Here is a 57,671-nt window from a genome sequence, read left to right on the forward strand (position 1 = left end):
CCAGCAGACTGCCAAGCCCTTTGACTGGAAATACACGCGGCAGGACCTTGCACGACTCCTCGCCAAGCTTGCGCTTCCCAATGCTCCGTTGGTTCGTTGTGCCTAAGATACGTCATCGAATTTCCGAACTAGACCACTAAGCTTGCCGATGCGGCGACACGTTCTGAAACTTTCAAGGGTTGGGGTACCCGCCCGTATCAGGCACCTGAGGCGTTCGAGTACGGCCCTAACACTATCGCCATGGACGTGTACGCAGCAGGCGTCATGTTTTTCGAAATGGCCACGCTAACCTGGCCCGTTCAACCAAAGCCGGGTGACAACAGCCCGCTAGCCTGGCGCCACGCGCACTTGTTGACGCCCCCATCGGACCTGCGTGTTGCGCGGCCGGATCTTCCGCAGGAGCTAGTACAGCTCATCTTGCTCATGTTACAGAAGGATCCCGCTCGCCGCCCCCAATTGTGGAGTACCGTGATCGAGCGTCTTAAGAGAAAGTCAGCCTCTGTCGCGGGGCTACCCGATGTGAGTACGCTTGTTCAGAAAGCGACTGCCACGCTCGTGCAGACGACGGCGCAAGAGGCGAAGGACCGAGAGGAGCGGGAGCGCCAAGCCGAACGCCGTGCGTTGCTTGAACAAGCCTTCCGGGAACCCGTCGACGTTCTTCGTACTGTTGTCGACACGTTCAATGAGGCGTCAGAAGTCGGTAAGCTCACGATGACGCAGAGTGGCCCGCTGTCAGCGGAAGTGAAGCCATCTCGCAGCGGTGCGCGCCTTCTGCTCAGTGGCGAGATCATTCCCGACTTGGGTGCGCGGCCCAACGGCGTCTACCGGATCATCGGGATGGCGCGGATCGAGCCGACTCCATCCGCGACGAGCACGGAGCAGTTGTACCGTGCTCGGGACAGCTTCGGAAGCTTCAACCTCGCGTACCGTGTCTCTCGAGTCACCGAACGATTCGGCAATTGGATGTTATTCCGGTTCGAACACAATCCGCTGACGGGTCGCACTGGCTACCCTAGGTGGTTCGCACTTGACCTTCACGAGTTCCCTCGCCAGTTACAACTTCTAAACGCTCTTGGTATGTACCAGCACGAGAAGCGAGGCCTCGACGACGAGTGGTATAAGCTGTTGCTAACCCAACTGCTTTGATCACAGGCGCGCGGGGCCCTGAATGCAGCTTCGCTCAGGCATACCAACCCAGAACGCCCCTTGCGTTCCGCGCGCATGACGCCGACAACTTCCGATGACATTCAAGCTAAACATCCCACCGGCAGAGATAAACGCGTGGGCAGCGCGTTACCGGAACGACTATGACGATCGCGATGCCGAGCGGATCGGGGCGGCCGCACGTTCAGGACACCATCTGTCACGCGACCAGTTCCTCAGCCTCGCCGAGTGGAAGACCAAGCGCACCAAGTCGCGCTGCCGCAAGAATAGTGAGGAGTACGTTCGTCAGGTGACAAGCAGCGCCCTGACGGCTGATGAACCACGGTTCAAGATTCAGGTTCTCCGCCTGCTCGACGGTGTCGATTGGGCCACGGCCTCGGTGATACTGCATTTCTGCGATAGCGCGGACTGGCCGATCATCGATTTCCGCGCGTTCTGGAGTCTCGGGCAACCCGCGCCGAATCAGTGCAGCTATTCCATTTGGCAGGCGTATACAACGTACACACGAGACCTAGCACGCGACCTGAAGGTGAGCATGCGGACGCTGGACCGAGCTCTGTGGGCCTATTCGAAGGCCAACCAGCCAGCAACGAGCGGCCGGGTACGCAGGTAACACAACTGTCCAGGAACACGAGAGAGCACCTTCGACATGAACTCTAGCGAACAGGATGAGCACGACAAGCTGAAACGGCTTCTTAACGCTTCAGGCTTTGCCTTTCAGCTTGCCCTAGAAGCCGCCGTCCGCTCTGCACCAATGGATGATCGATGGCAAATAGGAGCACGCGAGCATCCATGGTCGACCTCTGGCCGAGGGTACACCCTGCAGTGTTCGCGGGGTCTTGCAGTACTGGCGTGACGGCGATCAGCTACGGTCCACCGACTCTTCATCCTCCACAGCTCCGCAGCTTCTGATATGAACGACGATCTGCCGGTATCGGAGATTCCGCGTGTACCCGTCGATGCCGAGGCGGTGCGTGGCTTCACAAGAGAGCGAGAACATTTTCATGTCGCGTTCAACCTCCTTCGAGAGGTTGTGCAATGGGCGGTTCTGCTAGGCAGCGCTGTAACCGGGACCGTTCGCGACTGGACGTTAGAGGAGGCGGTGTTCGGCGGTCAATTCGTTCGCCTCTCGAAGCTCCTGCGTGCATTCCTCGAGCAAGCGAAGGATAATCGCGCCGAGCTCGCGTGGGTAAGCTCGCGCCTAATCACGGAATGCGTCGTAAACGTATCGTACCTACTTGCCAATCGATCCGAAGACCTTCTGAAGTCATATTTGCATCAATCGCTGCAACACGAGCGTGATCTTTTGAAGACGATTCGGACGAACATCAAAGGACGCAGCGGGCAAGAGCTGCCCATTGAGACGCGGATGATACGCTCAATCGAGCGGACCTTCCGCAACTCGGAGATCCGACTAGATGATCTTCCGGACAAGAAGGTCCACCACTGGGGTGGAAAGACACTCCGTCAAAAAGCAGAAGCGCTGGGCATGTTGACTGTATACCAGACTGCCATTGCCGGCTCGTCACGAAACGTTCATGGAAGTTGGTACGATCTACTCCAACATCATCTTGAGGTGGTCCCCCCGGGCCGTTTTCGGCCTCGATTTGAGGAGACACGCGTTCGGCCGCAGCTCCTCTATGCATTGGCTGTTCTAACGCTCGAAGCGTATGATGGATATATACAGCACCTGGGCACAAGTAAAACGGAAGGTCTACACAAACGGATCGTGGAGCTCGACGAGCGAGTTCGCCTAGCGAATGATCTGCATGAACAGTTTCTGGTCGAACGCGGCAGCTGAGCCCCTAACATGCGTTGGACCAGACTAGGGGATTTCGGAGCGTAGCCTGCGGCCGCAGGATATGACGCTACCGCTGCTCAACTCGGATGTTAGACAGACTACGGTCGCGTGCGCTACCGAACAGATGTGTGATCACTCAATAAGTTAGGTTGATGGATTCCAAAGTGATCGAACGACAGCGCCGGCTCTTCTCCATCGTCGACGAATTCTTTCAGCGGGCGACTGGCGACGACGTATCGACGTTTGCAGCACGCGGTGCTTTCGATGAAGTCGTTCGAGAGCGTGCGACGTTCCTCGGTCGCCGAGGATCCTCGGCCTACACTTGGTTTGAGCAACAACTTCGTTCTCTGTACTCGGAGACGTGGCGGGACGTGTTTCGTGACGCACGCAACACCGGAGGCATGAAGTTGGTTCTAGGTGGATCGAGTCGATTCTCGGGCTCGCACTTCGCCTCGGTTCGGAAGATGCTTCTCTACGCCGATTCGATCCTCATCCCAGACCCCTTGCTGCCGTGGCTCGAAACGGAACGGAAAGAGGAGCGGTTCCGGCATGTCAACCTCTTGGAGCAGTCGTTTTGGTTGTTACATCTCAAACCGCTCGTTGATGTCGATTTGCCGTATCCGGCCGTATTGGTGTTTCCAAGCTGGGAAAAAGGTCTCGAGGAAAGGGACGCAATCACGCAGGAAGGGCAGTTCGCGCTGACGGCCGCTGTTGTGGGTCATCACCTTGGCTATCGTTTCGGGCATCTTGATGAGCTCAAGGCCTTCGCGATCGACCACTCCAGCGAATTCCTCGAAGGAGTCGACAAGGCGCGCTTGTTTCTAGCTCCAGGCGCGGACTCCCCGGAACCCCTGGAGATTGGCATTCGTCGCTACTGGGATCACGTTCGGACGTGGCGGACGGAGGAACACGTTGCATCGTTGAAGCAATTTCCCGAGTCGGTCCTAGTTCTATACGCGATCATGGAGCGGCTCGGACCACAGTACCATCTTCTCGAGAACGCCGAGGAGCTGGCCGGTCAGCCAATGATGTGCGTTGAAGCCCACTGGTACTACCACAAACTCATCGCCCAGACCTTCGAGGGTCAGCTCGTGAGCCAGGGCTCGCTGTCGCCCAACACGATCGCCGTGCTGCGCTCTCTCGACCGGCCTGCACACGAATGGTTGGGAAACGTCCCCATGTCATCCCTCGTCGACATGCGTCGCAATAATGAAAACGAGCAATTTCGTAAGAGATTAGCGGCGCACACGGCTGACCTTCACACGGCTGCGTTGGATGACTTAGACCGGGTCGCGGCTGAAGTCGGGCGCGGCATCGCGGGGCTCGTTGCCGATCACAAGAATGAGGTACGGCGTATCGCTGACACCTACGGATTGAAACACGTGCAGACGTTAGCTGGCGGTGTGGTGACCGCCGCGGCGCTGTTCGCTCCGGCCTTAGCTCCTTTCGTCGGCGGGCTGCACGCACCGGTCGCAATTGCAGGGAGGTACGCTCACACGAAGATGCAGGAGCGCCTCGAAAAGGGCCGTGCCGCGCGATCGTTGACTGGTGTTTTGGCCTTGGCATACGATCAGCGGAACTGATCTGGCGCCGATCCTGAAATCTCGACCGTGAGCAGCCGGTGACATAGGTAACCCGTCACTGTCTCTCCTATGAGGCGTCATCTGTCAAGTCTCCTGGGAAAGACTGATTGGCGAGCAGGATCAATAACACAGCCCATCGCCGTTGGTCAGTGTTTTTCTCTGAACTGGCATCCACCACTGACTGGCCGCTTCTTCCGAACGTTCCGGGCGTGATCACCCGTGAACAACCTCCTATCCGTATCAGCCGAAGCTGAACACCCGAACTTTGTGAATCCGCCCAAGGGCGAGTTGAAGCGAGGGAGGGCAGCGGACCCCTTCTAACGAACGGTACGCAGAGCATGACTCTGCAAACCCGACAGCAAATGCGGGCCGCTCCCTCCAGTCGGCGAATGGAAGCGCCGTGACACATCAAGTGCTTATGCGCGTAGCATGGCACCCTCCGGAACGAGTCCTGTATCGAGGTACCGCCAGAAGGCGATCAACAGCTTTCGCGCAAGGGCGACGATCCCGATCTTGCGCACTCGGCTACTGCCCGTGCCGAACTTCTGCTGATACCAGCGGGCAAGCGCGCTCGCGGGTTGAAAGCGCAGCCACGCCCACGCCGTGTTGATCGCGAGCGCGCGGACCCAGCGGTTCCCTGCCTTGGAGATCCCTTGCTCGTGTTGCAGATCGCCGCTCTGGTAGTGCGTGTCGGTGAGTCCCGCGAGGCCGCCGACCTGGCGACGATTGCGGAACTGGCGCCACGCGAAGAATTCCATGACGTAGAGCCAGGCGCTGTCGATTCCCACGCCGCGGAGTTGGTTGAGCTGGCGCACCTGGGCAATCGCTGGATCATCGGTGGTCTTGAGCAGCGCCCGGCGCTCTTTCTTGAGCGCGCGGATTCGCACCGTGTACCAAAGGACCGTCTCCCATTCGCGCGTGAGCCGCGCGCAGAGAAGCGGGGGCAGCGGCGTCCCGTCCCACAGTCGCGCGCTCACGACATGCGACGGCAGCTCCTGAATCCGCGCGAGCGGCACGCCCTGGCTGGCCAAGAGACCTTTGATCCGGTTCGTGTGCCGCCCGCGATCGCGCCGCGCGAATAAGAGCTCGCGGTGCACCTGGCGCTGATCCTCTGCCGCGGGCGCCGGTACGTTCACCACACTCCAGACCCTTTTCTCGCCGCCGGCCGCGCGGATGAGCATCGTCACGAGCTTGCAGGCATCGAGCCGATCCGTCTTCGTCCGGCGGCGGCGCCGATTCACCTCGATGCTCGAGGAATCGACGATACTGTTCGCAATGCTCCGGCTCACGAGATAGCGATGCAGCCAGAACCCATCACGGCCGGCCTCGTAGCAGCTTCGCACCGGTGCGCCGGCCGGCAACCCGAAGTGCGCCTTCGCCCGAGCGATCTCCGCCTCGAGCGCCTTGCGGTCGCGCGCCGGCATCGTGCGCACGAGCGGCGCCTGATCGATCCTGGTGGTCATCGCGAGCTTCCACTCGGCGTTGCCGAGTTCGAACGCGACGTATAACGTAGATGGAACACGTGACTTTTGGGGACGGGTCGCTGCTGGTCGCATGGGCTTCTCCTTACGTGATGGTTTGGAGGAAGCCCGAACGTTGGCGGCCCGTCCGCGTGAACCGCCAGTTCCTACATAAGTTCTAACGTTGCTTGCACCAGACGATCTTCAGTAGCGGCGGCTTCGCCGCCGCATTTTATTGATTCGCCTGCAGGTGAAGCCCGGCGTTGCCGGCAACAACGAGGGTAAATGAAACTGCTTGTGTTTGGCGCGTCGGGTGCCACCGGCCGGTAGGTCATAACGCAAGCGCTCGCCCGTGACTTCGCGGTCACAGCGTTCGTGCGCAATCCCACCAAGCTCGGGATCGCCCACCCTGAACTCCCGCTCGGCGCAGTCGAGTTCGATCCGATACTCCATGACTGGCAGCCGTCGAGAGTCTCGTCGCATCCAAAGGCGATGGAGCGACTTATCCGCGCAAGGGGAAGTAGAATGGCCATTCAGGCGCGATCCGCTCCTGTGATTGCTGATACTTCGGTCGGCGATTAGCGGCGCTCCCGGCGACGAGATCGCCGAACGCGACGCACATTACATGCTGGCCTCGCGCTCTGATCCAAGAAGGCCGAGATTTGCTCCTAGTCAAATAGCTAGGATCACACTCATTCCCATTTACATGTGACCTTCCATCCCGGCGCGAACGAAATCGAGTGGCTGGCAAGCTTAACGACGCTCGCTGAAGAAATCGGAGAGGAAGTGTTTGGCTATCCGATTCGTTGGAGAGTCGAGACTGGTTTGCGCCGTCGCCGTAATCGATCTGACGTGGTTATAGAAGACTCCGGGGGAACAATCATCATTACCGGTGAGGCCAAGCGGCCCGACGATCCGCACGGTCTGACTCCGCTCGACGTGAGTGAAGTAGATGACGCGGTCGGCAAAGCGCAGCATCAAGGATCGCGTTGGTGCTTTACCACCAATTTTCATCAGATCGCAGTGTTTGATGCTGGGTCTGGTTTGATGGCTAGCCCGTTGTCGCGATTGCAAGGTAATGTGATTCCGTTTATCCCATCCTCACTCGCGCAATCAACTGGCTGGTGGGCCGCGTTAAGCGACGATCAGCGTCGCCAGTCTACTGAACTGGGACTCCGACGGCTCTTTGAGCGTACCAGAATGCTCCGACAGGGTGAGGAAGCCCTGGTTTTGGTCGATGAAGTAGTCGTTGATTTCTTCTCGGAGTTTGCCGCAAAGCTGTTGGATCCTCTTTGGCGCCACTTTCTGAATGACAACTCAGCTCGCGGAGCAACAATTCGTGAGCGGGCGCTAGTAGCTGGTCTCGACATCGATGACAGACAGGAAGCGAGATACCTCGTAGCGCAGGGAATATTCGAAGTGCTCTCCGCTGCATTGTTCTACAGGCTCCTCGCCGACAATTTCGCGGAGCTACGACCGCTTCTTGGAGGGACGAGCCCAAGAACCTCCGTCGTGCTTGCTAACACTGTGCACGCTTCTCTTACAGAAGCCGAGGGAATAACGGGGGACTACGAATCCATTCTGCGGTTGTCGGCGGTTGGGAATTGGGTTCTCCGACACGCCACGGCAGATGCAGTCCGGCATTGGAACGCTCTCCTCGCATTTGTCGACCGCCTCGATCTAGCTAATCTCTCAAGCGATGTCTTAGGGTCAATCTTCGAGCGTTTGATTTCGCCGGAACGGCGCCGGGAAATGGGACAGCATTATACGCAGCCCCGTCTCGCGCGAAGTATGGCGAAATGGGCTGTCACTTCGAGGGACGATATTGTCCTCGATCCTACTTGTGGCGCCGGGACATTCCTCGTGGAGACGTACGGACGTCAGCGAGACCTCGGGGCGTCTCACGACGAGATTCTAGCTCGCACCTACGGCAACGATCTCGACCCGTTCGCTGTTCACCTCGCAGCCATCAACCTTGCGACTCGCCGATTGAGGCATGGTAGCAACCACCCGCTAGGTCTCTGACCGCCTGAAGAGTTAGCTAACGCTGATTGACGAAAGGGCACGAGGGCGGTATACTGGGGCATGCCACGTCCCCCCTTGTCGTTCCGATTGAAGTCGCACGACGTGAAGGAGTTGGAGCACCTGTTGCACGGCGGTGTACAACAGGTGCGGGTCGTACTCCGCGCGCTGGCGCTGTTGCAGTTGGACCGCGGGGCCAGCGCGCCCGAGGTCGCACAAACGGTGCAGCTCACGCCGCCAGCGATTCGCAACATCGCCCAGCGCTACCGAACCGGCGGCTTGGCGCGCGCGTTGTATGAGCGGCCGCGACCCGGAGCGGCCGAAGTGCTGGCCCCGTCCGACAAACAGCGGCTCATTGCCATGGTCTGTGCCGACCCACCGGCAGGGGCGGCGCGCTGGACGGTCCGCCTGATCGCGGAGCACGCGGTGAAGCGGAAGGTGGTGCCTCAGGTAGGGCGCGAGACGATCCGAGTGCTCTTGCAAAGCCACGACTTGAAACCGTGGCGGGAAAAAAATGTGGTGCGTGGCTGAGCTCACTCCGGAGTACATCGCGCGGATGGAAGACGTGCTGGCGCTCTACGAGAAGCCCTACGACCGGAAGGAACCGGTGGTCTGTTTGGATGAAAAGCCGGTGTCCCTGCATGCGGACGTGCGTCCTGGCCGGCCCGCCCGTCCGGGCCACGTGGCGAAACGCGACAATGAATACGAGCGCTGCGGCACTGCGAATATCTTCGGCGTGGTGGAACCGAAAGCAGGACGGCATTTCACGTGCGCGACCGCCAATCGGAAGGCGGCCCAATTCGCCCGGATGATTCGGACCGTTGTGACGGCTTATCCCGCCGCCCGAACCATCCATCTGGTGATGGATAACCTCAACACGCACGGCGAAACGTCGCTCACCAACCAGTTCGGCCGGCGTACCGGCCACCGCCTCTGGCGCCGGCTCACGGTGCACTACACCCCGGCGCATGGCAGTTGGCTCAATCAAGCAGAGATCGAACTGAGTCTGGTTGCACGGCAATGTCTCGGCACCCGCCGGATGGCGCAGCTCGCGCACCTCCAAGCCGAAACCCGCGCGTGGAACACCAGAGCGAACCGCCGAAAGACCTGCATCCGTTGGCGCTTCACCCGAAAAGATGCCCGCACCAAGTTCGGATACACAAAGAAACTATCTAGGCGGTCAGAGACCTAGTTCGTCTCGGAGATGCATTCGATCTCAGAGCCGGTATTCAAATGCTTGAAGTCGGGTCGGAGCACCATGCCCTCCGGTCGCCCAACCTGATCATTGGTAATCCACCCTACGCCCGATCCCACCCCGATGAGGATCGGGCACGCGGCCGTCTTGAGGCGCTATTCGGCACGAGGGTGAGCCTGCCGGATACGACCGGGATCAACCTGAGTGCGTGGTTCGTCCTCTTGGCGAACGCGCTTCTGGCTGAGGGAGGTCGAATGGCTTTCGTCCTCCCCTCGGGAGTTTTACAAAACGAGAACGTAGCAGGTTGGCGACAGTGGCTTCGTCGGCGGTGGGACCTCGTAATATGGCATACTGAAGAGGATGTCTGGTTTAGCGATGCAAGAGTCGCAACGTTCGCTGCACTCTTTAGTCCTCGCGGAAGGAACGCGACAGGAGCCGGCAGGGTTCACTTCGTGAATGTTCGGGAAGATGCGACCGGCGAACTCATGTCGGTCGACGGTATTCCGTCTCCGGCTGCACGCGTCGTCATCCGTGATATTAGCGCAACACCCCCGGCTGGAGACTTACTCATCGCGGGAACAAAACCAGATGTGTTGCGTGAGTTCGAAGCTGCGCCAGCTACAACACTTATTCGCGACGCCGCCGGAATCGAGTCCGGCGCTGGTCAGAAGCTCGGTCACGCGTTTTTCAAGTTGAAAGACACGAATCCAGCAAGTGCGAGTTTGATACGAAATCTAACTGGCCTCGGCACAAGCGTTCGCCTCCACAGGCGGTATCTCACCCCGCTCTTGACGGGTCCTAAGGAACTTGTGAGCGGCGAATCCAACGCTCCTGAGCATTGGCTTCTCACGTTGCCGAGAGAGTTGCCGACGAATGCAGCGATCAGAGACTATATCCGGTACGGGAGAGCCGAAGAAGTGCACGTTGCACCGTCGGTGGAGTCTCGCGGCGATGCATGGTGGTCGCTGACTCCGGCGCTATGGGATATTGCGGTTCCCATGAGTGCGCAGTTCAAGCATCAGGTCGCCTATCTGAATCCAGCGGGAGCGGTCACCAATAATTTTCACGGTCTGAAGTTTGAAAATCCTCGGGACGGGCTGATCGTTGGCGCGTCGCTTGCGTCGGCGTTTGGCGCCCTAGCTCGCCTCTATGTCTCTGGCGAAATAGGATGTGAGGGCCTCCGTAGGGTCGCGTTAATACAGTTTCAAGAGTGGCCCATCCTCGATCCTTCGAGAGTGCGTGGAACTCGCCACGAAGCGCGCTGTTTACAGACTTACGAGCGATGGCGGGTGTTCGATTCCTCGGAAATCGACGAAATGGCACCCGACGAGCTGGCCGCTTGGAGGGACCTAACCGAAGCCGTCGCAATTGCTGCATTTGGAACCTCCGCTTCAGCCGCGCGATCTATGGCGGACTCCGCGATCACGGAAGCACAATCCACAGTGGCGCGTCGGCGTACCCGCGAAGCTGCTGCGCTCGGTGGGAGAACCCGGCAGGCAGGGGGAGCTAGAACGAGTGCCTCAGCGCGCCTGCGTCAGTGGTTAAGCGGTTCGAGCGAATTCCGGCGTGTAGTCGAGCTGTTGACCAGTGGCCCGACGCAGTATTCGCTGCGGAATGAAGGCGAACTACAGAATCTCGCTCTCTTCGAGAATGACCACCCGCTTGGCGCCGTGCCTTACATTGAACTCGAATTGATTAGGGTGCTCGGCGCGGGCTTCGACGCGGCATGGCCCGATCCCTCAGATCGCGAAGCCCTCGAAACGATCATCGTGATTGGCCGGGAATTACTGGATACGGCGATTACAGTGATCGCGGGAGAACCTCCGCCAGTAAACAGCCCGGCATCGGCCGCGTGGCGTGAGATTGCAGCCGCCGCTCTGGACGGACTCAGAAAAGCAATTCAGGTAGAAGTGCGAAAGACCCTTCTCTAAGAGAGGGAGGGGGTCTGAAAGCCATCAGTGAGAAAGACGTGAAGGAACCGAGCGGAATAGTCGTGCGTGTCGAGCGCTTCTAGTGTCCGTCAATTTCGACTTTGCTCCCGGATTTCATACGTGAAATACGTGATGGATTGCGAGCACGCGACATGGAGCGGACCCGGACCGGCGTGACTAGAGTGGTGACAACCACTCGGATCGCGGCCAGGACGCTACATGATTGTGGAATTTTCATCAGCTCGGAGCGCACGGACTATAAGCGATGGGAGCTGTCTACTGCGGGATTACTCGTTGCTGCCTTGGTCCATCGAGCGGGACATCGAGTCGAGCTCACACGGCTCCAGAGCCCGACAGCCCCGAGACCCGGGGGATTGCTTGCTGAGCCCGTGCGAGACGCTTTGCTCCGGATGGAAGATGCAGCGTCTCTTACAAACGCAATAGAGATGCTTCGTGGGCCAAACAGAGAGGTATTTCCCAACTTCGACAAGGCGCTTCGCACGGTCTCAGCCTTGTGGAAGGAGACCGGTTCATCGCCCGCGATCTCGGAGTCCCGAGCGGAGCTTTGCGCGAAGGCCGGGCTCTTACTCGATCAGGTCAGCGAGTGCATCCCCCCGGAAACCTTAAGGCATGACTTCTCCATCGGAGTGAAATGAATATGGTAGCGTGGCCGGCGCGCGAGCCACGCTCTCACACGGGCATGTTTATGAGTCGAGTAGTTGTCGATGATGAGATGCAAATCGAGCTCCGGTGGGACGCTTGCATCGACGTAATTGAGGAAGGTGAGGAATTCCTGATGGCGATGGCGTCTTTTGCACTGCGTCAGGACTTCCCCGCTTTGGACATCTAGTGCAGCGAAGAGCGTAGTCGTGCCGTGGCGCTTGTAATCGTGGGTTATTCCCTCGACATAACCCAATCCCATCGGCAAGAGCGGCTGACTACGCTCCAGCGCTTGAATCTGGCTCTTCTCGTCGACCGAGAGGACAAGCGCTTTATCGGGAGGATTGAGATAGAGCCCGACGATGTCGCTGACCTTTTCAAACTAGAACGGATCGGTAGAGAGCTTGAAATGCTTCGTTCTGTGCGGCTGTACACCAAAGAGAGAGAAATAGCGTTGCACGGTGCTCTTGCTGATACCGGTCTTCTGGGCGACGCTTCGAACACTCCAGTGAGTAGAGTTCCTGGGCTTTTTTTTGAGCACGGTGCGGAGCATCTGGGCGACTTCATCCTCGTCGTGAGTGCGGGGTCGCCCGGGTCGGGATACATCATAGAGGCCCGCGAGACGATTCTCATTGAATCGATTGCGCCAATAGCCGACGATAGGGAGGCTTACGCTGACTGTTTGTGCAATGTTGCGATGCGTGGCACCCCCGGCCGAGAGGAGGATGATCCGCGCACGCCGAACCATTCCCGCGGGGAGCGAAGTGGAGCGGGTGATGTGCTCCAATTCTTCTCTCTCATTATCGGACAACATGATGTTGAAACTGGGGGCGCGTCCTCGAGGCATGGCATCCTCCAAAGAGAAAATATCACCATGCCAATATGTATTACTTATTAATGGGACACAAGACTAGGGATCCCTGGGATGGTCGCGGGTAACCCAGTATTCTGGCCGTTGGTGTCCTTGAGCTCGAGAACGCCGTAAATAATCACGCCTCCAGCCGTGTTGGCCAACGCGGTGGCATCAGCAAGAAATTCCTTTTTCTCGCCGGAAGACGAGCCAGGCAGCTCGAGTTTGTAGTCGAGCTGACGCGACTCGCCGACGCCGTTCTCTACCAAATGCTGTAGTTCCCCCGGCTCAATGTCACCGACAAATTTCCCGCGAAGCCTCATACGTCGCTCACTGACATTAGGGGCCCGGCTTATGGATCAGCTTGTTGTCCGTGAGGCTTCCGATTGCATAGCTTCCTCGAATGCTTTTGCCAGCACGAGCACCATAGGACGTTGCCTTGCGCGGCTCAATGCCGCCCGCCAGGGGAAGTTCGGGTTATCGGGATTACCGCTGAATGGCTTTAGCGTAGCCAGAGTATCGAATGCCTCAACCTTGGCCACGTCGTCCGCTGTCAGCTCGTAGTATCCGGCTTTTGCAAGCACACCTTTCGCAAATAGCGGGAATGCAAAAGCTGCAAGCAGCAAATGCTCGCGAGTGGTCCATATCGCCGAATAGGGAGGCGCTTCGACGTGACCGTGCCCGTACTGACTCCGCAGAACATAAGCATCCCCTAGCCACACTTCCCGTATCGATTTCCCTGACCGCATTGCCGTCGACAGGGCTTTGTTTGACGCTACACCGCCGAAATACCGCCTGTCCGGTTCAGTCTCAGGACGAAATGCCGCCAAGAAGCCTTCCACCGTTCCTCGCTGATCCCAAGCTCCCGAGAGTCTGCTGAAGGCGCTGACGATATCTATCAATTCGGTGTGTTGGCTTATGTCTGGGCTGTCCGTGTTTCCACCGACGAAAAGCCTCAAGGCATCGGAAAACGGAAACCAATTCACATCTCCTTCCTTCGCCGCGGCCTCAAGCGCATGTAGGAGTTCTTGATCCAGGTCGCGAGGCAACTCGCACGATCCCGAGACATGCTCCGGTCGCCTTACATCAAGCCGACCTTTGGGAATCAACGTCGTACTGGACCCGTCGCGACGGCGGCTGGTGACGGCGGCGCCACCGGCACGTTCCGAAGTAAAGGCTTGAATCGTCAGCCGAGCGTTGTCGCTGTTGACGTACCTGTGGGTAAAAAACTCTCTTTCTGAGAGAATCGCGAAGGCCAAGCGAGTTCTAAAATCGAAATAGTCCGTGACTTGTTGGTCGGTAAGATCATGCGTAAACGACGAGTCGTCGTGCCGGAGCAAAGGCGTCGAAGCCATGTCTACGGCACGCATTCGACCATAGGATCCCAATACGGCTTCCGCGGCCGCCTTCAAATCGCTCGTTATTTCGCCCCCCGAAAGGGCTGCAGAGTAGGGAACGATGTGAAAGTCCCCGAAGCGGAGGCGCCTGGTGCAGGTTGACCAAGGCAAGAACGCGAGCATACTCATCGTGATACGAAACTAGTCGGTTTTACCGCCGAGCAAAACCAATGACACGCGAATCATCACAGGACGCCTTTGAACGGCGATACATGGCCGCATTCGAAGCTCTCGCCGCACAACATGGAATCGTTGTGAAGTACCAGCGCGATCGGGCGGCCCGTGACATAGGGTTACACCTGACGAAACCCGACCGCGAGGGCGCCGAGACCTTAACCTCGTCGTTGGTTTGGTTCCAGATGAAGGGAATAACGGCTGCGGTGTTGACGAAAGAGACATTTGCCTCGAGCAACTATGTCAAACTTTGAATTCGCGTTAGGGATTTGCAGTTTTGGTATCGACAACCCGTTCCGACGTACCTCGTTGCATACATCGAAAGCGTCAATACGTTCCTCATCGTGGACGCAAATGCCTTTGTTGAAAAGACGTACGGGAAAGGTATCTTCACTCTGCCGCAAGCATCCGTCACCGTGCCGATACGATGCGACAGTGTCTTAGACGCGCATGCTTTTTCAATCTTACTTCGTAAAGGCGAGTTAACCGAATGGGCCCGGCTTCTCGACGCACCGCCCGGCGAAATGAAACTGAGCCAGCGTGACTATTCGGTAATATGGCACATAGGCACCCAAAAGAAGCGCGACGTGGAAATACGACTAACATTTCGGGACTGGCAGTCGAAGCTTAGAAGCGAGATGTACTTCGAAGAGCGAAAGCGCGAGCAATCGGAATGGGAGGAGTGTCGCACTCATTGGCAGTACATGTTGAGAATCGGCGAGCTCGAAGAAACTTATCCATATCTAACATTTGCGCGCTTCGATGAAGAGCGGCAGGAGGAAAGTGAGTTTTTTGATAATGAGGATGGTGAACCTCTCATCGAGCTTGGAGATGGTACCCAAGTGTACGGGACGAATGTTGCCGATGAGTATCACCAGTATGAATTCCTGGTGGGGCTGAATGCGGTCGGAGATCAGATGCTCAGCTGGGTCAAGACCCTTCAGGATCTTGGAGTCATTCAAGTTTCAGAATCAGTAAGCGAATTCATAGACGTTGCTCCTTGGCATTGGCGAGGCATTTAGTGTCTCCCTGCATCAACGTTCAGAGCGGTAGGTTCGCTTACGCGACGCGTGAAACGTATCAGGAAATCGGTCGACGAAAGGTTGGCTATTTCAAAGATCGTGTCTGCCGCGCATGGAACCGGAAGACAACCGGCTATTTCCCTTGGCAAAAGGCTCAGCGGATTGACAGCAGCTCGAATAAGCAGCGAGTCACAGCTGTGCTATCGTGCTCTCGCTCAGCCTGCACCATCATCCTTATCGTCGCCCTCTCCGGGCGGGCAGGTGCTCAAGTTCCGGTTGAGACGTTGGTCGATTCGTTGCGGAGCAAAATAGCAGCGACACGAGAGAGTAGTAGAGACTCACTTACCGCGCTTGGCTCGGCCGCAGTTCGAACCTTAATGAGGGCTCTGTCTGATCCAACTGCCGTTGTGCGTGAAGGAGCCGCAATCGTCCTAGGCCAAATCGGACGACCTTCCGCGCCCGCGATGCCGGCGCTGGTAGAGACCTTGGCTGATCAGTCATTTGGGGTGAGGCTCGCTGTGTCGCAGGCGTTGAAACGAATTGGCCCAGCTTCCGTCGCGCTGCCCCGACTTGCACAACTCGCTGCTGGCGCGGACAACTACACTGCTCTACTCGCTGTCGAGGCGATGGGCAACACCGGTGCGGATGCGGCTGTGCATCTTCAGGTACTCATTCAACTGATGGGTCGCGGCGACGAAGACTTCAAGAGCGTCGTCATCACGAGCATAGGCAGGATTGGGCCGCTCGCGTCGCCTGCAATCCCGCGGTTGATAGATGCAGCTCGTTCAGAATCACCGGGGATTGAGAGTCAAGCGATCGAAGCGCTGGGGAAGATCGGGTCGGCTGCAGCCCCTGCAGTCACCACGGTGACGTCTGCGGCACGCGATCCTGCTCGAGAAGTTCGAATTGCAGCGACACACGCGCTAGCGAGGCTCTCATTGGTGAGCCCCGAAGTACGGCCGGTCCTGATAGGAATGCTGCAAGATACCGATCCCAGGGTTCGCTCACAGGCGTTGGCGAGCGTCAAGACAATTGTTCCACTCAGTGATCAAGAGTTGCCTGCTGTGGCAGAATTACTTCGAGATCCGGATATCGAAATTCGGCAAGAGGCAGTGCAAATCATTGAAGCCCAGAAGGCTTCAGCGCGGCCTGCAGAACGTCAACTACTCGCAGCGCTCTTCGATTCGTCGCCGTTCGTTAAGCAACGGGCTGCTTTGTCGCTAAGGGCATTAGCCCCCATATCACCTGAAGGGATTCGGGCCATGCTCCCCGCATTAGCAGACTCGAATTATCTCACGAGTAAGACGTTGATTGAAACGATCGGAGCATCTGGAAGATCTGCCAGAATTGCCGTTCCGACCCTTGTAAGGCTGCTTGAGGATCCCCTGACCCACGGCCCCGCCCTGGCCGCATTAAAAAGAATTGGGCCACAAGCTGATGAAGTGGTTCCAGCGCTGATTCAATTAAGCGACCTGGATGTCGTAGGAACGCTTTCAGATCTCGGGCTCGGCGCCGTGCCGCAACTGAGAACTGCCCTCCGAAGTGGAACGACGGGGATTCGCCGTCGAGCTGTTTCGTCGCTGGTGAGGATTGGGGCACGCGACACGTTGACTATCAAGAGTCTCGTTCTGGCGCTGCGGGATACCGACCCGTCAGTCAGTGAGACTGCGGCCGGTGGGCTCGTGGCAATTGGAGCGGGCAGCATAGAGTTCGTCGTCCGGGCGCTTTCCGATCCAAGCTCGGAAGTGCGCATTCGTTCCCTGCGTGTTCTCGCACAACTGCCAGCAAGCGCTCGACCCAAGCTGCCCACACTGCGTTCGGTTCTAAACGATTCGGTTGCTGCCGTCCGATATGAGGCTGCAGTGGCGATATCCACCATTGAGTCGCCCGGCGAGCTGCTATTGCGTCCTCTCATTCTCTCGCTGAACGCAACCGAACCAGCAACTCGCCGGAGAGCCGCGGCTGCAATCGAAGTGATCGCCAAAGACATGGCGGATGCATCGCGGATCGAAGCGATCCCGATACTTCAAGAGGCGGCACGTGCGCTCAGTGCCAATTCAGACGATTCGGTTCGTATGCATGCGAAAGAAGTCGAGCGAAGTGTTCGGTATCTTGGAGTTGTCTGGTGGCAAAAGCTGCTACGGGCAGTTCGGGAATTCGAGTCCGAGCACCGAATCGCTACTCTCGTCGCCGCCGCATACGTACTTGTGTTAGTGGCCTGTTTGTTGGCTCTCTGGTTGCGGCCACTTCTTCTCTTTCGTGTCAATCACACGCTCAGCCGTGTGACCGAAATCAAGCTTCCTGAGGCCCTCGGCGGCGTCAGGATACCGTTGTCGTACTTGCTCGTCGTAGGGATCTTCCGTTATCGCGCTAGAGTGTTGAGGGCTTGGGCGGCGGCGAATGTCGCCGCAGCAGCTCGAGCTTTCGAAGAACGGCGCACCGTGGAGGATAGAAGAATCCACGTACCCATGCCTGTGGTGTTCGACCGAACCGTGGTAGCTACTCCATCCGCTGCCACTTTCCGCCCGCTATTCCGCCAGAAGCGAAGCGCACTGGTTATATACGGCGAAGGAGGGGCAGGGAAGACGAGTCTGGCGGTACAACTGGCTCGCTGGGCGATGGTTGTAGACCCTGAGTTGCGTCTGAATCCTCACGCAGTAATGCTGCCGCTGCTGCTTGAATACGATCTCGGCGGGGAGCACGCATCGTTGGGCACACTGGTTGATTCCCTTGGTGGACAGCTTCGAACCTCTCTGGGGCTAGAGCGTCCATTGCGGGCCGACCTTCTTCTGAGACTTCTCCAGCAAGGTCTGATACTGGTGATAATCGATCATCTGTCCGAGATGAGCGATGAAACAAGAAAAGCAATCCGTTTCGACTCTGCCGACTTTCCGATCAACGCGTTGATCGTTACCTCGCGGATTGAAGAAGAGCTTCAAGGGACGCCGCGAAGCGTCGTAACGCCCCTGCGGATACAGGGCAACCGATTGTCTTCATTCATGGAGGCCTATCTCACCCAACGAGGATGGCGCAATGCATTTGATGATGCTGAATACTTCGAGGCGTGCCGTCGACTCTCGGAAATGGTTGGTCAGCGCGATATCACTGTCCTGCTTGCGAAGCTCTATGCCGATCAACTCATCGCTGAAAAGGAGGCTCCATCGGCCGAGGGGCTTCCACGAAATATCCCTGAGTTGATGCTCAGCTACCTTAACGAGGTCAACCGATCCGCTGGCCCTGACGACCCGGACGATAGAACCGTCCATCGGACTGCAAAGATTGTTGCCTGGGCCTGCTTGCGCGACACCTTACGGCCCGTCCCCGCGAGTCATGACGCGGTGGTGCGGGATCTTGGAGGTGATCTCATAGCGACGCCGTTGATCCGCTATTTCGAGGAGAAGCTGCGTCTGTTGCAGACTGTTGGACCAGCCCGGGATCGTCTCCGATTTTCGTTGGACCCCGTCGCTGAATACTTAGCGGCGATCCACCTAGTCGAGAGTCTAGGCACTGACACATTGAAGTGGCACGAATGGATGTCGCAAGCTGAATCGGAACTGCTGAAATCACCGACTGCGTACAGTTTCATCCTCGCGGTCCGAGACAGCTGCGAGGCGAAATCGACCGCGGAGTCGAACTTGGACTCCGTCATTGTGGATCTTTCCAAGCTCGTCGTGAAGGCAGTTGAACGTATACAACCCGCGAGTCACACAACGGCCGAGCAGCGAGAAGCCTGACGAGCTGTTGTCCTTCACCCGTTTCAACTGACATGCGGACTGAGTTGGAGCAGCTGCTCGATCAATGCGTGGCGGAGAACGGCGGCAGGCTTGTCGGGGATCCTTCGATAACGTTCGACGGCGCCAGTACTCGTTTAGAGGTCGACAAGCACGAGTGGTGGGACGCTCTGATGCGCATTCGCTTTACTCAGTTCGTATTGGTTGGCGCAAATCGGATTATTGCTGCGTCCGCAGCGAACACTGATGCATCCTTTGAGGACATGCAGGGGTCGAGTTAGCAGGTGGATGAGGAAACCCTGCTCGCGGTGATGAATGAGCCGCGCAAGCTATCAGCGCGGGTCCAGAGCGCCTGATTTCGTGGAAACGGCCCCACAAACAGCCCCCGCTCTGAAGCAGGCAACAGAAACACATTTGGCAACAGGCACGTGTTCAACGACTTACGACATGCGCCCGGAGGGGCTCGAACCCCCAACCTTCTGATCCGAAGTCAGATGCTCTATCCAATTGAGCTACGGGCGCGTGGTGTAACCAATGTGTGAATAAACCGAATCGCGCCGCTCCCGCAATGGCCCTACTCGACGGTGACCGTTCCGCGCATCCCCGGATGCGGCTCACAGTGATACGGGAATGTTCCCGCCGCCGGAAACTCGCGCGTGTAGGTCGCGCCGGGCGCGAGGAGTGGTGACTTCCACGTGCCGGCATCGGCGGTGCTCGTGTGGGCGTCGGTGCCCTGTGCGCCGCAGTTCACCCATGTGACTTTCATGCCCGGACGCACCCGCACCTGCGCCGGAATGAACGTGAAGTCGCGGATTATCACGACCGTCGAGCCGAACGCGTCCGACGGAAGCTGCGCGTTGCAACCGGTGAGATCGGTGCCGGTCCCGGTCGCCCGCTCCGACAGACAACCAGCGATCGCGATAGTCACGGCGGCAAGCGAGGCGCCAAGAACGAGTCTGGCGCGCGCGACGCGCACACCCCGCATGACGTTGACGGCGCTCATTGGTCCGTCACCACTACCACACCCTTCATGAACGGGTGCGGCATGCAATAGAAGTTGTATGTCCCCGCTTTCGTGAACGTGTGCCGGTATGTCTTGCCCGGCTGGATCAGTCCGGAATTGAAGCTCTTGTCCACTGCACTGACACTGTGCGGCAGCGGATCGCTGTTCCTCCATTCGATCGTCGTGCCGACGGCAATATTGAGTCGCGGCTGGAGGTAGCTGATGTTCTTGATCACCGTACGAACGGTGTCCACCAGCGCGGCGGTCGCGGAGACAGTGGTGTCGGAGAAATCCTGCGCTCTCTTCCCGAAGTACCGGCGAAGGGTGAGCGGAATCGTGAACTCGAATCCATACCTGACACTGCTCGAACCGCGCGACGCACCCTGAAGCGTGGCGACCGGCGCGTTCGTCGCGTGCAGCGAAAGCGTGTGAGGCGTCAGCGGGATGGCGATATGCAGCCCGGCGCTCCATGCCACCCGCTCGGTCGAATCGCGGTCAGTGAGCGATGCGACGTCTCCAGCGAGCGCGACATACTGGCCGAGGCGAATCGTCGCTCCACTGGCAACAGCGAACCGCGTGTTACGTGCTTCGAGCGGATCCGAGAGAACGCGCCCGGCGACGATCAGTCGCGCGATACCGAATCGCTTCGCGACGGACACTTCGCCGTCGATCCCGTCAGCCGCATTGTTGTAGCCTGCTCGCACACCGACGTCGAGAGGAGCGCCGTAGTCCTCACCCAGCGGAGCCCAGCGTGCGAACAGCTCCCACTCGTTCGGAAAGTTCGGCGCGAGCGTCGAGTTCGTCGAGTAATTGAATCCTGCGAGCAGTCGCCTCGGCAGTCCCGCCGCGAGAAGAAACGTCGGTACGTTGGAGACCTTTCGCTGCGGCGCCTGACTCGCCGTGAACCGATGCACGAAATGAAAGTACAGTGTGCCAGGAGCACCGACCCAATCGCCCGACACGTTTGGCGATCGGTCGAGAAGCGATTGTGCCTCCGCGGCAGCGGGCAGTGCGAGCACGACGGAAAGGAGCAGTTTACGCATCAGGCGCATTCGATACCCTTGGTTGAGCGTTGCCCCGCGCGTCCGCACGGACGTCGAGCCATCGGCCATGAAGATCGGTCCGGCCATGGACGGCTGCACTCCGATTCCGGCGAAACGCACTGGATTCGGGGCGGAGGTCGTGTCTTGTCGGGCGACGGGACTTCCTCGGCCGATCGCAATGCGCCAATCTTAAGGCTCCGCCAACACGAGATCCTGTTGATCGCAGAAGGCCAGCCCGCTCCTGATTTCGACCTCGAGGCCGACGACGGCTCACGCGTGTCGCTCGCTTCGCTCAAAGGGCGAAACGTCGTTCTCTTCTTCTATCCGAAAGACAACACCTCTGGCTGAACACGCGAGGCGTGCGATTTTCGCGACGCCTTTCCCCGGTTCGGGGAACTCGATGCCGAAGTGCTTGGAGTGAGTGCCGACAGCGCCAAGTCGCATCGGAAATTTCGCGACAAGCACTCGCTGCCGTACCGATTGCTCGTGGACGAGGAGCACCGCGTGTCGGAGTCCTGGGGAATCTGGAAGGAGAAGACGCTCTACGGAGTCAAGTACATGGGAATCGAGCGTACGACGGTCGTGATAGATCGGCACGGCCGGATTGCCCGGATCTTCCCGAAGGTGAAGATTGACGGGCACGTCGAAGAGGTGGCACGTACCGTCGGCGGATTGCCGCCTCGGTGAAGGCGGCTATCGTCCGCTCTTGTCCTCGCGAATCTCTTCCTTGACCGCGTCGGAGTGCACTGCGATCCGGTCGATCATGTCCTGCGGCTCGACGTCGCGCAACAGCTCCTGAATCTCCGGATCACCGGCTTCGCGAAGTTCCATCCTGTCGCTCATCGCGACGACGAGGCGGAGGATGTGGGTCGTCTCATGCTCGTTGAGGAGACTCATCTGGACGGCGAGACGATTTCGGATTTCCTCCTGCGCCGCCATCCGGTTCTGCGTGATCAGCACGAAGGTCGCGAGGAAGATCGCCTCCACCGAGGCAAGAGTTCCCAGCTTGGTAAACGATGGATCGAAGTTGTGTACGGCGGGGACCCATCCCATGTCCACCGCCGTCCACAATCCAAACGCGACGGCGTGGAAGTAGACGAATTTCATCGAGCCGGCGAAGGCCGAGATGGCGGCCGCGACGCGGTCGGAGGTGGATTTCGTGCGCTCCTGCTCGGCGGCGTGCTCGACGAGCGCGCGCACGTTGCGCTCGACGACATTCGCGGTGCTGGACGAGATCGCATCCGCCGAATTCTGTGAGGCCGGATTCGTGTGAGAACTGGACATGGATTTGACCGGTGGAAAGGTGAGCAGTGACTCTTAAGCAAGATCGCACGGCAGCAGAGCAGAAAGCGAAACCGGGCGGATGGTCAGACCTGACTACGTTGCTCAAGTGCTATCAGCCGCAAGGTCGCGTGAGAAGTCGTCGTGTGTGGCCTTGCTGTTCCGGAGGAGCGCTCTCTCACGCTAACTTGTGAGAGCCAGGGGGGCTCCACGGAATGACCATCCTTCAGACGCTTCGCTCGTTCGCGCAGGATCGCCTGCCCGCTCCAGTATGGGAGGGAGCCCGGCTGGTCCGGCAGCGTTTCGCGCGCGCGATCTTTCACCCCTACACCGCGACCCACCTCTTCGGCAGACGCGAGCTCACCGTCCACATCAACGACGACGTGGCGCGGGCCTGGTACGACGGCGACTGGAAGGTACCGGCGGAGATCGAGGTCATCGCCACGCGCGGACAGCTGCGGCCCGGGGCGACGGTATTCGACATCGGCGCGCACCAGGCGATCGTCGCGATGATTCTCGCCGAGCAAGTGGGGGATTCGGGACGCGTCGTCGCGGTCGAGGCGTCGGCGCACAATGCGGTGACCGCGCGGGCCAACATCGCTACAAACGGGGTTCGCAACGTGAGCGTCGTGCATGCCGCCGTGTCCGATACGCCCGGCACGCTTCGCTTCACTCCGACGCTCAACGGCCATGTTTCCACCGGCCGTGCCCCGGGCGTTGAGGTGTCCGCGGTCACCGTCGATCAGCTCGCGGCGGAATACGGACTGCCTGACGTGCTGTTCCTGGATGTCGAGGGATATGAGGTGCACGTTCTCCGCGGCGCCGCGAAAACGATCCACGATGCGCGTCCCGACATCTGCGTCGAGGTGCATTCGGGTGGGATGGGCCTCGAGCAGTTCGGGACCGTGGACGAGCTGCTCGCTCTCATCCCCGGCGACTACACGATCCTCGTAGCTCCTCCTGACGTCGAGCCTTTCGTTCCGCTGGCCGATGGCCGTACGATTCTCGATCGCCGTGCGCGGCTGATCGCTCTCGCTCCGCCCGATTCGTCGCGAGCGACCTTCAGGAGGAACACAGCCTGATGCAGCACCCTCAGGAAGGCCGGCCGGCGCCGGATTTCGATCTCTAGGCCGATGACGGCAGTCGCTGCTCGTCGACATGCCGCAGGTCGTGGGGCGAGTGAAGCGGCCCCAATTGAAAAGGGGACGCTCGATAGGGAGTCCTTTTCTTCATATTCGTTTGTTGACTACGCGCCCGGAGGAACTCGAATCCCCAACCTTCTGATCCGTAGTCAGATGCTCTATCCAATTGAGCTACGGGCGCCCATGCGTTTTGCCTGCCTACCCAATCCTGCATGGGCGGTACAAGACTCGAACTTGTGACCTCCACGATGTCAACGTGGCGCTCTAACCAACTGAGCTAACCGCCCCATCCAGCGAGCGGCGGCGCCGCAAATCTCGCCATTACCGCCCTTCCTTAAGCGGGAAACGGGACTCGAACCCGCGACCCCAACCTTGGCAAGGTTGTGCTCTACCAACTGAGCTATTCCCGCAGTCTTTTCACTGCTGCCCCCCACACGACTCAGCCAATCTAATCGGTGTGGGAGCCGGTATGGAGGTGAGGGGAATCGAACCCCTGACCTCTTGAATGCCATTCAAGCGCTCTCCCAACTGAGCTACACCCCCGGCTCGTCCCGCGCCCGTCCCGAATCACTCCCGCCGACCCGTTCCGGACCCCCCCGCGCCCGATGCAATCCCCGGTTTGCACCGGAAATCAAATGATTTCCGCCGAAAATCCGGTTCTGCAACATTGTGGGAGGAACCGCGAAGGATATCCGAGGGTAGAACCGAAGTCAAGAAATACCCCTAGCATCTTTTGCCACGGCCGGTATTTTGCAGCGCCCAACTCCACGACATCATTCGCTGTGCTCGGCGTTCTCGCCGCGTCCAATAAATAGAATCTCCGCTGAAGGACCTTGAGGTGTCCACCAATGGCTGAAGTCAAGCGCCGCCGCAAAGCGGTAGCGACCGGGATCGCTCCGAGTGAGCCGGAGCGCGATATCCTCGATCAGTATCTCTACGAAGTCAGCACTTATCCGCTGCTCAAGGGCAACGAAGAGATCGAGGTTGCCCGGAAAATCCGTGCTGGTGATCCGGATGCGCTCCAGGAGCTGGTGAAGCGCAACCTGCGCTTCGTCATTTCCGTTGCAAAGAAATACCAGAACCGCGGCCTTCCCCTCATTGACCTGATCGGTGAAGGCAACGTCGGTCTGCTGACCGCCGCAAGAAAGTTCGACCCCGACCAGGGCGTCAAGTTCATCTCTTACGCAGTGTGGTGGATCCGCCAGGCCATTCTCTCCTCGCTCGCGAGACAGGGAAGGACCGTGCGTGTTCCGCTCAATCGCACAGCGGATCTCTCGCGCATCATCAAGGCGTCGGAGATCCTGCGTCAGAAAATGCGCCGCGAGCCCACGCCGGAAGAACTGTCGCAGCTGACAGGTCTCTCGGTGGACGTCGTTCAGTCGCTCGCCGCACTCAACACCGGCGACGTGCGTCTTGACGCGCCAATGGATCCGGAAGGCGATCGCTCGCTCATCGAGCGCTTCGTCGCCGACGAGATGCCCGATACCGAAGAGGAAGCAATGAACCGCTTCCTCAACGACGAGATCGGGTCCGCGCTTTCGACGCTTCCCCCGCGGGACGCGAAGGTGCTGCGCCTCTACTTCGGACTCGAGGCCGGACGCGAGCACACACTCGAGGAGATCGGCTCCATGCTCGGCGTAACTCGCGAGCGTGTTCGCCAGCTCCGCGACCGTGCACTCAAGCGCCTTCGCGAAGGCGACGTAGGCCGCGCGCTGGGAAGCTTCGCGGCGTAGTATCCAGCTCAGTGAAAGTGGCCCGGGCATTCGTGTCCGGGCCCTTTTTATTGTTACTTTTCCCGCACTCCCAGCCACCCCCACGCCGCCATGATCCGCCTCATTGACGTCCACAAAGCGTTCGGCCCGAAGGAAGTCCTCACGGGCTTCACGCTCGACGTCAAGGAAGGCGAGACGATGGTCATCATCGGCTACTCGGGCAGCGGAAAGTCGGTCGCGATCAAGCACATCGTCGGATTGCTGGAGCCCGACCAGGGAACCGTCTGGGTGGACGGCCTCGAAGTCCCGAAGCTCACGCGACCAGAGCTCTACGCGCTGCGCGCAAAGGTCGGCTACGTCTTCCAGTTCTCCGCCCTTTTTGACTCGATGACGATCGGCGACAACGTCGCCATGGGTCTCAGAAAGGAAGGGAAGCTGTCGGAGCCGGATATTCTGAAGCGCGTCAGCGAAGCGCTCGAGCTCGTGGATCTCCCGAACGTCGAGACGAAGATGCCCGCCGAGTTGTCAGGCGGCATGCGAAAGCGCGTCGGAATCGCCAGAGCCATTGCCCGTCGTCCCAAGTACGTGCTCTACGACGAGCCCACCACCGGCCTCGATCCGGTCACCAGCGCCGTCATTGACCAGTTGATGGTGCGGATGCGCGAGAAGCTCGGCGTCACCAGCATCGTCATTACCCACGACATGCGGAGCGCGTACCGCGTCGGATCGCGCATCGCCATGCTCTACGAGGGCACGGTCCGCCAGGTCGGCACCATTGACGAGATCCAGCACACCTCCGATCCGATCGTGCGCCAGTTCATCGAAGGCAAGGCCGACCTCGAGTTGGTGGAAGCAGGTGTGTAGCGTACTCCCGATCGGTCCGGTGTAGCCGCGTGGCTAAGGATAACGGCGCCGAGCCGCTCGAGCTTCCGGTTCTCCTCGTATACACGGCGAGGGAGAGAGCGCGTGCATTCGTGCGCGCGGCGTTTCCCAAGCGAAAGTGGAAGGTCATCACCGCACGCGACGTGACGGAGTTCAGGACCACGCTGCGCAAGGTTCTCGTGGATGCCGTGCTCGTGGACGTCGGGTCGTCCGCTGCGACGACGAGCGCGGGGGGTGAATCCGTGATGGGCCATGGTGCGACAGCCGCCGCCTCGCCGTCGGACGACACGTGGAGGATCGGCACTCTGGCGCACGAGTTCCCGAGCGCCCCGTTCTTCGGCATTTCTCCGCTGAGGGCCACCGACGCTCCGGCCATCGCGCGGTGCGCAGCGCTCGAGTTCTGCGACATCCTCGCCGACGGACTGGACGATGCGGTTGCCCGCGACATCGTCGCGCCGCGCACTTTCTCCGCGAGATTCACCGCCGCGCTCGCGGATCCGCCGCAAACCCTCAGACTCCGCACCGAGATGCAGCTGGCGACGTGGCGGTCCATACTCGCCTCCGCCGGACGACCGATTCGCACGGCCGCGCTGGCGCGCGAAGTGGGCGTGAGCCGCGAGCACCTGAGCCGCCACTTTTCAGCGCCGGGCGCACCGAATCTCAAGCGCGTCATTGATCTCGTGCGAATGGTCGCCGCCGCCGAGTTGGCGAAGAATCCCGGGCTCGACGTGCGGGACGTCGCAAAAATTCTCGGCTTCGCTTCATCGTCGCATCTCGCGGTCACGGCGCAACGCGTCCTCGGCACTCGCCCCGCTTCGCTGTCGCGGCTGCGAACCGTGGATCTCATCGAGCGATTCACGCAGGGGAGGACTCGGTCGCGGGGATGAGGGCCCATGTCCTTTTATCAGCTCCGGTAATTGGCACGCGCCGCGCGGCACGAGAGTCGCGGCAACTTGCAGTACAAGATGGCTTGTGATATTTTTCACAAGCTCCGAAGCGACCTTGGGATCGGCCTTCCGTCGACCCCCTGCTGCGTCTTATAACACGCTCTCAGCCCTTTCTGAAAAATGGCCACCGAAACCTCTCTTCGCCCCGGCGAAATCAAGGACATCCTGCTTCGCGAGATCGAAGCGGCTGACCTCCGTGACCTGGACGTTGAGGAAGTCGGTACCGTCCTCGAAGTAAAGGACGGTATTGCTCGCATATACGGCCTCTCCAAGGCGATGTCCGGAGAGATGCTCGAAGTCACTGCCACCGAGACCGGCGAGAAGATCACCGCCCTCGCGTTGAACCTCGAAGAGGACAACATCGGCGCGGTCATCCTCGGCAACTACCTCGTCCTCAAGGAAGGCGATGAGGTCCGCCGAACCGCCCGCGTGTTCGAAGTCCCAGTCGGTCCCGAGCTTATCGGACGCGTCGTGGATCCACTCGGACGACCCATTGACAACGCCGGCCCGATCCACGCCACTCACACCCGCAAGGTGGAGTCGCCGGCCCCTGGAATCATCGTCCGCCAGCCCGTGAAGGAGCCCCTCCAGACTGGTATCAAGGCGATTGACTCCATGATCCCGATCGGACGCGGGCAGCGCGAGCTCATCATCGGCGACCGCGGCACCGGCAAGACCGCCATCGCCGTTGACACGATCATCAACCAGAAGGGCACCGGCGTCATCTGCGTCTACGTCGCCATCGGCCAGAAGAACTCGACGGTCGCATCCGTAGTCGAGAAGCTCCGCCAGGCGGGCGCGATGGAATACACGATCGTCGTGGTCGCCGGCGCTTCCGATCCGGCGCCGATGCAGTACATCGCGCCGTACTCCGGTTGCTCGATGGCCGAGTACTTCATGTACAACGAGGGCAAGCCAACGCTCTGCGTGTACGACGACCTCAGCAAGCAAGCCGCCGCCTACCGCCAGCTCTCCCTCGTTCTTCGCCGTCCCCCGGGACGCGAGGCCTTCCCTGGCGACGTGTTCTATCTCCACTCCCGCCTCCTCGAACGCGCCGCAAAGCTGCGCGAGGACAACGAAGTCGTGGACGGGAATATCCTCAAGCCCGGCGGATCGCTCACGGCACTGCCGATCATCGAGACGCAGGCCGGTGACGTGTCGGCCTACATCCCGACCAACGTCATCTCAATCACCGACGGACAGATCTTTCTCGAGGCCGACCTGTTCTACTCCGGTGTTCGCCCCGCCGTCAACGTCGGCATCTCGGTCTCCCGCGTCGGTGGATCGGCACAGGTCAAGGCGATGAAGACCGTCGCCGGACGCCTTCGCCTCGACCTCGCGCAGTACCGCGAGCTCGAAGCGTTCGCGTCGTTCGCTGCCGACCTCGACGCCGCCACCAAGCGCCAGCTCGATCGCGGCGCGCGCACGGTCGAGATCCTCAAGCAGAAGCAGTACCAGCCGATGCCGGTCGAAAGCCAGGTCATGGTCATCTACGCCGTGACCAACGGCTTCCTCGATGCGCTTCCCGTCTCCGGCATCAAGGCGTGGGAGTCGGGCTTCCTCGATTTCGCGCACGCACAGTACCCGCAGATTGAGAGCGCGATCAGGAATCAGAAGGTTATGTCGAAGGAGATCGAGGCCGATCTCAAGCGCGCCATCGAGCAGTTCAACGAATCTCGCGGTACAGGCAAGGCCGCGTAATCCATGGCCAAGGGTCGTGAGCTGAAGGGGCGCATCAAATCCGTCGAGAATACGCGGAAGATCACGCGTACGATGGAGATGGTCGCCACTTCGAAGATGAAACGGGCGAAGGACCGCGTGCACGCAGCGCGGCCCTACGCATCGAGTCTCGCGGAAGTGATCGCCGGACTGTACTCGCCTGATCTCGCGGAGCGGTTCCCGCTCCTCAGGCAGCCGGCGAAGGCGAGCCGCGCCGCGGTGATTCTTCTCACCTCCAATCGCGGACTTGCCGGAGGCTTCAACTCCAACCTGATCAAGGAAGGAAGAAACCTTCTTGCGCGTCTCGATCGCGGCGGCGTCGAGACGCAGCTCCACATCGTCGGCAAGAAGGGCCTCGGCTATTTCAGGTACATCGGCCGGCCGATCGCTTCGAGCCGCATAGACATCACCGACAGGCCGACGGTGCAGAACGCCCGGGAGCTGGTGGACGATCTCATCAATCAGTTCACGAGCGGTGCGGTGGACGCGGTATTCGTCGTTCACTCCAGGTACATCTCCGCGCTGTCCACTCCGCCGACTTCGGTGCAGATCCTCCCGGTGAAGCCCCCTGGGACGAAGGGTCCGCGCCCGGATTACCTGCTTTACCCGTCGGACGAAGCGATCCTGACGGAGCTGCTTCCGCTTTACGTGCGCAACGCCGTGTACCGCGGCCTGGTGGAGAACGAGGCAGCATTCCAGAGCTCGCAGCGCACCGCGATGAAGAACGCAACAGACAACGCCGGCGACATTCTGAACGTGCTTCGCCGTACATATAACCGCGCCCGCCAGGCGCAGATCACGCAGGAGATCGCCGAGATCGTCGGCGGCTCCGCTGCACTGGAGAGCTAGAAATGGCTACCGCAGTCAAGACCGGGAAGAACGTCGGAAGAGTCGTCCAGGTTATCGGACCGGTGCTCGACGTAGAGTTCGAGGCCGATAAGCTTCCCGAGCTCTACAACGCGATCACCATCAAAGCCAGGTCCGATGGCGGACCGGACATCAGGGTGACGTCCGAGGTGCAGCAGCACATCGGCCGCAACCAGGTACGCGCCGTCGCGATGTCCGCAACCGACGGCGTTGTGCGCGGAATGGAAGTCGTGGATACGGGCGCGCCTATCATGGTGCCGGTCGGCGCCGCGGCCCTCGGACGCATTCTCAATGTGCTCGGCGAGCCGGTGGACAATGGCCCCGAGATCGGCCCCGAGGTCGAGCGCTGGGCAATCCATCGCGCCCCGCCGCAGTTCGCCGACCTCGAGCCGAAGACGGAAGTGTTCGAGACGGGCATCAAGGTCATTGACCTCATCGCCCCGTTTGTGAAGGGTGGGAAGATCGGGCTCTTCGGCGGCGCCGGCGTGGGCAAGACCGTCATCATTCAGGAGCTGATCAACAACGTCGCCAAGGGACACGGCGGAAAGTCCGTGTTCTGCGGCGTGGGCGAGCGCACGCGCGAAGGGAACGACCTCTACCTCGAGTTCAAGGAAGCGGGCATTCTCGACAACGTCGCGCTGATCTACGGCCAGATGAACGAACCGCCGGGAGCGCGTCTGCGAGTCGGCCTCTCGGGTCTCACCGTCGCCGAGTATTTCCGCGACGTGGAGAACCAGGACGTGCTCGTGTTCATTGACAACATCTTCCGCTTCACTCAGGCCGGCTCCGAAGTGTCCGCACTCCTCGGCCGCATGCCGAGCGCCGTGGGTTACCAGCCGACGCTGGCGACGGAGATGGGCGATCTTCAGGAGCGCATCACCTCGACCAAGACGGGGTCCATCACGTCCGTGCAGGCGATCTACGTGCCCGCCGACGACATCACGGATCCCGCGCCGGCGACCGCCTTCGCCCACCTCGACGCGACCGTCGTTCTCTCCCGCGCGATCACAGAGCTCGGCATCTACCCCGCGGTGGATCCGCTGGCGTCGTCGTCGCGAATTCTCGACGCCCAGTTCCTCGGCGAGCGCCACTACAACGTCGCCACCTCGGTGCAGCGCATTCTTCAGCGCTACAAGGAGCTGCAGGATATCATCGCCATTCTCGGAATGGACGAGCTGTCGGAAGAGGACAAGAAGGTCGTGGGCCGCGCGCGCCGTCTGCAGCGCTTCATGTCGCAGCCGTTCGCGGTGGCCGAGCAGTTCACCAACACTCCGGGCAAGTACGTGAAGCTCGAGGACACGATCTCGTCATTCGAGAGAGTCGTGGCCGGCGAGTTCGACACGCTGCCCGAGCAGGCGTTCTTCATGGCAGGCGGAATTGACGACGTGATCGAGAACGCCAACAAGATGACGCAGGGCTGATCGGCCGATGCTGAAGGTTTCGGTGATCTCTCCGGAGAGTGTGCTGTTTGAAGGCGAGGCGACCTCGGTCGTCGCGCCCGCGTTCGACGGAGAGGTGGGAATTCTCCAGGATCACGCGCCGATGATGACGCTGCTCGGCAAGGGCACGCTCAGGCTTGGGAGCGGCGGTGGAGAAAAGCGATTCGACATCGAAGGCGGTTTTCTCCAGGTAGTGGAGAACAACGTGCGGATCGTTACGGAGCGCGCCACGGCGGCCTGAAGGCTCTGCAGGGCGATTTGCCCCTGTAAGCCCGCTCCTCGTTCTCGTCATCCCGCGTCTGTCGGCCTATATTCCTTGGTGGTATCCCGTCTATGTGTGGAGGGACCCAGGGATGATGGACGTTCGCGTTGCATCTCTCGCGTCGTGTGTCCTCGCTTTCGCCGTCCCGCAGCTCGCTGCCGCGGAAGCTGTCGCCGACACGGTGGCGGCGACGGGAGTCTACCAACTGAGCGGAGTCGTCACCGATTCGGCGAGGACACCTGTTCCGGAGGTGGAGGTGACCGTGGTCGAGGCTGGCGAAGTCCGGCGCAGCGCCGTGACTGCGGCCGATGGACGCTTCACGCTCGGCGGCTTTCCGGCTGGGCAGCTTTCCCTGCGCATTCGCCGACTCGGTTATAAGCAGCAGGTTCTGGAGGTGCGGGTGGGCGCCCGTGGACAGCCGACGTTCGTCGAGATCGTCCTGACCAGCGTTGCGCAGGAGCTGGAGGAAGTTGTCGTGGATGCCGATCCTGGCAACCGCCTCCGCGAGTTCCGCCAGCGCAAGCAGCAGCGTGGCACTTTCGGGCGGTTCCTCGAGCAGGGTGACATCCGCCGGCTCGGTGCGACGAACTCCAGCGACCTGTTCCGCAGCGTTCCCGGGATCGCTATTCGCGCCGGCTCCACGGGGGGCGGCAATACCATACGCATCCGAGGCTGCCAGCCGATGGTCTGGGTGGACGGGCAGCGCGTGCTGGGCGCGGAGCTGGACGAGGTCATTCAGCCGGGAGAGATAGCGGCGATTGAGTTCTATCCCTCCTCCGCCGGAGTACCGGCGCAGTACCTGGAGCGCGGGAACCGTCTCTGCGGTCTGATTCTCGTCTGGACCAAGACCCAGTAGAACGAGCTGGGACAGCCTCGACAAGAAGAAAGCCCCCCGGAGAGCCGGGAGGCTTTCTTCTTCTTGCCGGGCGCCAGTTCCTAGCGCTGGCCGCAGCTCGCTCCCGGGTAGGTAGGTGCCGCGCTGGGACTCTTGTCCCAGTACATTCTCGACGTGAAGTTGTCCGGCCCCTGACGGGTGACAGCCGCGGCTACGTTCGAGGCGTTGACGGAGTTCTCCCGCGTGGAGTACTGGTAGCGTCGAGGGACGGTGTTGATGACGGCGGCCGGTCCCGGCTTCACCGTCGCCGGAACGCAGGTACGGCGCCACTCGGCCCACGCCTCGACGCCGTCGGAATAAAGAGCGATCCACTTCTGAAGCGCGATCTTGCGGAGACCCGCCGTGCCCCCCTGATAAGCAATGGCCGACTGAGCGAGGAAGGCATCGACAGCCGCGGTGTTGGTTACCCCCCACTGGGCCATTGACGCACGAATTGCCTGCTCGTAGAGCGCGGCCGCGCTCCCGGCAACCCAGCCACGTTCCGCCGCCTCGGCCAGAATGAATGAGACTTCGGCGTAGGTCAGAACGAACGACGGGAAGCTCGCTCCGGCGAGCGGCGAGCAGCCAGGGCAGAACCGCGACGTGGAATAGAAGACGCGGCCGGGGCGCGAAGAGATGAGTGAGTAAGTGGCCGCCTGCGACGCGGTGAGCGCATTCGGCATTCCGGCGTACACATTCGAGTTCGCCAGCGTCGGCTGCGCATAAACCGGCACACGGGGGTCGTTGACCGGAAGCATTTCATTCATGAGACGGTCCGACAGCCGGTGATCGTCGCGCGTGCGGTTGTTCGCCGCCCACGGGTTGTCATACACGCCGTCTCCCGGCCAGCGCATCTGCGCGTTATCAGCATTGGACTGGATGAGCCCTCCAGGTGCGCTGATCGCCGCGTTGAGCTGCGCCCGTGCCGTTGTCGGATCCACGTTGGCGAGGCGCATGGCGTGGCGTGCGCGGATGGAATTGGCGAACCGCTGCCACCTCAGGCGGTTGCCGCCATAGAGCGGGTCCGCGCCTCCAAGAGTCTGCGCACTCGCGGGCGCGCCCGCGATGACTGTCACGGCCTCGCTCAGATCCTTCAAGAGACCGTCATAGATATCCTTCTGCGCGTCGTAGGCAGGAAGGATGGTCGCCTCTGCTGCGTCTCCTTTCAGCGCCTGGGAGTAGGGAACGTCGCCCCACACATCGGTGACGTAGCCGAATATGAGGCTCCGCATCACCTGTGCGGGACCCCAGAGGAGAGGCTGATTATCGGCCTTCCCGGCGTCGATGACCGCCTGGAAATTCTTCAGCTCCTGGGCGTACGTGAAGATGAAGCTGCCGTTGGTAACGGTGCCATCAAGCCGCAGGTACTGGTCCTCGTCCGGGTACTGAACCTGAGCGAGGTGCTGCGCGGTCAGCACCGGACCGCGCATGTTCGTGGGGTTGCTGCCGAACCAGCGCTGCATCGCTATGCGTGAGGCATAGGTGAACACAGCTTGAGGCGGCGCCGACGTCGGGTTGTTGGGGTCCTCGTTGACGTTCGTGAGCTTATCGGGGTCGCAGGCGCTCACGCCGAGCAGCACGACCGCACCGAGGCTGGCGAGTCCAAAACTTTTATATGTCATTGTGTTCGCGGCTCCAGTGAGGGTAGGGTTACGGAATGATCCGGAGGTTGAAGCCGAAGCTACGTGGGTTCGGCGACATGTTAACCTCGATGCCCTGATCGTTCCTGCTGCTGTAAGCGAATTCCGGGTCGATGTTCGGGACGTTCGTCCACGTCATGAGATTCCGCCCCGTGAGAGCGATGCTCGCGGCCCGCGCCCCCAGGAACCTGTTCGCCCACTTCCCAGGCAGGTTGTATGACACGCGCAGCTCACGAAGCTTCGCGTAGCCGGCGTCGTAGACGTACTGCTCGGTGTATCCGAAAAGGCCGTGGAAGTACTCCTCGGCGGTGATCCTCTTGGTGTTGGCCTTACCGGTGGCGACATCTATTCCCTCGACGAGTACGCCCGGGTCGTCCCAGTCTGTCTCACGTCCGCGCATGGTGCTCGCCAGTACTCCGGCATACTCACCGAACATATTGGTGACGCTGTAAAGCTTACCGCCGCGGCGGATGTCGAGCAGCGTGTTCAGGGAGAAATTGCCGAAGCTGAGCTGGTTTCCCCACCCACCGGTCCATTTCGGTTGGATATTGCCCAGCACCGAGAGACTGGACTCTCTGAGGGGATAACCGTCCTCGACGAGAATGTTGCCAGCGTCGTCGCGCTCGAATTTGTAGCCGCGAATCGCGCCGTAAGGCTCGCCTCTCCGGGCCTCGACGATTACGTCGCCGAACCCCCCTGTTCCGAGGACGATCGTTTCGACGTCGGGAGCAAGTTCGACGACCTCGCTGACGTTGCGAGCAAAGTTGAAGGTCGTGTTCCAGCTGAGCCCGGTCGGTGACTCAAACAGGTTCAGCGTCAGCAACGCCTCGATCCCCTTGTTGCTGATCTCACCGGCGTTGATCCACTTCCTGTCGAAGCCGCTCGCGCCGGAGATTTCAACATCGAAGATCTGGTTGCGCGTTGATTTTCTGTACGCGCTCGCATCGAGAAGCACCCGGTTGGAGAACAGCGATACTTCAGCGCCAACCTCGTCGGAGCGCGTTATTTCAGGTTTCAGATCGGCGTTGGCGAGTCGGGTGTCCAGACGATACTGTGGTTGAGTGCCGAACCTCTGCGACTCGCCGAAGAAGACCGGGACGAGCGAATAAACGGGAGCATCGCTGCCAACCCGGGCCATGGCCCCGCGAAGCTTGAGCGAGCTGATCACTCTGCCCTGCAGGCCAGGCAACGCGTCAGTCAGCACCACCGACGTGTTGACGGACGGATAGAAGTACGAGTTGGCGCCGACCGGAAGAGTGGAGGACCAGTCGTTGCGCGCAGTTCCCTCTACCGTCCACCAGTCTTTGAGCGTAAAGGCGGCGGAACCATACACGCCCTGCACCTCCCGGCGCGTGATCTGTTGGTCGATAGAGGGTGCGATCGCTGCGTTGGCCGGGTTGTAAACCGACGGTACAACAAGGCCGGTTGTCTGCTGGCTGTTGCCGTTGAAGTACTCCCGCCGCAGGCTGCCCCCAGCGACGGCGTTGAGCTCCAGCCAGTTGGCGAGCCGGCGGTTGCCCGTGACGGTCAGGCCCGTGTTGTTGTCGTTTCTGTAGTCGTTGACAAAGCGGAAGCCGCCGTTGTACGCCAGGTTGACGAACTCCTCCGCACCCCGCGCGTAAAGCTGCTGGATCCCCAGCCGGTAGATGTCCGAACCCGTCTGCAGCACGGCGTTCAGGCCATCGGCTAACTGGTAGTTCACGGAGACCGACCCGATCAGACGATCGCGATCGTCGAGTTGCGGATTTTCCGCCATGACCCAAAACGGATTGTTGTGGTAGCTGTAATTCCAGTTGAACTCACGCGTAGCCGGTCCACCGTTGGTGAGTCCGCCCTTCTGGAAGTCCCTGAGCGACTCCGTGTTGATCTGCCGGCCGTACCAATTGAACATCGACTGGAGTGGGTTACGGCCTGAGTAGCCGACGCCCGGACGGTTGCGTCCGGAGTTATGGATGTACTGCACGGAGCCGTCTGCGGTGAGCCGCTGGCTTGCGCGGAAGGTGCCGCTGAGGGAAGCCGTCCGCCGCTGGAAGAGGTTATTCGGAAAGATTCCCGTGATGTTGTCCGCGCTAAGCGAAAGACGCCCGGACGAACGGTCAGTCCCGCCGCTTACGGCCAGCGTCGTCGACGCAGTAACTCCAGTCCGGAAGAAATCTTTGACGTTATTCGGGTGAGCACTCCAGGGCGTCGGCGTGCAGCCAGAGGTTCCGGCACCAGGGCTGTCGAACTGACAAATCAGCCGTCCGTCCATCTTCGGGCCCCAGCTCTCGTCGGTGCCGTCGTTGGTGCCGCCGTAGTTTCCATCCACCCACTCGAACGCACCTCCCGACCCTTGGCCATACCCGTTCTGAAAGTCGGGGAGAATCGCCGGGCGCTCAAAGGTGAGGTTGGTGTTGAGCTCCGTGCGCATCCGGCCGCCAGTATTGCGGCCTTTGCGGGTGGTGATGAGGATGACGCCGTTCGCCGCACGCGAGCCATAGATGGCCGCGGCGTTCGGGCCCTTCAGCACGCTCAGCGATTCGATGTCGTCCGGATTCAGGTCCGACATCGCGTTGCCGTAGTCGAAACTGGTGTTGCTGCCGACGAAGGGAGCGCCGCCGCGGTTGGCGTTCGATACCGCAACGCCATCGACGATGAAGAGCGGCTGGTTATTTCCTGTAATCGAGTTCTGACCGCGGATGATGATGTTGGTCGAGCCGCCCTGCGTGCCCGGTGACGTGATCTGGACCCCTGAAACCTTCCCCTGTATCTGCTGCACGAGGTTCTGCGCGCGGGTGTTGTTGACTTCCCCCGCACTGAGCTGCTGCTGGGCGGTTCCCAGCTTGCTCTTCTGCCTTTCCGCGCCAAGAGCCGTCACGACTACCTCCGCCAGCTGCGTGGCACTGACTTCGAGCACGAAGTCCTGACGAACGGATCCGCCGGCGAGAGTCGCCTGCACTGAACGCGGCAGGTACCCGATACGGCGAGCCGTCAGTGTCACCGCACCGCTGATGCCCGCGGGAACTACAAGAGTGTACCGGCCGTTGGCGTCAGTTATGGCGGCCACACGCTGGCCGGGGATGGCCACCCTGGCGCCGACGAGCGGCGCTCCTCCGACCGCTGCGGTAACCTGTCCGGACACAGTCGTTCCTTGCTGTGCCCGCGCGCCGACAGGGAGGAAGCCGAGCAGGGCAAGTCCGCTGCCGACGATGAGACGAACGAACGGACGATGGCGTTTCATACCACATCCTCCTTTCCATTATGATGGACCGGCTGTCGCATGCACCGAAGCTACGGTAAGAAACTGGATATGGTCCGGGCAACTGTCAATGGAGCGGTAGAGTGAGGAGGGGTTCCCTTATCCCGAAGCGGACGGGGCCGGGCTCGGCGGCCGGGCATTTGCACTTGCTCCGTGGCGTCTCCCACCGCAACGTAGATATGATGACGGACACGCAGCTCCCCTCCATCCTGGTCGTGGACGACAACCAGGACAACGCCAACATCATCCGGGATTATCTCGAAGCGCGCGGGTATCCGATCTCGGTCGCCTACAACGGCGACGAGGCCATGGCGCTGTTCGAATCCATGAATCCCTCGATCGTGCTTCTCGACGTCATGATGCCGGGCCGCGACGGATGGCAGGTGTGCCGCGAGATGAAGGCCAGCGCGTCGGGGCGCGACATCCGCGTGATCATGGTCACCGCCCTCCAGGACTGGATGGACAAGCGGCAGGCCATCGAGACTGGCGCCGACGACTACGTCGAGAAGCCGTTCGAGCTGTCGAAGCTCGCTGCGGTCGTCGAGCGCAACATCGCGCAGCTCCCGCAGACACGCTGACGTTGCCGAACTACCGGCGTCTTTTCCGCGGCGGCTCCGAGCCGAAGGTCCCGACTGTCTCGGCTTCGATTGATTCTGTCCGCCAGGCGATTCAGGAAAGGAAGGAGCTACTCGTCATCTACTTCAACTTCGACCGGTACACGAAGATCGAGGAGATCTACGGCTGGGAGAAACTCGACGAGATACTCCACACCACCGGCAACGCGATCCGCGAGTTCCTCAACAGCAGCGAGTTCTCCGCGTCCGAGGTGATGGTGAACTTCACCAACGACGACGACTTCGTCCTGTTCCATGTCCCGCCCACCCACAAGCCGGTACCGGGCCCGGATGCCATCACCGCTCTGACGGCGAGCCTCCACCAGTTCATCGCGAAGCGGATCGAGGAGGAGCACGGCGACGACATCGCGTCGCTCTTCGATACGTTTGTCGGCAGCTCTCACATTCACTACGATCCGAAGATCCGCCTCGAGCGGCAGATCTATCGCGCCATCCGCGACGCCGCGAGCTCATCCAAGTCGGTCGAGCAGCGCGAGTTCGCGCTCAGGGCGGCCGACCTTCGCGAGACTCTGCGGACAGGCGGCCTCTACATCGATTACCATCCTATAGTAGTGACCGAGACGCAGGAGATCTTCGGCTACGAGGCGCTCGCGCGCGGAACGCTCAAGTCCATGCGCCGCCCCGAGGTGATGTTCGAGGTCGCCGAAAAGACGGACATGATCTGGGAGTTGAGCCGGCTCTGCCGCAACACGGCCATCTCCGGAATGAAGGAGCGGCTCGACAAGAATCAGCTGCTGTTCATCAACGTGGATCCGCACGACTTCACCGATCCGATGTTCACCGAGCTTGACCTGGACGTCCCGGATCCTACGCGCGTCGTTCTCGAGATCACCGAGCGGACCGCCATCCGCGACTATCCCAAGTTCCGCGGTCGGCTCAAGGATTTCCGCGACCGCGGCTATCGCTTCGCGGTGGACGACGCCGGCAGCGGGTACGCCGGCCTCGGAACCATCGCGAACCTCGAGCCGAACTTCATCAAGCTCGACATCTCGCTCATCAACTGCATTGACGTGAACTTCATCAAGCAGAGCCTGGTGGAGAAGATGGTGGGATTCGGCAACGACCAGAACGCGATGGTGATCGCCGAGGGCGTCGAAACAGCCGAGGAGTATGAGACGGTGAAACAGCTCGGCGTGCACCTCGTGCAGGGTTTCTACCTGCACCCGCCGGCGCCGGAGAGAGCGGCGCCGGTGCCGCCAGCCCCCGGGGTTTAACCCGCTACCCGCTGCCCGCTCGCAGGAAGTCCGGAACGGAAGTGCAACCGAGAACGACACAGATCCGAGATGTGAGAGGCACAGTTGCAGGCGGCGAGTGGAGCAAGACGCGTTGCAAGGTACTTCTCTCACCGCTTATTGGCAGTACCTCGCGGCCGCTGACTATGCCTCTCACATCTCGGATCTGTGTCGTTCTCGGTTCCGAAGTTTCCAGGACTGCGTCTCTGGAACAGCGACAGCACCAACTCGGTGGACCTGTCAGCAGCTCCAATCCCCGCCTCGACAACGCGCCTCGCCGACGCGCCTGCCTTGCGCAGAACCTGCGGATTTCTGAACCAGGCAAGAATGCGCGCCGTGATGTCACCAGAGCCCGGGCATCTCACCGCGCCGCCGCCTCCCGTGAGCAGTCGCGCGTCGCGGTTGTCCGCGTGCATCGGCCCGATCAGCACGGGCGCGCCGTAAGCGGCCGGCTCGAGCATCGAGTGCAACCCCGCGTCGTGGAATCCGCCGCCCACGTATGCCGCATGGCCCAGCGCGTACATGTCGGCGAGAATTCCGTACTGATCCACGAGCACCACGTCGGTTGGCTTCGACATTGTCTCGCTGGTGCGTGAAAGCGACAGCGAGCTCTCGCGGGCCCACTTCACAATTGCCGCGAGATGCGCCTCGGAAAGCTCGTGCGGCGCGATGATCAATCGCGTCTGTGGAAGTTGCCGCCGCGCCTGGATCCACGCGGGAAGAAGCCGCTGCTCATCCGAGGGCCATGTGGACCCCGCCACAAGCGTCGGCCGCGGATCGTCGTATCGCTGGAGCAGCGCATCACGGGATTCGCTCGGCGCATTCGCCTTCGCCCACACTTGGTCGTAGCGCGTGTCGCCGGTGACCGTCATGCGGTCGCCTCGAACTCCCATGCCGAGCAGACGCTCCGCGTCCGACGGAGAAATTGCGCCGACGACGTCGAGCGAGGCGTACGCATCGCGCAACGCGAGCAGCGCCAGCCCCGAACGCCGCCTCGACGATTCGGGAACGGTCGCGCTCAGCAGGCCCACCTTTACGCCGCGCGCAGCCGCCTGCTCCACGAGCAGCGGCCACACGTCGAGCTTGCTGAACACGATCGCCGTCGGCCTCAGCGAGTCGAGCGCGAGCGCCGTGTCGCCCGCTGCGTCGAACGGGAGGTAATCGTGAAAATCGGCGCCCACGCCCTGCGCGAACCGCTCCGCGCTCGGAGAGAAAAATGTGTAAGCGACCTGCGCGTCAGGACGCTGCGCACGGAAACGCTCGAGCACCGGCAGGGCCTGCAGTCCTTCGCCCACCGACGGGGCGTGCACCCAGAGAAGCGGGCGCGCCGGATCGCGGCTCGAAGATGACCACGCAACGTAGCGACCGAGCAGGCCTCGCCGCGCCGTCATCGCTCTGAAGAATTTTGAATCTCCCGCCGGCGCCATGGCGACGGCAAGGCGGCTCATCGCACCGGCCGCACCATACGGAATGCGAATCAACGAGTGCATGGCGCGCGCGCCGCTAGCTCGTCAATGCGTCGGAGCGCTTCCGCTCTTCGCTATCGCGGCGTCGAGCACCGGCCGCATGTCGGCGAACGGCAGCGCGCCCGCGAGAATCGAATCGCCGACTATGAAGCTCGGAGTGGATTGCACCCCTGCCGACTCGGCGCGGTCGTGGTCCGCCATGATCAGCGGCAGCATTCGCTTCGAATCCACGCACTTGCTCCACTCCGCTACGTCCACTCCCACGGTCCGCGCGATGGAGTCGAGCACCGGACGGGGATCGGGCATCGGAGTCCACTGCTTCTGCGAATTGAACAGTGCGTCGTGGTACTGCCAGAATTTGTTCTGTGCGCTCGCGCACATCGCCGCCTCGGCCGTGATCACCGCGTGCTGGTGCTGGCCGAGCGGAAAGTTGATGTACGCAACCTTTACCTTTCCGCTGCGTACGTATTCGTTGATGAATGTCTTGTATGATTCGTCGTGCCACTGCTTGCAGTACGGGCACTGGAAGTCGCTGGCGATGATGACCCACGTTCTGGCGGTGCTGTCGCCGTCCACACGTCCGTGATCAGCGGCGGCAACGACGAGGTCGGTGGCGGGTGCGGTCGTCTTCGTCGGCGCTGCCGCCGAAGCGGCAGCGTCGGTTGGCCGCGGGTTTGAATTGGCGGGGCTGCAAGCCAGCAACAACAGGATCGCAACAAGCGCGGCACCAAAGTTGACTCGGTGTATCGGCATCCGCTAAATAGGTGGCGGCCGAAGGGTTGAAATCAAGGGTGGAGGAACGATTCACGGTATAGCTGTTCTGCACGTGCGCGCCGCGGCGCGAAACATTCAGGCAGTGGCGCTGGCCGCAACTCTGGTGCTGCCTCTGCCCGCTGCGGCGCAGGAGCCGGTGATCCCTTCACCTACCGGACTCGTCAACGATTTCGCCCACGTGCTCGACTCCGGAGCCATCGAGCGGATGACGCGAATCGCCGAGGACGTGCGAGCGAAATCGCGTGGCGAGATAGCGATCGTTACCCTTCCTGATCTCGGTGGGCGCGACGTCGCCGATGTGGCGCTGCGCATCGGTCGGGAGTGGAAGGTCGGAAAAGTCGGCACGCCCGGTGATCCCACGCGGAACGCCGGCGCCGTCATCCTCCTGGTCCCGAAGGAAACAAGCTCCGACAATCGCGGCCGCTGTTTCGTCCTCACGGGGCAGGGGACGGAGGGATTCATCACCGACGCCACCGCCGGCGACATCTGCCGCACGGCGACCCCGGACTTCATCAACCGCGATTATTCCTCGGGTCTCGAGCGGGTGACGCTGCTCACAGCCGAGCGCTTCGCGTCGGAGTTCAATTTCTCTCTCGATACCTCGCTCGTTCCCCCCGCACCGGTGCGGCGGGAGCCAGGGTCGTCGGGTGGCGGAATTCCGCCGATTGTCATCCTCATCATCTTCTTCGTCGTGCTGAGCATTCTCAGTAGCGCCAGCCGGCGCGGAGGGCGAGGAGGCCGGAGCGGATGCGGAGATGGCCTGCCGCTCCTTCTCCTGATGGGCAGCAGCGGAGGACGGAGATCCGGTGGCGGTGGCTGGGGCGGCGGCGGATTCGGTGGTGGTGGCGGGGGCTTCGGCGGATTCGGCGGCGGGGGCGGATTCTCCGGTGGCGGCGGGGGATCCAACTGGTAAAAAACGAGACGCACAGATTGCAGAGACGCAGAAATCGAAAATGGACCAACTATGGCAATGACACTGAATGAGCTTGTATCGCAGCTTCGCAACGCGTACGGCAGCACGCTGCAGTCCGTGATTCTCTATGGCTCGGCAGTCGCCGGGGAGCACATCGCGAAGAAGTCGGATTACAACGTGCTCGTGATACTCGACGCTGTTCCGCTCGACCGGCTCGCCGCGGTGGGAGCGGTGCTGCGCGCGTGGGCGGACGGCGGCAATCCTCCTCCGATGACCTTCACGAGCGCCGAGTGGAAGTCGTCATCCGACGTGTTTCCGATGGAGTACGCGGACATACTGGAGCGGCACAGCGTGCTCTACGGCGAGGATGCGACCCAGGGCATCACCGTGTCCAGAGCCAACCTGAGACTCCAGGTCGAGCAGCAGGCGCTGGGCAAGCTGCTGCATCTGAGGCGCGGCGCGATGGCAGCGGGCGATGACTCCGGCGAGCAGATGAGGCTCATCGAGGCGAGCCTGAGCGCGATCATGGTGGTTTTTCGCGGCGTCGTGCGCCTGCACGGGGAAGTGCCGTCGCAGGATTATTCGGAGCTCAGTGCCGATGTCGCGCGGAAGGCGGGGTTCGACGCAACGCCGGTCGAACGCGCCGTCGAGCACGTGCGCGGAACCATGAAACTGAAGCGCGCGGATGCCGGCATGGTGCTCGCGGGGTACATGGCCGGCATGGAGGCGCTGGTGGCGTATCTCGACCGGTTCACGGCATAAACTTTTCCGACGGCATTAGCGTAGGTTATTTCGACTCACTTAACGAGGCACAAGACATATGAAACGCCGCTATCTAGCCATTCTCGCACCGCTTGCGCTCTCAGGGTGTGGATACAACAGGATTCAAACGCTCGACGAGACCGCATCGTCCGCCAAGCAGCAGATCGAGGTGCAGCTCCAGCGCCGCGCCGATCTCGTGCCGAATCTCGTGAATACCGTGAAGGGATATGCGGCGCACGAGGAGGGAGTGTTCACGCAGGTCGCCAATGCACGCGCCGCCCTGAGCGGCGCCGTCCGGAGTGGTGATCCGGCTCAACAGGTTGCCGCCGATGCGCAACTCACCGGAGCGCTGGGACGGCTTCTGGCGATTGCCGAAGCGTATCCTCAGCTCAAGGCCGACCAGACGTTCCTGCGTCTCCAGGACGAGCTCTCGGGGACCGAGAACAGGATCGCCGTGTCGCGCAGCGACTACAACGCGGCGGTGCGTGATTACAACACGTACATTCGCGGGTTTCCGCAGGTGCTGACGGCGAAGGTAACCGGAGCAAAGTCGCGCCCATACTACGATGCGCCGCCTGTCTCCGATTCCGCTCCCGCCGTCGATTTTTCGAAACCGGCAGCACCCGCGAAGTAACTGGAGAGCCCGGCCGAGCGTCCTTACGAAACGCTCACACACATCTGACGCTCTCTTGACACCGGGAGAGTGCTCGCCTATCTAAGGCGCACTATTCGACCGGGCAAAATTCTTTTGTCCGGTCGAGCTGGTCTGTCGTCCTTCCCGGACGATTCGGACCGGGTCCTTTGTGACTCCAACCTATGGAGAGAGGCGTGAGAACAACTCGTACGTTCTTAATGTCGCTCCTGCTGCTCGGGCTGTTCAGCACGAGCGCATGGGCGCAAACGCGGCGCATCAACGGCCGCGTCACCGCATTAGGCAGCACCGATCCTATCCCTTCGGCGACTGTAAACGTTGTCGGCACCACGTTTGGCGCCGTCACCGACGCTGACGGCAGGTTCTCGGTCACTGCACCTGAAGGTCCTGTCACTCTGCGCGTGCGCAGAATCGGCTACGCTCCGAAGAATATCGCGGTGGCGTCCGGGCTCACCGAAGTGGCGATCAGCCTGCCGAGAGACGTCCTCGAGCTCGACAAGCAGGTCATCACGGGAACAGCGACGACGGTTGCATCGGTCAACGCGCCGAACGCCGTCACCGTTCTGTCCACCGACCAGATCAACCGCGTTCCGGCACAGACGCTCGACAACGCGCTGCAGGGCAAGATCCCCGGCGCGATCGTCTCCACGAACTCCGGCGCGCCGGGCGGTGGAACGCAGATCCAGCTCCGCGGCGTCAACACGATCAACGGTGCGTTCAGCCCCATCTACGTCGTGGACGGAGTCATCGTCAACAACTCGGCGATCTCCAACGGCCTGAACGTCATCACACAGGCCTCGCGCTCCGGCGGCGTCGCGAACTTCGCGTCGAGCCAGGACCAGATGGTCAACCGCATCGCCGACCTCAACCCGAACGACATCGAGAGCATCCAGGTCCTGAAGGGACCCTCGGCGAGCTCGATCTACGGATCGGTTGGAGCCAACGGCGTAATCATCATCAGCACCAAGAAGGGCCGCGCCGGCAAGACGACGCTCGACATGACTCAGCGATTCGGCACCTACACGCTGGCGAACAAGCTCGGACCGTTCCTCTGCTTCAAGTCGGCTGATGAAGCCGCGGACGGCGGCTGGATCGGCGGCGGAAAGGATGCGACCCTCTTCAATGCGGCGACGAACAAGTGCCACGACTACGAAGAGGAGTTCTACGGCAACAACAAGCTCGCCTACCAGACTGTCGCTTCGCTGCGTGGCGCCACGAGCAGCGGAACCAACTTCTTCATCTCCGGCCTCGCTCAGCACGACAACGGACTCGCTCCGAACGACTTCTATCAGAAGCAGTCGCTTCGCGTGAACGTCGGCCACCAGCTCGGAACGCGGCTCAGCCTGCAGGCCAATACCGAAATCCTGCACTCGCTCACCCAGCGCGGTGTCAGCGGTAACGACAACACCGGTATCAACCCGTACACGACGTTCTCGCAGACGCCGAGCTTCATTGATCTTCAGCGTCAGCCGGACGGCACGTTCCCGAAGAATCCGCAGCGCGCGGTCGGGAACAGCAATCCGTTCCAGAACGCCGACCTTGTCAAGACTCCGGAAAACGTCTTCCGTCTCATCGGAAGCGCCACCGGCAGCTACAACATCCTCGCGGCCGAGCGGCAGACGCTTGACCTGACGATGACGGGCGGTGTGGACGCTTACAATGACGAGGCGAAGGTCATCTCGCCTGCGACGGCGTATGTCGAGCAGGTGAACGCGAACCCCGGCACGCTGGTTCTGACGAATGCCAACGTCGTGCACGCGAACCTCAACGGGACCCTGGCTCACCGGCTGATCACGAACGCCTTCAGCGCGACGACATCCGGCGGATTCCGTCAGACGCGCCGCGAAATCAATCAGGTCAACAACATCGGCCGCGGCGTGTTCCCCGGCGTGACCAACGTCGGCCTCGCTGTTCAGACTTTCATCAACCAGGCTCAGAGCACCGACAAGGTGTTCGCGCTGTTCGCGCAGGAAGAGCTGCTCGCGCTGAACGAGCGCCTGCTCCTGACCGCAGGGATCAATAGCGAGCGGTCGAGCAACAATGGCGACGCGAGCAAGATGAACGCGTATCCGAAGTTCGCCGCCTCGCTGCGCCTGCCCGAGATGCTTCCCAAAGTCAACGAGATGAAGCTCCGTCTGGCCTGGGGCAGGGCTGGTACCCAGCCGACGGCAGGCAAGTTCACGTTCCTCACGACGCTGTTCAACGAAGGACGCTCCGGTCTGCGCGCCTCGACGGTCAAGGGTTTCTCCGGAATCAAGCCGGAAACCGCGACCGAGCTCGAAGGCGGCTTCGATCTCCAGGCGTTCAACGGACGTAGCCGCCTGTCGTTCTCACAGTGGCGGAAAACGGTCACCGACCTGCTCCTGCAGGCCAACACGGCGCCGTCCACCGGCTTCACGAGCCAGTACATCAACGGTGGGAAGATCGTCAACAACGGAACCGAGGTCGAACTCGGCATCACGCCGATCCAGACCGACCGGCTCGAGTGGGTCTCGAACACCACCTTCTCGCGCTTCAAGGGCAAGGTGACGGAGCTCCCGGTGCCGGCATTCAATCCTGGCGTCGGATCGTTCGGAAGCCGCTTCGGAAACGTCTTCATCCAGAAGGGTGAGTCGCCGACCGTCATTCAGGCGGTGAACGAGTGCGCAGTGGCCGTCGCGCCGCGCAGCGCCACGGCGCCGTTCGGCGGAAGCTGCCCGTCAGCCAGCCGCATTCTGCACTTCGTGGGTGATGCGATGCCCGATTTCACCATGGGCTTCAGCAACGACTTCACCTTCGGCCCCATCCGCCTCGGCTCGCTCTTCGACTGGCGCAAGGGTGGTGACGTGATCAACCTCACGAACAACTATTTCGACTCTGGCCTTCTCGGCGACACGGCAGTCGGTAACAACCGCGTGACGGCATTCCGCGGCGGCAAGGCAGTATATGTGGAGGATGCCGGCTTTGTGAAGCTTCGCGAGCTGACGCTGGCGTACCAGCTCCCGGCTGCCCTCGCGAGCCGCCTGTTCAACGGGCGCGCTGAGGCGGCGAGAATCGAGTTGAGCGGTCGCAACCTGATCACGTGGACCAACTACACGGGCCTCGATCCGGAAGTGTCGAACTTCTCGAACGTCGCCCTTGGACGCATTCAGGACGTGACGCCGTATCCGCCAAGCAGAAGCTTCTTCTTCTCAATCAACGCCACCTTCTAGTCATCGAGTGATCTCACATATGAGGAAATACACAATGATTGCGCTCGGGCTGGCGGCTGTCGCCGTCGCCGGGTGCAAAGACAGCTCGATCGTGAATCCGGAGGATGCGCCGACGGTCGAAGCTCTGAGTGGCGCGCTCACGCGCGGCTCGCTCCAGCAGGTCGCGACCGGCGTTCTCGCTCAGGATCGCGCAGCAGTAGTTGGAACGTTCACGCATTACGTCCTGTCGGCGATCTTCGCGCGCGACGTGTACCGCATTGACGCGTCGGAGCCGCGCTACGTCGGCGAGACGCTCGCCGGCCAGCCCGATCCGGGCAGTTTCGCCGGCGGCGGCGGATGGACGCAGTTCTACACCGCGACTCGCGCGGCGTCGAACCTGCTGATCGCTCTTCCCTCGGCGTCCGCCGCCGAGGTGAGCGCGGCCGAGAAGAGCGCGACTGCGGGCTTTATCAAGACGATCAAGGCGATGGATTACTATCGCCTCGCCGAGCTTCGCGACACCGTCGGCATCGCCATTCAGAGTGACAACCCGGACGAGGTCACTACGATTCGATGCAAGACTCCCGCGCTGGCGTACATTGCGGCGCTGCTGGACAGCGCCCTGGTGGACCTCAATGCGGCGGGCGCAGCGACGAACCTTCCATTCGTTCTGCCGACCGGCTTCACCGGATTCGGCCGGAACTACCGGGTCGTCAGCAACGTCATCATCTTCAACCGCGCTCTGAAGGGCAAGGTTGATTTCTACCGCGGACTGGACAGGACCAGCCCGCAGCCGGCGTTGTTCACGCAGTCTATCACCGAGCTGACGCAGGCTCTGGGCGGCGCCGCTGCTGGCGCGGTCCCGGCGTCGCAGTTCTCCGTCGGTGCGTACTACAACTTCGTTCCGGGTGGCTCGGAGGCGACGGCCAACAACCGTTCCGACGACAAGATCGGCTTGAACCCGGCGGTGAAGGACAGCATCCAGGCCGGGGACACGCGTGCTTCGAAGATCGTCAATCGCAGCGCGACGCTGTCGGGCTTCGGTATCTCGACGTCGATCACGTACGTCGGATCGGTTCCGAGCAGCACCAACCAGACTCTGCCGATCGGCATCCTGCGTGACGAAGAGTTGGTTCTTCTCCGCGCCCAGGCGTACATCGAGGCGGGCAACTTCGCCGCCGCGACGGCCGACCTGAACTCGGTCCGCACGTCGTACGGGCTCGCTCCGTACGCAGTGTTCACGTCGAAGGAAGTGGCCCGCAGCGCGGCTCTGTACGAGAAGCGCTACTCGCTGCTCTTCGAAGGTCCGCAGCGTCTCGTGGATCTCCGCGGGTACGGCCGTCTCAACGGCACGTATCTGAAGAAGGAGACGGCGACGGATCCGTACAACGCAGCGTTCCCGATTCCGCGTGCCGAGCAGGATGCGCGGAACAACGACTTCGCCTGCAAGGCGACGTAAGAAGACCGCTACCCGCTACCCGCTACCCGAAGCTCACAGCAACGGGTAGCGGGTAGCGGGTAACGGGTAGCGGATCAGTTCGGGGGGTGCCGCACCGCCCGCAGATTGAATTCGATCCTCGCCTCGGAGGAGGGGCTCATGCTGTGCGTACGTCGTATGGCTGGCGTGGTCGTCTCCGTCTGGTCCATCGCCTGCGCCCACCCGCAGACTGTCGGCCCGAGCCCATCCAACTCCGGCGAGATCACCGAGGAGGAGATTGCGGCCACGACCGCGTCGAACGCCTACGAGGTGATCCGAAAGCTGCGGCCAAATTTCCTGAGCTTTCGCGGCAAGACGAGCCTCCTCGGGACGTCGAACGCCGATCCGACTGTTTACGTGGACGATCAGGCGTACGGTCCCATCAGCTCGCTTCGAACTATTCCAGCATCGCAGATCACCCGCATCCGGATGTACAGGTCGTGGGAGGCCACGACGAAGTACGGAACGGGGAACATGGGTGGCGTGATTGCGGTCACGACGAAGCAGTAGGGCGTAAGGTCATTGGCTGAGCCAATTCTGCCGGCGTCCCCCGCATCGGAGAGGGTCAAGGGGTAAAAAAAAGAACGGCCCCCGCTGGAAACAGCGGGGGCCGTCTTCTCACTCGTTCCGAGTTACGGCGTGTAGGTCGCCGTGAGAGTCGCGCCGGTGTATGTGGCATAGGCGTCGAGAAGCATGTACCATGTTCCCGACTGGGGGTTGGCGATGCTGCAGGTCTCGTTATTGCCACCGTTCCACGAATGGCAGTCATCAGCGCTACCGGAGTTCGTCGGCGGAACAGCACGGCGCACGTAGAGATCAACGTCGCCGGTCCCGCCACGGATGGTGACGAGGAGATTCGTCGTGCCTGCCGGGACGAAAATGCGGAATAGCGCCGACGTGCCAGTGGCTCCGCTCACCGCAACCGCAGCCCCCTTGGCGATCGAGGTTCCCGAAAGTTTGTTGATGGTGATGCTGGCGGACTGCGTCTGGGTCGGGTCGGACGTTAATGTGGCAATGACGGCGGTGACACCGGGAGCGACGGCAGTCACAAGTCCCGTATTCGAGACGCGTAGAACCAACTCATTGTCGCTCTTCCAGGTGACGGAGGCAGGAGCTCCTCCGGACCTGGCAACCAGCTGAAGCGTGGTGCCTTCGTCGATGCTCGTATAGACCGGAGAGACTTCGAAACTCCTCACCGGTTCGTTGAAATTGTAGTCGTCGGTGCAGCCAACGTAGAGCAGGGGGAGCATCGCGAGCGCGAGAATTCCTTTGTAGTGTTTGATCATGATGGCTGGTTCCGTTGCTGGAGGTGTTTGGCGGGGGCGCAGAAGCCGACGAATTCCAAGAGTAGGGCCAAGATACTTCCGAGGCAAGATGACGGCAACCTGCTCGTCACATCGTGCTCGTCGCATCGCTCGTCACATCGGCCTTGCAACTCCCTGTTGCCCTCCCTACATTTTCCGGACAATGCCTTGGCAGGCCGCGTTTGCGACCGAGGCCTTGTTTCGCATCCATGTGTCAGGAAAGGCGCCCTTCGCGCTCAGCGAAGTGCGACTGCTGTGTTTCCAGTTCGCTTGAGCTCAGCCGCGATCGCAGATGGCGATGCGCGGGATTTCCAACCCCGGAGGAGGGATGCGATGGCAGATATAAGTCCTTGAGAAGTTCGGCACCCGCATCCTGAACGCCCCCCGCCTTCCTGTGACTACGCCAGGATCCGCCTCGGGTTTCAGCCTCCAAGGTGAGTCAGCCACACTGCACGAAATGGTTTGCCTCGGCCTTTCTGTACGAATACGGATTGAGCCGAACCACAATTTCCGAACTTGAGGTAAGCATGATCAGCATCAGACGAGTCGGACGGCTGTTCTCTGCCGCACTGGTCCTCGTTGCGTCGTTCGCGACTGCATCGAGCGCCCAGGCCCAGGCAGTGATCAGCGGCCGCGTTACCGACGCGAGCGGGAACGGTGTTCCCGGCGCAAACGTCGTCATTCCGAGCCTGGGCTTGGGTGTCGGCGCGAATACCAGGGTCGATGGCACCTATACCATCACACTGTCGTCCAATTCGGTCGGACGCAGCGCCGTAGTGATCGCCCGCCGCATCGGCTTCAAGCCAGTGACCCGCGACGTCACGATCACCAGTGGCACGCAGACGCAGAACTTCCAGCTCTCGCAGGACGCGACCCGCATCGACGACATTATCGTCACGGGCGTGGCCCAGGCGACCTCCAGCAGGAACCTGACGATCTCGGTCGGCAAGGTCGGCGAGGCTCAGCTCAAGGAAGTGCCGGCGATTTCGCCGGCGAGCGCGCTCGCCGGAAAGGTGGCCGGTGTCCGGGTGTCGTTCACCCAGGGACAGCCAGGGTCGAGCCCGGCAATTCGCGTGCGCACTTCGACCAGCCTTGGCGTTGGCGAGCAGAGCCCTGTCGTCATCATCGACGGCGTGATCTCGCAGAACGGGCTGGCTGACATCAATGGAAACGACATTGAATCGATCGAGGTGCTGAAGGGTGCCGCCTCGGCCAACAGCTACGGCTCGTCGGCCGCCAGCGGCGTGATCGCGGTGACCACCAAGCGTGGCAGGAACTCGCCCGAGGGCTCGGTTACTTTCCTGACGCGCAACGAGTTCGGCACATCGTCGGTCGAGCATTATGTCCCGCTGCTGCAGACACATCCCTTCCGCCTGAATTCCGACGGCTCTTTCCTGTTGAGCGGCACGGGCACCCGCATTATCGAGACGGACGGTTACATCGACAATCCGTTCCCCACGGGAACGTACCGCGACCAGCTGAAGCAAAACCTTCAGGCGGGCCGCAACGTGAGCAATTACGCGCAGGTCGCCATGCGCCGCGCGAACACGAATTTTTCCACTTCGTTCAGCCGCGACACCGATCGTGGCATTCTCCCTCTACTCGAGGGGTTCCGGCGCCAGAATGTTCGACTGAATCTGGACCAGGGTCTGGGGACAAAGGCCGATGTCTCGGCTGCCATCACATACGGTCTGTCCTTCAGCGACCAGACGCCTGAATCACTGGCAGGCTCGGGGTCGACGTTCTTTTCGTTGCTGCAGGCGCCGCCGGACGTCAACCTTACGTATCCCAACGCGACCGCCTCTTGCAACTTCGCCAACCCGACTGCGGAAGCGTGCGGCACCAAGTATTCTCCGGTGCTTCCGCTCGCAGCCGCCGGTGGAACCTCTCGCGGAAACCCGCTTCTCGACATGGCCCAGCGCAGCTACAACGAGCGTCGTGAGCGAATCATCGGCTCCTTCTCCGCCCGTTTTCGCCCGGTCTCGTGGCTGACGTTCGACGGAAGCTACGGCACGGATCGGCTTAACCGCCGCGAGACGAACTTCATGGATCGTGGCCTCGTCGGGACCAACACGACCGTGGAGAATGAAACGGCCGGCTATCTGCGCCTGGAAACCAACAACAACCAGGCTTCGAACAGTCAAGCCAGCGCGTTGACAAACTTCACGCTCGGTCAGCTTCACTCCACGACCCGCCTCGCCTATCAATATGAGGAAGAGCGGAACAATTCGTTCAACACCACCACGTCAAAGCTGCTTGTCGCGTCAGTCCCTGATCTTCAGGCCGGCGATCCGGCGCAGCTGAACGCCGGTTCGAGCATTCAGAACATCAGGACGATCAATGGGAACGTCGTTCAGAACTTCAACTACGGCGACCGATATCTCCTCCAACTCGTCGGCCGGCGCGATGGCTCGTCTCTCTTTGGCTCGGACAATCGCTGGGCGAACTACTACGGAATGTCCGGCGCCTGGAGAATCTCCCAGGACTTCAGGATTCCCGGCTTCCAGGAGCTCAAGATTCGCGCGGCGCGTGGCACGGCAGGCCTCCGCCCAGGCTTTGCTTACCAGTATGAGACGTATTCCGTGTTCGCGGGAACCCTTTCGAAGAACACGATTGGCAACAAGCTCCTCAAGCCCGCGCTTCAGACGGAGAACGAGGTCGGCATTAACGCCAGCTTCCTCGACCGCTTCGACCTCGAGTTCGTGAAGTCGGATAGACACACCGAGGGCGCATTCCTGCTCGTGCCGCTGTCGCTCGCGCAAGCTGGTGGATTCACTGCTCAGTGGCAGAACGCCGCGCGCGTCGGTGGACGGACGCAAGAGATATCGCTCAACACTCGCGTCATCGAGCGGCCGAAGCTCAGCTGGAACATGACACTGACGGGGGAACGCTCGCGCCAGAAGATCGACGAGCTGAACCGCGCAGCGTTCCGTGTCGGGAGTGGTTCGCAGGGCCAGGCCATCTTCTACTACAAGGCAGGGGAGCAGCTCGGCGTCATCTATGGACAGCGCTGGGCCCGGTCGATCGCGGAGCTGGCCGACAATCCCCTGAACGCAGGCAAGGACCTCAACGCTCTGTACGAGGTCAATGACGATGGATACGTCGTGGCCAAGGGTACCCGCGGCAAGCGCACCGAACGGGCGATCGTCTATGTCGATCCGACCGGCAGCAACAACGTCAAGATCGGAGACGTCAACCCTGACTACTCCTTCGGCTTCGCCAACACCCTTCGCCTCGGTGGCTTCACGGTGTACGGGCTGCTCGACGGGACAAAAGGCGGAAACATCTACAACTTCACGAAGCAGTGGATGTATCAGGACCGCCGCCACAGTTCGATCGACCAGTCCGCGAAGGCGCCAGAGAACAAGAAGGCGCTCGAGTACTATAGCGTCGGATTCTACAACAACCTCGAGCCCAACAGCTTATTCGTCGAGGATGGCAGCTACGTGAAGCTTCGTGAGCTCTCCGTCAGCTACAACTTCGGCCAGACACTACTCAACTCCATGCGCTTCCTGGGTGAGGGTCGTTCGGTCAAGGTTGCCTTGATCGGTCGCAACCTGAAGACCTGGACCGACTATACCGGCTTCGACCCTGAGTCGAGCTCGAACGCAGACTTCAACTTCCGCATTGATGGCTTCCGCTATCCGAGCTTCCGCCAGATCACTGGCCAGATCGAAATCGGCTTCTAATAAAGGGAATCAATACTCATGAAATTCAACAATCGAATTGCGACGTTGACTGGAAGCGTGGGGATACTCGCGCTCGCCGGCGCCTGCAATCCGGACCTGAACGTCACCAACCCGAACGCGCCCGACGTAGCGCGCGCGATCGCTACACCTGGTGACGTCCGGCAGCTGATCGGAAGTTCGTTCAATACCTGGTATCTGACTCATCAGGGGAACCAGGAGCCGGATCCTTCCGTTATGGTTGGCGTCATGGCCGACAACCTTACCATGGCCTACGGTAACTTCGGAGCCCGCTTCAACGGCCAGGAGCCGCGTGTGGCCTACCAGAACAGCTCGGCAACCGGTGATGGAAGGGTTGCCAGCTACACGTACGACGGGATTTACGGTGCCCTTGGCGCTGCCAATGACGGCCTCGCCGCAATCAAACGCGGCATCAGGGTGGCGCTCACCAAGAGCGCGCCGGACGAGACGCCGCAGATGCAGGCGTTCGCCTGGCTCGTTCAGGGCATGTCGCTCGGCTTCGAAGCACAGGTCTTCGACAAGGGCTTCGTCGTTATCGAGGACACGGAGCCCGGTACGGGAGCGCTCCAGCCGTACACAGCCGTCGCTACGGCGGCCGTCGCCAGTCTCGACAAGGCGATTGCCTCGGCTGCGGGGAAGACCTGGACGTTTCCGAGTGAGTTCACGCCCGGGATGACGCTCACCGCAGACAAGGTGGGGCGGATGGCCAACACGATGTCCGCGCGCGTGCTCGCCTACACGCCCCGCACGGCGGCCGAGAACGCGGCAGTCAACTGGGCGAGGGTTCTCTCCTACGCCGAGAAGGGCATCAGCACCGGTGCCGCGTTCGATCTCCAGATCAAGGGAGACGGCGGCAACAACTGGTACGATCACTTCAAGCTCTATAACAACCTCGAGAGCTGGATTCGCGTGGATCAGCGAGTAATCCAGCTGGCCGATCAGACCCAGCCGGTCGTCTGGACCAGCACAACCCCGCCGCCTGCGGTCAATTCACCGGACCGGCGGGTAGGCTCTGCGGCCGCCGGTGGAGGCACAGATTTCCGCTTCGTGTCTGCAGTCCCGTATGACCCGGCACGCGGGGTGTATTTCTTCAGTCAGTGGTCCCACAAGCGCTACATCGACCACTCGTACGAGGTTGACGATTACGCTCTCACGACCGTTCCGTTCGTGCTCGCCGCCGAGAACGATCTCCTGATCGCCGAAGCTCTTGTACGGACGAACGGCGACAAGGCGCGTGCGGCAACGCTGATCAACAAGACCCGTGTGGGTCGTGGCGGTCTTCCGGCCCTCTCAGGAGGAAGCAGCAACAATGATCTTCTCGCGGCTATCTTTTACGAGAGGGACATCGAGTTGTGGGGAACGGGCGGAGGGCAGGCGTGGTTCGATCGTCGTCGGATAGACACGAACCTCACCTACAACGGACTCCCCATCGGAAACACGTGGGGCTTCCGAGGCGGTTCCAACCTCCAGAAGGGCACTCCACGCCATCTCCCGGTTCCCGCAAAGGAGCTGGAGACGCTTGGTCTGCCGGTGTATACGTACGGCGGTAACACTCCGAATCCGATCTTCCCGGAGATGTAACGAGGGACAGAGGCAAATAAAGAGGGCACGCCGAAAAGGCGTGCCCTCTTTATTTGCCCGTTGCCCGTTGCCCGTTGCCCGTTACCCGTTACCCGTTACCCGCTACCCGCTACCCGCTACCCGCTACCCGCTACCCGTAACTGTTCTCATCCGACGAGCTTCAGGTTGCCGCAGGCGATCAGCGCATCAATGCCCTGCTGACGCGAACGATAGACCTCGATGTGGTACGAGCCCGACGTCGGGAACTCGACGGGCAGCGACGAGCTCACCTGGGCGCGGCCGCCTCCGCCGATCTGGAGCTCGGGGAAGTTCGACATCGGAATGATCGGGAGCGCCGGCGTGCCGCAGCTGCCCGAAAGAATCGCCCAGCTCAAATACCTGTCGGAGCCGGTATAGTTGAACGTCAGAGCGATGCTCGTCAGCGAGGGCCGATCGCCGCGCGTCCATATGGCGGAGCCGTAGCTGCGGTCACGCGTTGTCTGAACGACTTCACCCCGGCTCTGCATCACCGACTGAATGTTCGCCGTCCAGCGGGCTGACTCGGACATCGCAATCGTCTGCGATCGTGACGGCGCGCCCGCCACAGGCGTGTTCTGCGCGCAACCCGCCAGCAGTCCCAGCGCCCCGGCACTCACGGCCACCAACAGATCTCTGTTCTTCATATGGCTTTCCTTCCTCCAGTGGATTGCGCCCGGCGGACGCGGGTGAACAACTCCATGTGTGATAGCCCGCGTACAGCAGATTGTCAAACTGGCGTCGCCACGCTTTCGCGCCCTATTTCTGCTCCTTGGGGAACATCGGGGCGCCCTTCGTGACCTGCCATCCAGTTGGGTCCATGGTTGCGAGCGAATCGAAGCGATGATCGTGCACACTTCCCGGCGCACCCAACCGTCCCCACAGCTCCTCCGCTTTCGCGGGCATGAACGGCGCGGCATGGAAGCATTGCCTGAGGAGCTGCCTCGCGAGAGAGCCGAGCGTCCGGTCGAGCTCCGCCGACCGGGATTCATCCGCCGCGAGCTTCCAGGGCGCCTGGCGATCGACGAATTCGTTGGCCCGCGCGATGGTCCTCCACAACGCTTTCAGCGCTTCGTGCAGCAGATATCCGTTGTCGCCGGTCATGCTGGCGTGATATGCCGCGAGATCCGCCTCGTCGGCCTGATCGGTCGCCGGGTCATTTCCTGATGGAATCACGCCGCCGCGATACCTGTTTATCATGGAAAGAGTGCGGCTCGCGAGGTTCCCGAACGCGTTCGCCAGGTCCGCGTTGTACCGCTCCTCGAATCGCTCCCACGAAAAATTTCCGTCCGCATCGAACGGAACTTCGCGCAGCAGGAAATACCTGAACGCGTCCGGGCCGAAGCGGTCGATCGCCTCGTCCATGTTCAACTTCACGCCTGCGGACTTGCTGAACCGGTCGCCGGCAAGCAGCACGAATCCGTGCGCCCAGACCTTTCGCGGCAGCTCGAGCCCGGCGGCCATCAGCATCGCGGGCCATATGATGCTGTGGAATCTCGTGATGTCCTTGCCGATGACGTGCAGGTCTGCCGGCCACCGCTCGGTAAATCGTTCGTCGGGATAGCCTGTCGCGGTGAGGTAGTTGGGCAGAGCATCGAACCAGACATACGTCGTCTGGATCTCGCCGTCGCTCGACGGGCGCGGGAAGGGAACTCCCCACGAGAAGCGCGATCGGCTCGCAGAAATGTCCTCGAGTCCCTGGTCGAGCAGCGCCAGCATCTCGTTGCGCCGGCTCTTCGGTCCGAGAAAACCCGTCGTGCCGATCAGCTCGCGCAGGCGCTCCGCATACGCGGAGAGCCGAAAAAACCAGTTCTTCTCCGCGACCCATTGCAGCGTCCTCGTCGGGTGGAGAACGCACTTGCCCTGGATGATCTCGTTGTCCTGTTTGAACGACTCGCACCCCACGCAGTACCAGCCCTCGTATGCCTTCTCGTAGAAGTCGCCGGGCGACTTCTCGAAGATGCGCTCGATCAGCGCGCGCACTCCGGCGCGATGGCTCTCGTCGGTGGTGCGTATGAACTGGTCGTTCGAGATAGACAGCCGCCGCCACATGCCCTGGAAGCGCCCGGCGATCTCGTCCACCAGCGCCTGCGGCGTCACTCCGCGCTCGATCGCCTCGGACAGGACCTTCTGGCCGTGCTCGTCCATCCCGAGCAGGAAGTGAACATCGTCGCCGCGCAGGCGGCGATAGCGCGCGATGACGTCGGCGCCGATCTTCTCGAACGCGTGGCCGAGGTGGGGGTCGCCGTTGGCGTAATCAATGGCGGTCGTGAGGTAGAAGCGCGCCATCTCAGTGTTCTCCCTGCTCGCCGCCTCTCCCTCTTCGACCTCCCCTGCGCCCGCGCCGCCGCCTGGCACCAGAATCATCCCGGTCACCGGCACGCGTCGCGGCGTTCGCGTCTTCCTCCATGCCTGTCGGAGGTACCGCGTCGCCTGACTCTGCGGAATCCGTCAATTCGAGAACGATGAGCTCGCGCACCGTGGCCACTTCGTGCTCGGATGTGTACATCAGCTCGGGTGAGATGTCGAAGCCGTTCTCGGTCTGCTCCTCTTCCTGCGTCAGCGAGTCGGACACCGCCGTCTCCGGCTCGCCGGCCGTGCCCGCCACACCGCCGATCTCGCGGTTGAAATCGGCGAGCGCGACGACACGTGTCTCTCCCTCAGCGGAGCGAAGCGTCAGCTGTTCGCGAAAGATGTCTATGGCGAGAACTTTCTCCTCACCGCGCGACGTCGTGACGATCCTGCCTTCCTTGGGGAACCGCTTTCTGCTCTGCACATAGAACTCGTGCTCGTAGCGCAGGCAGCACATGAGGCGCCCGCACGCACCCGAGATCTGCGCCGGATTGAGCGACAGCCGCTGGTCTTTCGCGACGCCCAGATTCACCGGTCTCAGCTCGGGAAGCCACGATGCGGAGCAGTACTGCCGCCCGCAGCGGCCGATTCC

49 protein-coding genes and 5 tRNA genes (1 of these 54 running past the window's edge) are annotated in these 57,671 nt (G+C 61.2%); 34 read left to right on the forward strand and 20 right to left on the reverse strand.

Annotated features, from left to right (window positions below):
* Positions 1-468 precede the first annotated feature (468 nt).
* The 4 genes from Q7S20_12965 (at position 469) to Q7S20_12980 (ending at position 4,548) form a co-directional block, all read left to right on the forward strand.
* On the forward strand, positions 469-1,146 hold the full coding sequence (locus tag Q7S20_12965) for a hypothetical protein (GenBank protein MDO8502746.1): 678 nt from the start codon (positions 469-471) through the stop codon (positions 1,144-1,146).
* Positions 1,147-1,240: 94 nt separating this feature from the next.
* Positions 1,241-1,777, forward strand: a complete 537-nt coding sequence (locus Q7S20_12970) for a hypothetical protein (GenBank protein MDO8502747.1) — start codon at positions 1,241-1,243, stop codon at positions 1,775-1,777.
* A gap of 300 nt (positions 1,778-2,077) precedes the next feature.
* Complete coding sequence (locus Q7S20_12975) at positions 2,078-2,965, forward strand: DUF5677 domain-containing protein (GenBank protein ID MDO8502748.1); 888 nt, start codon at positions 2,078-2,080, stop codon at positions 2,963-2,965.
* Between the two features lie 149 nt (positions 2,966-3,114).
* Entirely contained in the window at positions 3,115-4,548 is a 1,434-nt protein-coding gene (locus Q7S20_12980) for a hypothetical protein (GenBank protein ID MDO8502749.1), read from the forward strand.
* A gap of 416 nt (positions 4,549-4,964) precedes the next feature.
* Here the strand turns inward: Q7S20_12980 and Q7S20_12985 are convergent, their stop codons facing one another.
* Together Q7S20_12985 and Q7S20_12990 are read right to left on the reverse strand one after the other, a co-directional pair.
* A complete protein-coding gene (locus Q7S20_12985; protein ID MDO8502750.1) occupies positions 4,965-6,011 on the reverse strand; it encodes an IS110 family transposase in 1,047 nt (348 codons plus the stop codon).
* Between the two features lie 201 nt (positions 6,012-6,212).
* A complete protein-coding gene (locus tag Q7S20_12990) occupies positions 6,213-6,461 on the reverse strand; it encodes a hypothetical protein (protein ID MDO8502751.1) in 249 nt (82 codons plus the stop codon).
* Between the two features lie 255 nt (positions 6,462-6,716).
* On the opposite strand from Q7S20_12990, the gene Q7S20_12995 reads away from it, so the two are divergent.
* The 6 genes from Q7S20_12995 (at position 6,717) to Q7S20_13020 (ending at position 12,714) form a co-directional block, all read left to right on the forward strand.
* A complete protein-coding gene (locus Q7S20_12995) occupies positions 6,717-8,033 on the forward strand; it encodes an N-6 DNA methylase (protein MDO8502752.1) in 1,317 nt (438 codons plus the stop codon).
* An 87-nt stretch (positions 8,034-8,120) separates the two neighbouring features.
* Entirely contained in the window at positions 8,121-8,561 is a 441-nt protein-coding gene (locus Q7S20_13000; protein MDO8502753.1) for a helix-turn-helix domain-containing protein, read from the forward strand.
* Positions 8,554-9,222: an IS630 family transposase gene (locus tag Q7S20_13005; protein ID MDO8502754.1), complete on the forward strand. Its 669-nt coding sequence runs from the start codon at positions 8,554-8,556 to the stop codon at positions 9,220-9,222. The genes Q7S20_13000 and Q7S20_13005 overlap by 8 nt, the downstream gene beginning before the upstream one ends.
* Before the next feature lie 455 nt (positions 9,223-9,677).
* Positions 9,678-11,156, forward strand: coding sequence for a hypothetical protein (locus tag Q7S20_13010; protein ID MDO8502755.1), 1,479 nt, complete (start codon positions 9,678-9,680; stop codon positions 11,154-11,156).
* A gap of 652 nt (positions 11,157-11,808) precedes the next feature.
* Positions 11,809-12,006, forward strand: a complete 198-nt coding sequence (locus tag Q7S20_13015; protein MDO8502756.1) for a hypothetical protein — start codon at positions 11,809-11,811, stop codon at positions 12,004-12,006.
* A 24-nt stretch (positions 12,007-12,030) separates the two neighbouring features.
* Entirely contained in the window at positions 12,031-12,714 is a 684-nt protein-coding gene (locus tag Q7S20_13020; GenBank protein ID MDO8502757.1) for a hypothetical protein, read from the forward strand.
* Here the strand turns inward: Q7S20_13020 and Q7S20_13025 are convergent.
* Entirely contained in the window at positions 12,711-12,989 is a 279-nt protein-coding gene (locus Q7S20_13025; protein MDO8502758.1) for an ATP-binding protein, read from the reverse strand. The two genes, Q7S20_13020 and Q7S20_13025, sit on opposite strands and share 4 nt — an antisense overlap.
* 36 nt (positions 12,990-13,025) lie before the next feature.
* A complete protein-coding gene (locus tag Q7S20_13030) occupies positions 13,026-14,021 on the reverse strand; it encodes a hypothetical protein (protein MDO8502759.1) in 996 nt (331 codons plus the stop codon).
* A gap of 212 nt (positions 14,022-14,233) precedes the next feature.
* On the opposite strand from Q7S20_13030, the gene Q7S20_13035 reads away from it, so the two are divergent.
* The 4 genes from Q7S20_13035 (at position 14,234) to Q7S20_13050 (ending at position 19,271) form a co-directional block, all read left to right on the forward strand.
* The gene (locus tag Q7S20_13035) at positions 14,234-14,491 is read left to right on the forward strand and encodes a hypothetical protein (protein MDO8502760.1); all 258 of its coding nucleotides are present in this window, start codon (positions 14,234-14,236) and stop codon (positions 14,489-14,491) included.
* Between the two features lie 90 nt (positions 14,492-14,581).
* Positions 14,582-15,259 (forward strand): hypothetical protein, encoded by a 678-nt coding sequence (locus Q7S20_13040; GenBank protein ID MDO8502761.1) that lies wholly within the window; start codon positions 14,582-14,584, stop codon positions 15,257-15,259.
* Between the two features lie 377 nt (positions 15,260-15,636).
* A complete protein-coding gene (locus Q7S20_13045; GenBank protein MDO8502762.1) occupies positions 15,637-18,993 on the forward strand; it encodes a HEAT repeat domain-containing protein in 3,357 nt (1,118 codons plus the stop codon).
* Positions 18,994-19,037: 44 nt separating this feature from the next.
* Positions 19,038-19,271: a hypothetical protein gene (locus Q7S20_13050; GenBank protein MDO8502763.1), complete on the forward strand. Its 234-nt coding sequence runs from the start codon at positions 19,038-19,040 to the stop codon at positions 19,269-19,271.
* Positions 19,272-19,438: 167 nt separating this feature from the next.
* Here the strand turns inward: Q7S20_13050 and Q7S20_13055 are convergent.
* The 3 genes from Q7S20_13055 to Q7S20_13065 form a co-directional block, all read right to left on the reverse strand.
* Positions 19,439-19,512 (reverse strand) — tRNA-Arg (locus Q7S20_13055).
* Positions 19,513-19,564: 52 nt separating this feature from the next.
* Positions 19,565-19,993, reverse strand: coding sequence for a cupredoxin family copper-binding protein (locus Q7S20_13060; GenBank protein MDO8502764.1), 429 nt, complete (start codon positions 19,991-19,993; stop codon positions 19,565-19,567).
* Complete coding sequence (locus Q7S20_13065; protein ID MDO8502765.1) at positions 19,990-21,156, reverse strand: cupredoxin family copper-binding protein; 1,167 nt, start codon at positions 21,154-21,156, stop codon at positions 19,990-19,992. The genes Q7S20_13060 and Q7S20_13065 overlap by 4 nt, the downstream gene beginning before the upstream one ends.
* A 96-nt stretch (positions 21,157-21,252) precedes the next feature.
* Here Q7S20_13065 and Q7S20_13070 point away from each other — a divergent pair, with 96 nt between their 5' ends.
* Positions 21,253-21,723, forward strand: coding sequence for a peroxiredoxin (locus tag Q7S20_13070; GenBank protein ID MDO8502766.1), 471 nt, complete (start codon positions 21,253-21,255; stop codon positions 21,721-21,723).
* Positions 21,724-21,729: 6 nt separating this feature from the next.
* Here Q7S20_13070 and Q7S20_13075 read toward each other — a convergent pair whose 3' ends face one another.
* Positions 21,730-22,320, reverse strand: a complete 591-nt coding sequence (locus tag Q7S20_13075; protein MDO8502767.1) for a DUF1003 domain-containing protein — start codon at positions 22,318-22,320, stop codon at positions 21,730-21,732.
* Positions 22,321-22,532: 212 nt separating this feature from the next.
* Here Q7S20_13075 and Q7S20_13080 point away from each other — a divergent pair, with 212 nt between their 5' ends.
* Positions 22,533-23,399 (forward strand): FkbM family methyltransferase, encoded by an 867-nt coding sequence (locus tag Q7S20_13080; GenBank protein ID MDO8502768.1) that lies wholly within the window; start codon positions 22,533-22,535, stop codon positions 23,397-23,399.
* Between the two features lie 167 nt (positions 23,400-23,566).
* On the opposite strand, the gene Q7S20_13085 is transcribed toward Q7S20_13080, so the two are convergent.
* The 4 genes from Q7S20_13085 to Q7S20_13100 form a co-directional block, all read right to left on the reverse strand.
* Positions 23,567-23,640, reverse strand: a tRNA-Arg gene (locus Q7S20_13085).
* A gap of 32 nt (positions 23,641-23,672) precedes the next feature.
* A tRNA-Val gene (locus tag Q7S20_13090) sits at positions 23,673-23,746 on the reverse strand.
* 50 nt (positions 23,747-23,796) lie between these two features.
* Positions 23,797-23,869: transfer RNA gene (locus tag Q7S20_13095), tRNA-Gly, on the reverse strand.
* A 60-nt stretch (positions 23,870-23,929) separates the two neighbouring features.
* Positions 23,930-24,002, reverse strand: a tRNA-Ala gene (locus tag Q7S20_13100).
* Positions 24,003-24,307: 305 nt separating this feature from the next.
* Here Q7S20_13100 and Q7S20_13105 point away from each other — a divergent pair.
* The 8 genes from Q7S20_13105 (at position 24,308) to Q7S20_13140 (ending at position 32,143) form a co-directional block, all read left to right on the forward strand.
* Positions 24,308-25,192 carry an RNA polymerase sigma factor RpoD/SigA gene (locus tag Q7S20_13105; GenBank protein MDO8502769.1) on the forward strand — a complete coding sequence of 295 codons (885 nt, stop codon included), beginning with the start codon at positions 24,308-24,310 and terminating at the stop codon, positions 25,190-25,192.
* 90 nt (positions 25,193-25,282) lie between these two features.
* A complete protein-coding gene (locus Q7S20_13110) occupies positions 25,283-26,035 on the forward strand; it encodes an ABC transporter ATP-binding protein (GenBank protein ID MDO8502770.1) in 753 nt (250 codons plus the stop codon).
* Positions 26,036-26,064: 29 nt separating this feature from the next.
* Positions 26,065-26,940, forward strand: coding sequence for an AraC family transcriptional regulator (locus tag Q7S20_13115; protein ID MDO8502771.1), 876 nt, complete (start codon positions 26,065-26,067; stop codon positions 26,938-26,940).
* Between the two features lie 180 nt (positions 26,941-27,120).
* A complete protein-coding gene (atpA, locus tag Q7S20_13120; protein ID MDO8502772.1) occupies positions 27,121-28,701 on the forward strand; it encodes a F0F1 ATP synthase subunit alpha in 1,581 nt (526 codons plus the stop codon).
* Between the two features lie 3 nt (positions 28,702-28,704).
* Positions 28,705-29,568, forward strand: a complete 864-nt coding sequence (gene atpG, locus Q7S20_13125) for an ATP synthase F1 subunit gamma (GenBank protein ID MDO8502773.1) — start codon at positions 28,705-28,707, stop codon at positions 29,566-29,568.
* Positions 29,569-29,570: 2 nt separating this feature from the next.
* A complete protein-coding gene (gene atpD, locus Q7S20_13130; protein ID MDO8502774.1) occupies positions 29,571-31,007 on the forward strand; it encodes a F0F1 ATP synthase subunit beta in 1,437 nt (478 codons plus the stop codon).
* A gap of 7 nt (positions 31,008-31,014) precedes the next feature.
* Positions 31,015-31,266, forward strand: a complete 252-nt coding sequence (gene atpC / locus Q7S20_13135; GenBank protein MDO8502775.1) for an ATP synthase F1 subunit epsilon — start codon at positions 31,015-31,017, stop codon at positions 31,264-31,266.
* A 112-nt stretch (positions 31,267-31,378) separates the two neighbouring features.
* Positions 31,379-32,143 (forward strand): carboxypeptidase regulatory-like domain-containing protein, encoded by a 765-nt coding sequence (locus tag Q7S20_13140; protein MDO8502776.1) that lies wholly within the window; start codon positions 31,379-31,381, stop codon positions 32,141-32,143.
* 80 nt (positions 32,144-32,223) lie between these two features.
* Here the strand turns inward: Q7S20_13140 and Q7S20_13145 are convergent, their stop codons facing one another.
* On the reverse strand, positions 32,224-33,783 hold the full coding sequence (locus Q7S20_13145) for a SusD/RagB family nutrient-binding outer membrane lipoprotein (GenBank protein MDO8502777.1): 1,560 nt from the start codon (positions 33,781-33,783) through the stop codon (positions 32,224-32,226).
* A gap of 28 nt (positions 33,784-33,811) precedes the next feature.
* Positions 33,812-37,021 carry a SusC/RagA family TonB-linked outer membrane protein gene (locus Q7S20_13150; GenBank protein MDO8502778.1) on the reverse strand — a complete coding sequence of 1,070 codons (3,210 nt, stop codon included), beginning with the start codon at positions 37,019-37,021 and terminating at the stop codon, positions 33,812-33,814.
* A gap of 197 nt (positions 37,022-37,218) precedes the next feature.
* Between Q7S20_13150 and Q7S20_13155 the strand changes: the two genes are divergently transcribed.
* A complete protein-coding gene (locus Q7S20_13155) occupies positions 37,219-37,617 on the forward strand; it encodes a response regulator (GenBank protein ID MDO8502779.1) in 399 nt (132 codons plus the stop codon).
* Between the two features lie 2 nt (positions 37,618-37,619).
* On the forward strand, positions 37,620-38,888 hold the full coding sequence (locus Q7S20_13160; GenBank protein ID MDO8502780.1) for an EAL domain-containing protein: 1,269 nt from the start codon (positions 37,620-37,622) through the stop codon (positions 38,886-38,888).
* A gap of 128 nt (positions 38,889-39,016) precedes the next feature.
* Here the strand turns inward: Q7S20_13160 and Q7S20_13165 are convergent, their stop codons facing one another.
* Positions 39,017-40,396 (reverse strand): glycosyltransferase N-terminal domain-containing protein, encoded by a 1,380-nt coding sequence (locus Q7S20_13165; protein MDO8502781.1) that lies wholly within the window; start codon positions 40,394-40,396, stop codon positions 39,017-39,019.
* A gap of 21 nt (positions 40,397-40,417) precedes the next feature.
* Positions 40,418-41,125, reverse strand: a complete 708-nt coding sequence (locus Q7S20_13170) for a thioredoxin domain-containing protein (GenBank protein MDO8502782.1) — start codon at positions 41,123-41,125, stop codon at positions 40,418-40,420.
* Positions 41,126-41,228: 103 nt separating this feature from the next.
* Between Q7S20_13170 and Q7S20_13175 the strand changes: the two genes are divergently transcribed.
* The 6 genes from Q7S20_13175 (at position 41,229) to Q7S20_13200 (ending at position 48,630) form a co-directional block, all read left to right on the forward strand.
* The gene (locus tag Q7S20_13175) at positions 41,229-42,059 is read left to right on the forward strand and encodes a TPM domain-containing protein (protein ID MDO8502783.1); all 831 of its coding nucleotides are present in this window, start codon (positions 41,229-41,231) and stop codon (positions 42,057-42,059) included.
* Positions 42,060-42,110: 51 nt separating this feature from the next.
* Positions 42,111-42,821 (forward strand): nucleotidyltransferase domain-containing protein, encoded by a 711-nt coding sequence (locus tag Q7S20_13180; GenBank protein MDO8502784.1) that lies wholly within the window; start codon positions 42,111-42,113, stop codon positions 42,819-42,821.
* Positions 42,822-42,879: 58 nt separating this feature from the next.
* Positions 42,880-43,455: a LemA family protein gene (locus Q7S20_13185; protein ID MDO8502785.1), complete on the forward strand. Its 576-nt coding sequence runs from the start codon at positions 42,880-42,882 to the stop codon at positions 43,453-43,455.
* A 194-nt stretch (positions 43,456-43,649) separates the two neighbouring features.
* Complete coding sequence (locus Q7S20_13190; GenBank protein MDO8502786.1) at positions 43,650-46,664, forward strand: SusC/RagA family TonB-linked outer membrane protein; 3,015 nt, start codon at positions 43,650-43,652, stop codon at positions 46,662-46,664.
* A gap of 19 nt (positions 46,665-46,683) precedes the next feature.
* Positions 46,684-48,102, forward strand: a complete 1,419-nt coding sequence (locus Q7S20_13195) for a RagB/SusD family nutrient uptake outer membrane protein (protein ID MDO8502787.1) — start codon at positions 46,684-46,686, stop codon at positions 48,100-48,102.
* A gap of 156 nt (positions 48,103-48,258) precedes the next feature.
* A complete protein-coding gene (locus Q7S20_13200; protein ID MDO8502788.1) occupies positions 48,259-48,630 on the forward strand; it encodes a TonB-dependent receptor plug domain-containing protein in 372 nt (123 codons plus the stop codon).
* A gap of 122 nt (positions 48,631-48,752) precedes the next feature.
* Here the strand turns inward: Q7S20_13200 and Q7S20_13205 are convergent, their stop codons facing one another.
* Positions 48,753-49,406 (reverse strand): pre-peptidase C-terminal domain-containing protein, encoded by a 654-nt coding sequence (locus Q7S20_13205; protein ID MDO8502789.1) that lies wholly within the window; start codon positions 49,404-49,406, stop codon positions 48,753-48,755.
* Positions 49,407-49,951: 545 nt separating this feature from the next.
* Between Q7S20_13205 and Q7S20_13210 the strand changes: the two genes are divergently transcribed.
* On the forward strand, positions 49,952-53,113 hold the full coding sequence (locus Q7S20_13210; GenBank protein ID MDO8502790.1) for a SusC/RagA family TonB-linked outer membrane protein: 3,162 nt from the start codon (positions 49,952-49,954) through the stop codon (positions 53,111-53,113).
* Between the two features lie 45 nt (positions 53,114-53,158).
* Positions 53,159-54,712, forward strand: coding sequence for a RagB/SusD family nutrient uptake outer membrane protein (locus Q7S20_13215; GenBank protein ID MDO8502791.1), 1,554 nt, complete (start codon positions 53,159-53,161; stop codon positions 54,710-54,712).
* Between the two features lie 146 nt (positions 54,713-54,858).
* Here the strand turns inward: Q7S20_13215 and Q7S20_13220 are convergent, their stop codons facing one another.
* The 3 genes from Q7S20_13220 to ricT form a co-directional block, all read right to left on the reverse strand.
* On the reverse strand, positions 54,859-55,374 hold the full coding sequence (locus Q7S20_13220; GenBank protein ID MDO8502792.1) for a hypothetical protein: 516 nt from the start codon (positions 55,372-55,374) through the stop codon (positions 54,859-54,861).
* A 112-nt stretch (positions 55,375-55,486) separates the two neighbouring features.
* On the reverse strand, positions 55,487-57,094 hold the full coding sequence (locus Q7S20_13225; protein MDO8502793.1) for a class I tRNA ligase family protein: 1,608 nt from the start codon (positions 57,092-57,094) through the stop codon (positions 55,487-55,489).
* Positions 57,018-57,671: the 3' portion of a regulatory iron-sulfur-containing complex subunit RicT gene (gene ricT, locus Q7S20_13230; protein ID MDO8502794.1), read on the reverse strand. 492 nt of this gene lie beyond the right edge of the window; only the last 654 of its 1,146 coding nucleotides appear in the window; the start codon falls outside the window, past its right edge; its stop codon occupies positions 57,018-57,020. The genes Q7S20_13225 and ricT overlap by 77 nt, the downstream gene beginning before the upstream one ends.

The organism is Gemmatimonadaceae bacterium (assembly GCA_030647905.1).
Classification (GTDB): Bacteria; Gemmatimonadota; Gemmatimonadetes; order Gemmatimonadales; family Gemmatimonadaceae; genus UBA4720.

Coding starts and splice junctions, on each gene's coding strand:
- Q7S20_12970 (MDO8502747.1), top strand. CDS start 1,241: ATGACATTCAAGCTAAACATCCCACCGGCAGAGATAAACGCGTGGGCA.
- Q7S20_12975 (MDO8502748.1), top strand. CDS start 2,078: ATGAACGACGATCTGCCGGTATCGGAGATTCCGCGTGTACCCGTCGAT.
- Q7S20_12985 (MDO8502750.1), bottom strand. CDS start 6,011: ATGACCACCAGGATCGATCAGGCGCCGCTCGTGCGCACGATGCCGGCG.
- Q7S20_12990 (MDO8502751.1), bottom strand. CDS start 6,461: ATGGAGTATCGGATCGAACTCGACTGCGCCGAGCGGGAGTTCAGGGTG.
- Q7S20_13015 (MDO8502756.1), top strand. CDS start 11,809: ATGAATATGGTAGCGTGGCCGGCGCGCGAGCCACGCTCTCACACGGGC.
- Q7S20_13025 (MDO8502758.1), bottom strand. CDS start 12,989: ATGAGGCTTCGCGGGAAATTTGTCGGTGACATTGAGCCGGGGGAACTA.
- Q7S20_13030 (MDO8502759.1), bottom strand. CDS start 14,021: ATGGCTTCGACGCCTTTGCTCCGGCACGACGACTCGTCGTTTACGCAT.
- Q7S20_13035 (MDO8502760.1), top strand. CDS start 14,234: ATGACACGCGAATCATCACAGGACGCCTTTGAACGGCGATACATGGCC.
- Q7S20_13045 (MDO8502762.1), top strand. CDS start 15,637: ATGAGGGCTCTGTCTGATCCAACTGCCGTTGTGCGTGAAGGAGCCGCA.
- Q7S20_13060 (MDO8502764.1), bottom strand. CDS start 19,993: ATGAGCGCCGTCAACGTCATGCGGGGTGTGCGCGTCGCGCGCGCCAGA.
- Q7S20_13075 (MDO8502767.1), bottom strand. CDS start 22,320: ATGTCCAGTTCTCACACGAATCCGGCCTCACAGAATTCGGCGGATGCG.
- Q7S20_13080 (MDO8502768.1), top strand. CDS start 22,533: ATGACCATCCTTCAGACGCTTCGCTCGTTCGCGCAGGATCGCCTGCCC.
- Q7S20_13105 (MDO8502769.1), top strand. CDS start 24,308: ATGGCTGAAGTCAAGCGCCGCCGCAAAGCGGTAGCGACCGGGATCGCT.
- Q7S20_13110 (MDO8502770.1), top strand. CDS start 25,283: ATGATCCGCCTCATTGACGTCCACAAAGCGTTCGGCCCGAAGGAAGTC.
- atpA (MDO8502772.1), top strand. CDS start 27,121: ATGGCCACCGAAACCTCTCTTCGCCCCGGCGAAATCAAGGACATCCTG.
- atpG (MDO8502773.1), top strand. CDS start 28,705: ATGGCCAAGGGTCGTGAGCTGAAGGGGCGCATCAAATCCGTCGAGAAT.
- atpD (MDO8502774.1), top strand. CDS start 29,571: ATGGCTACCGCAGTCAAGACCGGGAAGAACGTCGGAAGAGTCGTCCAG.
- atpC (MDO8502775.1), top strand. CDS start 31,015: ATGCTGAAGGTTTCGGTGATCTCTCCGGAGAGTGTGCTGTTTGAAGGC.
- Q7S20_13140 (MDO8502776.1), top strand. CDS start 31,379: ATGATGGACGTTCGCGTTGCATCTCTCGCGTCGTGTGTCCTCGCTTTC.
- Q7S20_13145 (MDO8502777.1), bottom strand. CDS start 33,783: ATGACATATAAAAGTTTTGGACTCGCCAGCCTCGGTGCGGTCGTGCTG.
- Q7S20_13150 (MDO8502778.1), bottom strand. CDS start 37,021: ATGAAACGCCATCGTCCGTTCGTTCGTCTCATCGTCGGCAGCGGACTT.
- Q7S20_13155 (MDO8502779.1), top strand. CDS start 37,219: ATGATGACGGACACGCAGCTCCCCTCCATCCTGGTCGTGGACGACAAC.
- Q7S20_13165 (MDO8502781.1), bottom strand. CDS start 40,396: ATGCACTCGTTGATTCGCATTCCGTATGGTGCGGCCGGTGCGATGAGC.
- Q7S20_13170 (MDO8502782.1), bottom strand. CDS start 41,125: ATGCCGATACACCGAGTCAACTTTGGTGCCGCGCTTGTTGCGATCCTG.
- Q7S20_13180 (MDO8502784.1), top strand. CDS start 42,111: ATGGCAATGACACTGAATGAGCTTGTATCGCAGCTTCGCAACGCGTAC.
- Q7S20_13185 (MDO8502785.1), top strand. CDS start 42,880: ATGAAACGCCGCTATCTAGCCATTCTCGCACCGCTTGCGCTCTCAGGG.
- Q7S20_13195 (MDO8502787.1), top strand. CDS start 46,684: ATGAGGAAATACACAATGATTGCGCTCGGGCTGGCGGCTGTCGCCGTC.
- Q7S20_13200 (MDO8502788.1), top strand. CDS start 48,259: ATGGCTGGCGTGGTCGTCTCCGTCTGGTCCATCGCCTGCGCCCACCCG.
- Q7S20_13205 (MDO8502789.1), bottom strand. CDS start 49,406: ATGATCAAACACTACAAAGGAATTCTCGCGCTCGCGATGCTCCCCCTG.
- Q7S20_13210 (MDO8502790.1), top strand. CDS start 49,952: ATGATCAGCATCAGACGAGTCGGACGGCTGTTCTCTGCCGCACTGGTC.
- Q7S20_13220 (MDO8502792.1), bottom strand. CDS start 55,374: ATGAAGAACAGAGATCTGTTGGTGGCCGTGAGTGCCGGGGCGCTGGGA.
- Q7S20_13225 (MDO8502793.1), bottom strand. CDS start 57,094: ATGATTCTGGTGCCAGGCGGCGGCGCGGGCGCAGGGGAGGTCGAAGAG.